The organism is Rothia endophytica (assembly GCF_928381505.1).
GTDB lineage: Bacteria > Actinomycetota > Actinomycetes > Actinomycetales > Micrococcaceae > Rothia > Rothia endophytica_A.
Genome location: NZ_CAKMSJ010000004.1, coordinates 287,738 through 334,637, shown reverse-complemented (window position 1 = coordinate 334,637; position 46,900 = coordinate 287,738). Strand labels below are relative to the sequence as shown.

At 58.6% G+C, this 46,900-nt stretch carries 37 protein-coding genes, 1 tRNA gene and 2 pseudogenes (1 of these 40 only partly in view); 18 read left to right on the top strand and 22 right to left on the bottom strand.

Going from position 1 to position 46,900, the window contains the following annotated elements; all coding sequences use genetic code 11:
* Positions 1–729 precede the first annotated feature (729 nt).
* On the bottom strand, positions 730–1,710 hold the full coding sequence (gene rlmB, locus L6990_RS07130) for a 23S rRNA (guanosine(2251)-2'-O)-methyltransferase RlmB (protein WP_237203379.1): 981 nt from the start codon (positions 1,708–1,710) through the stop codon (positions 730–732).
* An 87-nt stretch (positions 1,711–1,797) separates the two neighbouring features.
* Positions 1,798–3,216 carry a cysteine--tRNA ligase gene (gene cysS, locus L6990_RS07125; protein ID WP_237203378.1) on the bottom strand — a complete coding sequence of 473 codons (1,419 nt, stop codon included), beginning with the start codon at positions 3,214–3,216 and terminating at the stop codon, positions 1,798–1,800.
* Between the two features lie 103 nt (positions 3,217–3,319).
* Here cysS and L6990_RS07120 point away from each other — a divergent pair, with 103 nt between their 5' ends.
* Positions 3,320–4,228 (top strand): alpha/beta fold hydrolase, encoded by a 909-nt coding sequence (locus L6990_RS07120; RefSeq protein WP_237203377.1) that lies wholly within the window; start codon positions 3,320–3,322, stop codon positions 4,226–4,228.
* A gap of 14 nt (positions 4,229–4,242) precedes the next feature.
* Here the strand turns inward: L6990_RS07120 and ispF are convergent, their stop codons facing one another.
* Genes ispF through L6990_RS07105 form a run of 3 tightly spaced genes read right to left on the bottom strand, consistent with a single transcriptional unit; the run spans position 4,243 to position 6,013 of the window.
* Positions 4,243–4,731, bottom strand: coding sequence for a 2-C-methyl-D-erythritol 2,4-cyclodiphosphate synthase (gene ispF / locus L6990_RS07115; RefSeq protein ID WP_237203376.1), 489 nt, complete (start codon positions 4,729–4,731; stop codon positions 4,243–4,245).
* Positions 4,728–5,507 (bottom strand): 2-C-methyl-D-erythritol 4-phosphate cytidylyltransferase, encoded by a 780-nt coding sequence (gene ispD, locus L6990_RS07110; RefSeq protein ID WP_237203375.1) that lies wholly within the window; start codon positions 5,505–5,507, stop codon positions 4,728–4,730. The genes ispF and ispD overlap by 4 nt, the downstream gene beginning before the upstream one ends.
* A gap of 20 nt (positions 5,508–5,527) precedes the next feature.
* Entirely contained in the window at positions 5,528–6,013 is a 486-nt protein-coding gene (locus L6990_RS07105; RefSeq protein ID WP_237203374.1) for a CarD family transcriptional regulator, read from the bottom strand.
* Positions 6,014–6,239: 226 nt separating this feature from the next.
* Between L6990_RS07105 and L6990_RS07100 the strand changes: the two genes are divergently transcribed.
* Positions 6,240–6,770, top strand: coding sequence for a hypothetical protein (locus L6990_RS07100; protein WP_237203373.1), 531 nt, complete (start codon positions 6,240–6,242; stop codon positions 6,768–6,770).
* A 72-nt stretch (positions 6,771–6,842) separates the two neighbouring features.
* Here the strand turns inward: L6990_RS07100 and L6990_RS07095 are convergent.
* A pseudogene (locus L6990_RS07095) lies at positions 6,843–7,524 on the bottom strand (winged helix-turn-helix domain-containing protein).
* A gap of 48 nt (positions 7,525–7,572) precedes the next feature.
* Positions 7,573–8,766, bottom strand: a complete 1,194-nt coding sequence (locus L6990_RS07090) for a sensor histidine kinase (protein WP_237203372.1) — start codon at positions 8,764–8,766, stop codon at positions 7,573–7,575.
* A 182-nt stretch (positions 8,767–8,948) separates the two neighbouring features.
* Here L6990_RS07090 and phoU point away from each other — a divergent pair, with 182 nt between their 5' ends.
* Positions 8,949–9,608, top strand: a complete 660-nt coding sequence (gene phoU / locus L6990_RS07085) for a phosphate signaling complex protein PhoU (protein WP_237203371.1) — start codon at positions 8,949–8,951, stop codon at positions 9,606–9,608.
* Between the two features lie 96 nt (positions 9,609–9,704).
* Here phoU and L6990_RS07080 read toward each other — a convergent pair whose 3' ends face one another.
* The 3 genes from L6990_RS07080 to L6990_RS07070 all read right to left on the bottom strand — a co-directional run bounded on the left by L6990_RS07080 (position 9,705) and on the right by L6990_RS07070 (position 12,122).
* Positions 9,705–10,445, bottom strand: coding sequence for a phosphoglyceromutase (locus L6990_RS07080; RefSeq protein ID WP_237203370.1), 741 nt, complete (start codon positions 10,443–10,445; stop codon positions 9,705–9,707).
* 153 nt (positions 10,446–10,598) lie between these two features.
* On the bottom strand, positions 10,599–10,916 hold the full coding sequence (locus L6990_RS07075) for a DUF2516 family protein (protein WP_237203369.1): 318 nt from the start codon (positions 10,914–10,916) through the stop codon (positions 10,599–10,601).
* Positions 10,917–10,928: 12 nt separating this feature from the next.
* Positions 10,929–12,122 (bottom strand): trans-sulfuration enzyme family protein, encoded by a 1,194-nt coding sequence (locus L6990_RS07070; RefSeq protein ID WP_237203368.1) that lies wholly within the window; start codon positions 12,120–12,122, stop codon positions 10,929–10,931.
* A 103-nt stretch (positions 12,123–12,225) separates the two neighbouring features.
* Between L6990_RS07070 and tmk the strand changes: the two genes are divergently transcribed.
* Positions 12,226–12,903: a dTMP kinase gene (gene tmk, locus L6990_RS07065; RefSeq protein ID WP_237203367.1), complete on the top strand. Its 678-nt coding sequence runs from the start codon at positions 12,226–12,228 to the stop codon at positions 12,901–12,903.
* Entirely contained in the window at positions 12,900–14,036 is a 1,137-nt protein-coding gene (locus L6990_RS07060) for a DNA polymerase III subunit delta' (protein WP_237203366.1), read from the top strand. Before tmk ends, L6990_RS07060 begins: the two co-directional genes overlap by 4 nt.
* On the opposite strand, the gene nrdG is transcribed toward L6990_RS07060, so the two are convergent.
* Together nrdG and nrdD are read right to left on the bottom strand one after the other, a co-directional pair.
* Positions 14,029–14,604: an anaerobic ribonucleoside-triphosphate reductase activating protein gene (gene nrdG / locus L6990_RS07055; protein ID WP_237203365.1), complete on the bottom strand. Its 576-nt coding sequence runs from the start codon at positions 14,602–14,604 to the stop codon at positions 14,029–14,031. The two genes, L6990_RS07060 and nrdG, sit on opposite strands and share 8 nt — an antisense overlap.
* Positions 14,597–16,537, bottom strand: coding sequence for an anaerobic ribonucleoside-triphosphate reductase (gene nrdD, locus L6990_RS07050; RefSeq protein WP_237203364.1), 1,941 nt, complete (start codon positions 16,535–16,537; stop codon positions 14,597–14,599). Before nrdD ends, nrdG begins: the two co-directional genes overlap by 8 nt.
* Positions 16,538–16,772: 235 nt before the next feature.
* Here nrdD and yczE point away from each other — a divergent pair, with 235 nt between their 5' ends.
* The gene (yczE, locus tag L6990_RS07045) at positions 16,773–17,432 is read left to right on the top strand and encodes a membrane protein YczE (RefSeq protein WP_237203363.1); all 660 of its coding nucleotides are present in this window, start codon (positions 16,773–16,775) and stop codon (positions 17,430–17,432) included.
* Between the two features lie 81 nt (positions 17,433–17,513).
* Here yczE and L6990_RS07040 read toward each other — a convergent pair whose 3' ends face one another.
* The 3 genes from L6990_RS07040 to manA form a co-directional block, all read right to left on the bottom strand.
* Positions 17,514–18,878 carry a PFL family protein gene (locus tag L6990_RS07040; RefSeq protein ID WP_237203362.1) on the bottom strand — a complete coding sequence of 455 codons (1,365 nt, stop codon included), beginning with the start codon at positions 18,876–18,878 and terminating at the stop codon, positions 17,514–17,516.
* 7 nt (positions 18,879–18,885) lie between these two features.
* Positions 18,886–19,155, bottom strand: a complete 270-nt coding sequence (locus L6990_RS07035; protein ID WP_237203361.1) for an ACT domain-containing protein — start codon at positions 19,153–19,155, stop codon at positions 18,886–18,888.
* Positions 19,156–19,230: 75 nt separating this feature from the next.
* Complete coding sequence (manA, locus tag L6990_RS07030; RefSeq protein ID WP_237203360.1) at positions 19,231–20,424, bottom strand: mannose-6-phosphate isomerase, class I; 1,194 nt, start codon at positions 20,422–20,424, stop codon at positions 19,231–19,233.
* A 136-nt stretch (positions 20,425–20,560) separates the two neighbouring features.
* Between manA and L6990_RS07025 the strand changes: the two genes are divergently transcribed.
* Positions 20,561–21,964, top strand: a complete 1,404-nt coding sequence (locus tag L6990_RS07025) for a phosphomannomutase/phosphoglucomutase (RefSeq protein ID WP_237203359.1) — start codon at positions 20,561–20,563, stop codon at positions 21,962–21,964.
* Positions 21,965–22,046: 82 nt separating this feature from the next.
* On the opposite strand, the gene L6990_RS07020 is transcribed toward L6990_RS07025, so the two are convergent.
* The 3 genes from L6990_RS07020 to L6990_RS07010 form a co-directional block, all read right to left on the bottom strand.
* Positions 22,047–23,231 (bottom strand): FAD-binding oxidoreductase, encoded by a 1,185-nt coding sequence (locus tag L6990_RS07020; protein ID WP_237203358.1) that lies wholly within the window; start codon positions 23,229–23,231, stop codon positions 22,047–22,049.
* A gap of 127 nt (positions 23,232–23,358) precedes the next feature.
* Positions 23,359–23,832, bottom strand: coding sequence for an RrF2 family transcriptional regulator (locus tag L6990_RS07015; RefSeq protein WP_237203357.1), 474 nt, complete (start codon positions 23,830–23,832; stop codon positions 23,359–23,361).
* 230 nt (positions 23,833–24,062) lie between these two features.
* On the bottom strand, positions 24,063–25,889 hold the full coding sequence (locus L6990_RS07010; RefSeq protein WP_237203356.1) for a phosphoenolpyruvate carboxykinase (GTP): 1,827 nt from the start codon (positions 25,887–25,889) through the stop codon (positions 24,063–24,065).
* A gap of 450 nt (positions 25,890–26,339) precedes the next feature.
* On the opposite strand from L6990_RS07010, the gene L6990_RS07005 reads away from it, so the two are divergent.
* The 3 genes from L6990_RS07005 to L6990_RS06995 all read left to right on the top strand — a co-directional run bounded on the left by L6990_RS07005 (position 26,340) and on the right by L6990_RS06995 (position 27,721).
* Positions 26,340–26,412 (top strand) — tRNA-Arg (locus L6990_RS07005).
* A 189-nt stretch (positions 26,413–26,601) separates the two neighbouring features.
* Positions 26,602–26,922 carry a 2Fe-2S iron-sulfur cluster-binding protein gene (locus L6990_RS07000; protein WP_237203355.1) on the top strand — a complete coding sequence of 107 codons (321 nt, stop codon included), beginning with the start codon at positions 26,602–26,604 and terminating at the stop codon, positions 26,920–26,922.
* Positions 26,923–26,929: 7 nt separating this feature from the next.
* Entirely contained in the window at positions 26,930–27,721 is a 792-nt protein-coding gene (locus tag L6990_RS06995; protein WP_237203354.1) for a DUF4232 domain-containing protein, read from the top strand.
* Between the two features lie 83 nt (positions 27,722–27,804).
* Here the strand turns inward: L6990_RS06995 and L6990_RS06990 are convergent, their stop codons facing one another.
* Complete coding sequence (locus L6990_RS06990) at positions 27,805–28,392, bottom strand: malonic semialdehyde reductase (protein ID WP_237203353.1); 588 nt, start codon at positions 28,390–28,392, stop codon at positions 27,805–27,807.
* A gap of 125 nt (positions 28,393–28,517) precedes the next feature.
* Here L6990_RS06990 and L6990_RS06985 point away from each other — a divergent pair, with 125 nt between their 5' ends.
* On the top strand, positions 28,518–34,271 hold the full coding sequence (locus L6990_RS06985) for an Lhr family helicase (protein ID WP_237203352.1): 5,754 nt from the start codon (positions 28,518–28,520) through the stop codon (positions 34,269–34,271).
* Positions 34,272–34,332: 61 nt separating this feature from the next.
* Positions 34,333–34,488: a hypothetical protein gene (locus L6990_RS06980; RefSeq protein WP_237203351.1), complete on the top strand. Its 156-nt coding sequence runs from the start codon at positions 34,333–34,335 to the stop codon at positions 34,486–34,488.
* Between the two features lie 87 nt (positions 34,489–34,575).
* Here L6990_RS06980 and L6990_RS06975 read toward each other — a convergent pair whose 3' ends face one another.
* From L6990_RS06975 to L6990_RS06965, 3 genes are all read right to left on the bottom strand, one after another.
* Positions 34,576–38,145 (bottom strand): SIR2 family protein, encoded by a 3,570-nt coding sequence (locus L6990_RS06975; RefSeq protein ID WP_237203350.1) that lies wholly within the window; start codon positions 38,143–38,145, stop codon positions 34,576–34,578.
* A gap of 329 nt (positions 38,146–38,474) precedes the next feature.
* Positions 38,475–39,200 (bottom strand): MerR family transcriptional regulator, encoded by a 726-nt coding sequence (locus tag L6990_RS06970; protein ID WP_237203349.1) that lies wholly within the window; start codon positions 39,198–39,200, stop codon positions 38,475–38,477.
* Positions 39,201–39,506: 306 nt separating this feature from the next.
* Complete coding sequence (locus L6990_RS06965; protein ID WP_272879273.1) at positions 39,507–41,327, bottom strand: AAA family ATPase; 1,821 nt, start codon at positions 41,325–41,327, stop codon at positions 39,507–39,509.
* Positions 41,328–41,365: 38 nt separating this feature from the next.
* Here L6990_RS06965 and L6990_RS06960 point away from each other — a divergent pair, with 38 nt between their 5' ends.
* The 6 genes and pseudogenes from L6990_RS06960 to L6990_RS06935 form a co-directional block, all read left to right on the top strand.
* Positions 41,366–41,629, top strand: a complete 264-nt coding sequence (locus L6990_RS06960; protein ID WP_237203347.1) for a hypothetical protein — start codon at positions 41,366–41,368, stop codon at positions 41,627–41,629.
* A 61-nt stretch (positions 41,630–41,690) separates the two neighbouring features.
* Complete coding sequence (locus L6990_RS06955; RefSeq protein WP_237203346.1) at positions 41,691–42,665, top strand: ABC transporter ATP-binding protein; 975 nt, start codon at positions 41,691–41,693, stop codon at positions 42,663–42,665.
* Positions 42,655–43,449, top strand: coding sequence for an ABC transporter permease subunit (locus tag L6990_RS06950; RefSeq protein ID WP_237203345.1), 795 nt, complete (start codon positions 42,655–42,657; stop codon positions 43,447–43,449). The genes L6990_RS06955 and L6990_RS06950 overlap by 11 nt, the downstream gene beginning before the upstream one ends.
* Positions 43,450–43,969: 520 nt before the next feature.
* Positions 43,970–44,851, top strand: a complete 882-nt coding sequence (locus L6990_RS06945) for a DNA-formamidopyrimidine glycosylase family protein (protein WP_237203344.1) — start codon at positions 43,970–43,972, stop codon at positions 44,849–44,851.
* Between the two features lie 24 nt (positions 44,852–44,875).
* Positions 44,876–46,507 carry an RHS repeat-associated core domain-containing protein gene (locus L6990_RS06940; RefSeq protein ID WP_237203343.1) on the top strand — a complete coding sequence of 544 codons (1,632 nt, stop codon included), beginning with the start codon at positions 44,876–44,878 and terminating at the stop codon, positions 46,505–46,507.
* 8 nt (positions 46,508–46,515) lie between these two features.
* Positions 46,516–46,900 (top strand): annotated as a pseudogene (locus L6990_RS06935) (IS6 family transposase); it runs 245 nt beyond the window's last position.

Genomic DNA, 46,900 nt, shown 5'->3' with positions numbered 1-46,900 from the left:
CAAAACCAACAGGCCAACGATATTGTGTTGAACCCTAATGTTAGTTTGGACGAAAGAATCATTATTTGTTCTTTAGTGCGTTATTGAGTTTTCAAACAACAAACCGCATCACATCATATTCACACACGAAGCGTGTTCATGAACTGTTGTGTGATCAGTCATCAAATGGTGTTTTGTTTGTTACCCTTTGTTTGGGCAACTCGTCTAGTCTATCGTGTTCCTTATTGGTTGGCAACTCGTTTTAGCGTGATGCCAGCCACACTGTTTGTTGTTTAGATGTTCGCTTGTCCTTCAAATGATCAGTAGATGATCTTCTGGGTAACTGCGAGTCCTCTTGTTCTTCAAGCAGTGGGAAACACTATGTGATTAGGCGTTTTGTCGGCCCGTGGCTCTCGGGTTTTTCTCCCTGTGCCGCGGCGACTGGTAATACTTTACGCAGGTTCAAACAGGGGCGCAACTCGAAAACGAGCCAAAATCTCGCCCCAAGAGGTCAAAAAGAGTGATCGGCGCCAAGATAAAAGCTCTTCTTAACGCCAAAAGTCCTTGTCAGAGCGTTTGAGTGAAGCAGCTCTATGGCTTAAATCTATGACCTAGTACATATAATTTTCTTTCAAAAGGACTCTAAAAAAGGCATTTAAGGCAGAAAAACGCCCCAGAATCCTCCGCAAACACATTCTGCAAAGAAAATTCTGGGGCGTCATCTATCTAGAGAGCTAAAACTGAAGTTCTCTAGGCTGCGCGCCGGCGGGATACCTCGTAGAGAGAGATACCCACAGCCATAGAAGCATTGAGGGATTCCATAGCTGAGCTAATCGGGATGGATACAATCTGGTCGCACTTCTCAGTAACCAAACGTGAAAGCCCCTTTCCCTCAGAGCCCACCACAATCATCAGGGGTTCTGATGCCAGCTCAAGGTTGGGAAGATCGACGTCGCCGCCGCCGTCCAGACCTACGACGAAGACACCAGCGTCCTTTGCCTGCTCGATGACACGGACCAGGTTGGTTGCCTTAGCAACGGGGATGCGGGCAGCAGCACCCGACGAAGTCTTCCAGGCTGAAGCGGTCATAGCCGCGCTGCGACGCTCAGGGATAATGACACCGTTACCAGCAAAAGCAGAAACGCTGCGGATAATCGCACCCAGGTTGCGCGGATCGGTAATGCCGTCCAGAGCAACAAATAGAGGAGGGGTATCCATCTTCTTGTCGTACCAGCGGTCCATAGTATCTAGCACCATGTTGCCCGCATCGGGGTATTTGTAGGGAGGGATCTGCAGTGCCACGCCCTGGTGTACCGAGTTATCAGTCAGACGATCCAGCTCGCCTCGGCCAATTTCAAGGATAGGTAGACCCTGCTTGTTAGCCTCGGTCAAAATCTCACGCACACGGTCATCGACCTCAATACGGGACATCACAAAGAGAGTCTTAGCCGGGATGCCGGTCTGCAGAGCCTCAAGCACAGAGTTACGGCCGGTAGCCAACTCATCAGAGGCGCGCTTGCCACCCAGACGGGGTGAACGTGAGCGCATGGTGTTGGTCGCCTGACGATTCTCAGCAGCACGCTTCATCTTATGTGCCTTGTGGTAGACGCGGTCTTCAGCCTTGGGGGTGCTCCCGCGGCCCTCAAGAGCCTTACGTCCGTGACCGCCGGTGCCCTTTGAAGGGCCCTTCTTTTTGGTGGTTGCGCCGGGGCGCGAGCCAGCCTTAGCCATAGTATTCCTTTGATTGAAAGATTCTTGCTTGCCTACTAGCTTACCGACAGCACTGCATCTTTGGGACGAGAGCTAGGGCACGGCACGCTAACCGAGTGACCAGGTGGAGCCGCTCGCCCCGTCCTTAATCGTCAGGCCTGCAGCGGCAAGAGCATCACGAATTTCATCAGCCTTTGCCCAATCCCTGGTGGCACGCGCCTCGGTCCGCTGGGCCAGCATAGTCTGAATGAGAGAGTCCAGAGCGGCATGTTCCCCACCGGTATCTGCTGACCCGCCGAAATTCATGAGTTCCACCAGACCCAGCACCTTTGCCATGGCATACACCTCTGAGGCTTCGGTCTCAGCGCTGCTACCTGCTGCCAGCGCAGCATTACCGGCTTTAACCTTCTCATGCAGGACGGCGAGCGCTTGGGGGATGCCCAGATCATCATCCATCGCTTCAGCAAAGGCTGCAGGAACGGTGGAGCTGGCGCTGTGGTAGCTCTGAGTCTTTGCCAGGAAAGCCTCAATGCGTTCTACCGCGACGCGGGCTTCTTCTAGAGAGGTGGGGCGGTAGTCCAAGACCGAGCGGTAGTGCGCCTGGCCCAGGTAGTAGCGCACCGTCAAGGGACGAGCCGCAGCCAGCATGTCGTCGGGGGAAACTGTGTTACCAATGGACTTGGACATCTTTTCACCCTCATAGGTGACCAGACCGTTGTGCAGCCAGAAGTTGGCAAAACCGTAGCCAGCTGCTTGAGACTGTGCCATTTCATTCTCGTGATGGGGGAAGCGCAGGTCTAGACCGCCGCCGTGAATATCGAAGGTCTCGCCCAGGTACTTACCCGCCATGGCTGAGCACTCTAGGTGCCAGCCGGGGCGACCCTTACCCCAGGGGGAAACCCACGATGCGGTCTCCGGTTCACCCTGCTTGTAGCCCTTCCACAGGGCAAAGTCGCGGGGGTCTCGCTTGCCGCGGGGGTCAGCATCAGGAGCGTCCTGCATATCATCAATACTCTGGTGCGTCAGCGATCCATACTGCGGCCAGGAACGCACATCAAAGTAAACATCACCGGAGTCATCGAGGGCGGGGTAGGCATGGCCGCGGTCGATAAGACGCTGAATAAGGGCAAACATCTCGGGAACATGGCCGGTAGCACGCGGCTCATAAGTGGGAGGTGCAATATTGAGGGCGGCGTAAGACTGCCCAAAAATCTTCTCGAAACGGTAGGCCAGCGCCCACCACTCTTCGCGGGGGTAATCCCCGGTGTAGCCATCCCCGTAAGAAGCTGCGGAGTTAACCAGAATCTTGTCGTCGATATCGGTGACGTTACGAACCGTGGTGACCTTGTAACCGCGATAGGTCAGCCAGCGAGCCAGCTGATCAAAGACCAGGCCGGAGCGAATATGCCCGATGTGGGGTGCCCCCTGAACGGTGGCACCGCAGTAGTAGATGCGGGCCTCGCCGGGGTGAACCGGCTGGAAGTCGCGGATGGCTGAAGTTGCTGAATCGTAAAAACGTATAGTCACGTACCTCAGTTTACCGACTGGTACCAGGCTCTCGGTAGCTGGAGGTCATACGGTGTAAGAGGTGAGCAATGACTGGAGGGCATTCTGCGCCTAATATAAGCATGTGGCTCAACATCATCACCTCAAAGCAGTAAAGAACTCAACGGTCCGTCATCTCACGTTAGAGAGCGGACGAACCATTGAATGGCACGAATATGGCGTCACCGATGGTAGCCATACCTCTGTGGTGCTCTACTGCCACGGCACGCCAGGGTCAGGTTTAGAAGCACAAGTTTTTGATCTGGTTGCCCGCGCTGAGGGTGTACTGGTCTTGGCACCAGATCGTCCGGGCATGGGTGGAAGCAGCAACCTTAATACGCGCCCAGTGGTTGACTGGAATCAAGATGCTACTGCCCTACTGATTGAAAGAGAAGTTAGCCGGTGTGCGGTTATTGGATATTCCGGCGGTGCTCCCTATGCCCTTGCTCTGGCAGCCTCCGAGCCGAATCTGGTAGAAAATGTGGGCCTATTGGCTCCTTTTACCCACCAAAACAGCATCAGCAAACGTATAGATCTCACCACGGCGCCAGCGCATATGAGCTTGCAACGGTTCAGCTACCGCCTTCTGGTAACTCCCACTCTGCACCGCAGTGCGTCCTGGGCGATGCGGCAGCTCAGCCGCCTCTCTCGTTCGGAATCGGGGCTGATTGCTGCGCTCAATGCTGACGTTAATGGACAAACCTACCTGCAGCACCTAATGCAGAGTCACTTACACGCTATGCAGGATTCCACCCAAAGAACCGTTAACGATTTGACGGCACTTCACAGCCCCTGGGGCTTTGTCATCGATGATTTGTCTCAAGACATTGACGTCAGTGTCTGGGTAGGTAGCCGTGATCGAGTCATTAGCGTGCGAGGGGCACAAGACCTTGCCAGACAACTCCGGGGGAACCTCCATAAGTTACAGGGGTACGGGCATACAGCTATTTTCTCGCTAGCAGCCCCAGCCGCGCTGAAGGAACTAGTGAGCTAGCAAACCGCTGCATCCTAGCGGACGCTATCGCCCATCGTATAGATGAGTGCCACGGCAGTAGCCGCCACGCCCTCGCCACGGCCCGTCAGACCTAAACCATCAGTAGTAGTAGCCGTAACAGTAACCGGCGCACCTGCCGCCTCAGATAGGACGCGGTTAGCCTCCTCCCGTCGAGGGGAGAACTTAGGCCGGTTACCGATGAGCTGAACCGCAATATTACCGATATCGAAACCAGCCGCCCGTACAAGCCCCGCTGCCTCCGAAAGAACGCGCACACCAGAAGCGCCTGCCATATCGGGCCGGTCCACACCAAAGTTAGACCCTAAATCCCCAAGCCCTGCAGCCGAGAAAAGGGCGTCAGCAGCAGCATGAGCAACCACATCGCCATCCGAGTGACCAGATAAGCCACGTTGACCAGGCCAGTGCAGGCCTGCAACCCATAAGTCGGTGCCCTCCTGACCAAAAGCGTGAACATCTGTACCTGTTCCAATGCGGGGAATCATAGGATCTCCTTATCTGCGCCACCATGCAGTGCTTGTGCAAGGGCGAAATCAAGCGGGGTTGTAATTTTGAAAGATTCACTAGCACCAGCGACCGTTGCCACCGGTATCTGAAGTGTTTCTGCCAGCATGGCGTCGTCGGTGATGCTCTCTGCTGTGGCCTCGGGGAGGTCAGCTACTTGTCTGTGGGCCTCGAGCAGGGTAGGAAGATCAAACCCCTGTGGGGTTTGTACCGCCCGCAGCTCAGTGCGAGCAGGCGTCCCGGTCACGTAGCCCCGGTCATCAACAGTTTTGATCGTGTCTACCACCGGTAACACCGGAATAACAGCCCGCTCTCCCTCAGCAAGAGCGTTAGCTACCCGGTGAAAGACCTGGGCCGGAGTAAAACAGCGGGCAGCATCATGCACCAGGACGCCGGTGGGGGGAAGGTGGCTAAAACCCGGCTGGGTCTGAGCATTTGAAAGTGCTTTGAGTGCAGCGGTGACTGATTCTGCCCGAGTAGCACCCCCCTCAACGGCGAGGGCACCGAATTTCTGGCAGACCTGCCTTAAGTCCCTATCACCCGGCGGGACCGTGACGACGATGCGGGCCGCGACTCCAGCAGAGCGGGCGCCCTCTAGTGCCCATTCCAAGAGCGTCTTACCCGCTACCTTCACCGCTGCCTTGGGTACTGCAGCTCCTAGCCTAGAGCCAGAACCAGCCGCCACAATAACAAGAGCGAGCACCGAACCGTCAAATACGGTTTCGGTGCTCGCTGCATCAAAAAAATTCTCGCTCACAGTCAGTGAGCATACCCGATTTAGACCGCTTCTAGGATCTTATCGAGTTCTACCTCAGCGGCGGACTCTTCGATGTCCTTAGCCAGGGCTACCTCTGAGGAAAGAATCTGACGTGCCTTAGCCAGCATACGCTTCTCACCAGCAGACAGACCACGGTCATTCTCTCGGCGCCATAAATCGCGTACGACCTCAGCCACCTTCAAGACGTCACCGGATGCCAGTTTCTCAACGTTAGCCTTGTAACGGCGCGACCAGTTAGCAGCTTCTTCGGTATCGGTTGCCTGCAGGACGTCAATGACCTCCTGAAGACCTCGCTCATCAACGACATCGCGCACGCCGACCATATCAACGTTCTCTGCGGGAACCTCAATCACCAAGTCGCCATTAGCAACCTTGAGTTTCAGGTACATCTTCTCTTCGCCACGGATCTTGCGCATTTTAATCTCTTCGATTGTTGCAGCTCCGTGGTGAGGGTAAACGACGGTCTCGCCAACCTCAAAAACCATATGGATAAACCCCTTTCAGCCTATTTAGTCTACCATGAGAGGTTAATCGTGTAGTTTAAAGATTAATATTGACCACACCTATGCATTCTTTTAGTGCCGTACGGCTCTGATACAGACGTTCCGTCGACAAACCAGATAGAATGTGACCCAACGACACAAAACTGTGCACACACACTTTTCCCGCCGTGCGCGGGGAGCCTTCGAACCTATACAAGGAGTACAAGCCGTGAAGTTTGCAGCTTCTAAGACCCTTAAGCGAGCAGGTGCCTCTGCTCTGGTCGCTTCATTCATGCTGACAGCAACCGGCTGCGGTTACATCTACAAGCAGCCCACCACCATCGTCTACTCAGCGTCAGATGGCCAGATGGCTAACCTGGGTGATGAAGACGTCCAGCTGCGTAACATCATGGTTATCTCTTCCGGTGAAGATGAAGCAGGCCGCCTGCTGGGCACCATCCTGAACCAGACCGAAGAGAACGCCACCGTCACTCTTGCGTTCCCCACCGAGACCGTCACCGTTGACGTCGAGGCAAACAGCGAAGTCCGCCTGGAAGACGAAGATCAGGCAACCACTCTGGCGCAGACCGGCGCTAACCCCGGCATGACCCTGATGGATGTTGAAGTTTCTTCCAACGTCACCACTGACCCCACTACTTTCAACGTGCCGGTAGTGGACGGCTCACTCGATGAGTACGCACCCTACCTGCCCAACGCGGCATCCGCTAGCGCCCCAGCTTCAGAGAAAGCAGGCCACTAAGCAAGCACAAACTTAGCCCCTCGGTGTTGCACCGAGGGGCTAAGTTTTTAATGATCCTAGAAAGTGAGCGGTTTAGGGTTCAAATTTATAGCCCAGACCGCGCACCGTAACCACATAACGCGGTGATGAAGGGTCAGGTTCGACCTTAGAACGTAGGCGCTTGACGTGAACATCGAGAGTCTTGGTATCACCAACATAATCAGCACCCCACACCCGGTCAATCAGCTGTGAACGAGTCATGACACGCCCCGCGTTGCGCAGGAGCATTTCAAGAAGCTCAAACTCCTTCAGGGGCATTGAGACAGATTCCCCAGCAACAGTCACCACGTGCCGCTCAATATCCATCCGCACCGGGCCACCTTCAAGGGCACCAGAGTCCTGCTCTTCAGCCTCACCCTGGCGACGCAGTACAGCCCGCACACGGGCAATCAGCTCACGCGAGGAATAGGGCTTGGTGACATAGTCATCCGCACCCAGCTCAAGGCCCAGAACCTTATCAATCTCTGAATCCTTGGCCGTCAGCATGATGATGGGTACCGCGCTGCTTGACCGAATCTGCTTACAGACTTCCATACCCGACTGGCCCGGTAAACATCACATCGAGCAGCACCAAGTCAGCACCGTTGCGTTCAAACTCAGTAACAGCATCTAGTCCGTTATCTACGACCTGAACGTCAAAACCCTCCCGTCCCAGCAAAAAGGCAAGGGGATCACTCAGCGACTCTTCGTCTTCAACCACTAAAATTCGGGTCACGTCTTCTGCGTCCTTATAGTTTTCGCTGAAAATCCAGCGTTATCTTGGTTATTTGTCTTGTACTACCTGGGGTAAAGCGCCGGTTTCGGTGCTCTCCCCCAGCAAATCTTGTTCGCTAGCCTCATCAACCAGCGGCAGGGCTATGGTGAAGGTTGACCCCTCGCCCTCTTTAGACCAGAGGGTAACCTCCCCACCGTGCTGACCCACGATATGTTTGACGATGCTCAGCCCCAACCCGGTCCCACCGGTTTGGCGCGAGCGAGCAGGATCCACCCGGTAAAAGCGTTCAAAGATTCGATCCTGCTCGTCTTCGGGGATACCGGGGCCTTCATCCTTCACTGAAATTCTAACAGTGCCCTCTCTCACACTCACTCCGATGCCCACCTTCGTGTTCTCAGGGGAGTAACGAATAGCGTTTTCAATCAGATTGCGCAGAGCGGTGCCCAAAAGTTCGGGGTCGCCGTGTACAGGTCGTAGACATCTACCGCCCACCAGCAAGTCAATATTTTTGCCTTCAGCCGTTAGCCGGTTACGATCCACTGCATCGGCAACCATCTGACTAATATCAACCAGGGTAGAGCTCAGTACCACATCAGCTGACTGCAAACGAGATAACTCGATGACATCCTGCACTAAGGCAGCCAGACGCTGTGACTCTTTCTTCAACTTACTAGAGAAATAAAGAACTGATTCGGGGTCATCGACAGAAGTTTCAATAGCCTCAGCCATCAAGCCAATAGCACCCACCGGTGTTTTCAACTCATGGGAAACATTGGCCACAAAGTCAGTACGCACGGTCTGAGCGCGGGTAATTTCGGTGCGATCATCGGCCAAGACCAAAATGTACTCATCGCCTACCGGCGCTACCCGCAAGTCAATAACCAAACGGTTTTCCTCATAAAAACCGCGGGTCAGCACTATTTCTTTCTCAGCGATGACGCCCTTGGTGCGAACCTGATCAATCAGCTCCAGCATTTCCTCAGCAACCACCGTGTGACCCCTCACCAGGCCCAAGGCATAGGCGCCGGGAGAAGCCTGGACCACACCGTCCACGGCGTCTACCACCACATAAGCCCTGCCAATCACAGCAAGCACCTCAGCCGCACCATCACTCACGGTGGGTTCCTCGACATCAGCCCACCGAGCCCGCTGCCGCTCACTACGCTGCACGGCGAGGATGCTGACGGCACCCACCACCAGGCCCAGAAGAGCTGCGCATAAAATGCTTACGATAAAGTTCACATCTATTAGCTTAGGGGGCGCCGCCATCTTTTAAGCACGAAAATCACCAATAATCCGATGGGTTCAACTAACGTTTACCCACGTATAGAGTTTCGTTCACATGAACCTGAGACTCTAAAGGGTAAGCATCGGCCGCGCGCCGCTGCACACCGTTAATATACCCGTGTGGAAAGGACGCGCCCGTGCGTAAAGTCTTCCAAGCTGAACTCCAACAGGTGGGCGAAGAGCTCATTCAAATCGCAACCCTCGTCAAAGAAGCTCTAGAACGCGCTTCCCACGCCTTCCTAGAAGCTGATATTCAAGAAGCCGAAGAAGTTATTTCTAACGATGCGCGTATCGACTTCATGCAAAACGAGCTCGACGAACGCTCCATCGACATCCTGGCTCTGCAGGGGCCCGTTGCTTCTGACCTTCGCATGATTGTAGGCGCTCTGCGCATGAGCTCATCCCTAGAACGCATGGGTGACCTTGCACGCCACGTAGCCCAGGTAGCGCGCATGCGCTACCCCGCCCCCGTACTTCCCGATTCCATCACCCCGGTCTTCGCTGAGATGATTGAACTGGACCTTAAGATTATTGAAAGCGTGATTTCTCTGCTCGAAACCCGCGAGCTCTCCCACGCCCAGGATATTGCTAAGTACAAGGTGCGCATCAGCGAACTGCATGTAGAGGTCTTCAACCACATGGCAGCAGATGACTGGAACCACCCCGCACAGATGACTGTAGATGTCACCCTCGCCTCCCGTTACCTAGAACGCTTCGGTGACCACGGGGTTTCGGTAGCTCGCAAGGTAACCTACTTGGTGACCGGTGACTGGAACGCGGTTCCCGAAAGCCTATAAACTCGGCAAGCTTCCGCTCAGAAAATATTAAAGCCGGACGCCGGCACCCACGTGGGTGCCGGCGTCCGGCTTTAAGGTTTAGCCTAGGCGAAAGATTTACTTCTTGCCCTGGTTCGCTACTGCCTTGATGGCGTCCTTAGCTGCCTCGGGGTCCAAGTATTCACCGGGGCCAACAGGCTTGAAGTTCTCATCCAGCTCGTAGTACAGGGGGATACCGGTAGGAATGTTCAGACCAGCGATGTCCTCATCTGAAATGCCCTCGAGGTTCTTGACCAGGGCACGCAGGGAGTTACCGTGCGCAGCGACCAGAACGGTCTTGCCCGCCTTCAGGTCTTCCTTGATGTCTGATTCCCAGTAAGGGAGCATACGCTCGAGAACGTCCTTGAGGCACTCGGTGCGAGGAGCGTTTTCAATGTCAGCGTAACGGGAATCGTTCGCCTGTGAGAACTCATCGTTGTCATCGAGAACGGGAGGAGCGATGTCGTAAGAACGACGCCAAGTCATGAACTGCTCTTCACCGTAGGTCTCTAGGGTCTGAGTCTTATCCTTGCCCTGGAGCGCACCGTAGTGACGCTCGTTCAGGCGCCAGTTGCGCTTGACGGGGATCCAGTGACGGTCAGCCGCGTCAAGAGCCAGGTTGGCAGTGTTGATAGCGCGACGCTGCAGGGAGGTGTGAACGATATCGGGTAGGATATCGCGCTCCTTCATCAGCTCGCCGCCGCGAGTAGCCTCAGCACGACCCTTTTCGGTCAGTGCAACGTCTACCCAACCGGTGAAGAGGTTCTTTTCGTTCCATTCTGATTGCCCGTGACGGAGCAGTACCAATTTGTAAGTCATAGCCCCATTATCCCACTTAAACCCTGCAAATAAAAGGTAAACCCACACAGATTCACTAAAACTGCTCGTGTTACGGGCAGTTCACCATGAACTGTGTGGGTTTGACGCACAAGCCTACAGACAGATACTCACGATTGCAGGTATGCAGAGATCTTAGCGGCGACGGCGCACCGAAACAGCCGGGCGAACGTCAGCCAGGAAGACTCCCACAGCGGTTGCAGCAATGAGCTGTATGAAGAGGGAGCCGCCCACGAACTGGGATGCCTGCACCGCCATGAGAACCAAAAAGACTGCGGATGCCCCGGTAACCCCCATCCAGAAGCCCTTAGTACGTTTGAAAGCGCTCTGATAGGCATAGCCACTGGCCCGAGCAGCCTCAACGAAAGCAAAAATTGCGACGGCAGCCAAAGCCACAGCCAGTATCAACTGGACATAATACTGTGTAAATATCACGAGTTCGTAGGGGCTCATAGTGCCTTTTCCTTAGTCGGTTAGAAGGGTCAGCGCCTGGTCAAGGTCAGCGTAAAGATCATCGGCGTTCTCAATACCCACCGACAGACGCAAAAGCGATTCAGGGATGCTGACCGGCTCGGATCCGTGACGGCGGCGGCGCTCAATCAGAGATTCTACGCCACCTAAAGAAGTTGCGGGAGTCCAGAGGTGCAGGCGGTTCATGACCTCTTCCGTCTGAGCTACATCAGCCTTGAGCACCACGCAGAGGATAGCGCCGAAGCCATCCATCTGTGCCTTAGCTCGTTCGTGGTAGCGGTCGGTAGGAAGACCTGGGTAACGAACCTCTTCAATCGCAGGGTGCTGGCTCAGACGCTCAGCAAGAGCCTGAGCGTTTTCTACCGACTTCTGCATACGTAGTGCCAAGGTACGGATGCCGCGCAGGCCAAGGAAGGCTTCGAAAGGGCCGGGGATAGCGCCATTGAGGGAACGGTGCTCCAGCATAGCGGCGCGAATTTCAGGGCGGTTGGTCACTGCCAGGCCCAGCACAACGTCCGAATGCCCCGCAATGAATTTAGTAGCCGAATGCACCACAATGTCAGCCCCCATCTGCAGGGGACGCTGCAACAGCGGGGTGGCAAAGGTGTTATCAACAGCGGTGACCACGCCCAGGCGCTGGGCTGCTTCAACGAGAGCGGGAAGGTCAGCGACCTCCAGCATGGGGTTGGTGGGGCTTTCTAGCCAGAGCAGCACCTGGGGCGCTGCATAATCAATATTTTGGGCGGTAACCCCTCGGGCCTTAGCCGCAGCTTCCATTGCCTCGATAGCGCCCTGGGTATCATCCAGGTCAATGCGAATTACCTCGGTGATGCCGCGGCGCTCCAACTTCTTAGCAATTGAGATAGAAGCCATGTAGGCGTGCTTAGGAATCAAGATAGCGGAGCCAACCGGCACGAGATCTTCAACAGCGGCAACCGCTGCCATACCCGAAGCAAAAAGTAGACCGGGCAAAGAGGCACCCTCAAGATCAGCGATGACCTCTTCGAGCCCATTCCAGGAGGGGTTATCAAACCGTGCGTAGACCTTGTCGTTGACCGTATCGACAGTGCCGACACCACGGAAAGTGGAGGTCATCATAATAGGAGTGTTGACCGGGGCATCGTGCTCATGGGCAGGGCGGCCACCAGAGACGGCCAGGGTTTCAGGGGATAGCTTCTGTTCAGTCATGAATACTAGCCTACGCTCACCGGGCTCATTCACGGTCACAAAAGTTCACCTGCTAAGACTCGAGCCGCCGTGAGCCCACTCCGGCCTTGGTAGGCTTATACCCGTGAGACACGCGCTAAATTACACCCCAGAAATTGACACCACTGCCGAGCAGGACGCCGGTAGCGGCTTTTTCATTGCCTTCGAAGGCGGTGATGGGTCGGGGAAAACCACCCAAATCAAACTGCTGGCTCAGGCGCTGACCGACCGCGGCTTCGATGTGCTGGTGACCCGTGAACCAGGAGGCACCGATATCGGTGAAAAACTGCGCACCCTGGTGTTGGAACACGGCCAGGGAGAAGTAGACCCTCACACCGAAGCACTCATCTTCGCGGCCTCCCGAGCCGCCCACGCCCACCAGAAAATTCGCCCAGCTCTAGCAGAAGGCAAGGTGGTGCTCTGCGACCGCTACATCGACTCATCAGCTGCCTACCAGGGCGCCGGGCGTGGTCTGGGTGTCGAAAACATCGTGAATCTGAGTCTCTGGGCCACCTCCAACCTTCTACCCCACACCACCGTGCTGCTGGATGTTCCCCTCGTGGAAGGACGAGAACGGGCCGGTGCCCGCGGCCAGACTGACCGCATGGAATCAGCAGATGATAGTTTCTATGCGGCTCTGCACGATGCCTTCCGCGCCCAGGCCGCGGCTACCCCCTATCGCTACACGGTCATTGACGGGGACCGATCAATTCAGGAAGTGCACCAGGACGTCTTATCAGCAGTCTTGAAGGTGCTTTCATGAGCGTCTGGGATACCCTCATTGGTCAGCCCGATGTGCTGACCGCCCTCCAGCGGGCGTCCGCAGATGAACGACCTACCCATGCCTGGCTCTTTACCGGCCCACCCGGTGCCGGGAGGGAGACCGCAGCCCTTGCCTTTGCAGCTGCCCTGCTCTGCGAGCGCGAACTCGGCCAGCGCGGCTGTGGCGCCTGCCGTTCCTGCCAGACCGTGCTGAGTGGGTCCCACGCGGATTTTGTGCATTTCAGAACCGAAAAAACGCAGATCACTATCGACGAGGCTCGTGATTTTGTGGTGCGGGCACAGGACCGCCCAGCAGTGGGGCGCTGGCGCGTCATGCTGATTGAGGATGCGGACCGCATGCCTGAACGCACCTCGAACGTGCTGCTCAAAGCGATTGAAGAGCCGCCACCGCATACTATTTGGCTGTTGACCGCGCCCTCCCCAGCCGATGTGCTGGTAACAATCAGGTCACGCTGCCGCCCGGTGAATCTAAGAGTACCCACCACTGATGCTGTCACCGCCGCTCTGGTCTCGGGTGGGCACGCGCCGGAGGCAGCTGAATTAGCGGCTCGTATGTCTCAAGGCAATCTTGAGGTAGCCCGCAGGCTGGCCGAAGATGAAGGTGCGCGCAAGCGCCGCAGTAGCGTGGTGCGTCTACCGATCTCCCTGCCTACCGTGGCTGCTGCGATGGAAGCAGCCGACGAACTGATTTCCATTGCCGAAGCTGAAGCTGAAGCAGATGCTAGCGCCCGTAATGACACGGAGCGAGCTGCTCTGCTGATGTCCTTAGGCTACGAGGACGGTGAGCGGCTCTCGCCCACTCACCGCTCGCAGCTACGTCAGCTAGAAGAAGATCAGAAACGCCGCGCCAAACGCATACAGACTGATACCCTGGACCGCTTCCTGGCTGATATCCAGACCGTGTTGAGGGATGTACTGACCCTGCAGCTACGCACCGATTCGGAGCTCATCAACGCCCATCTGGGCCAGGGCCTCTACGACTATGCAGCAGCTGGCTCACCCGAACGCACCCTAGCGCACCTGGACGCGGTTGCCGCTACCCGGCGCCGTCTGCAGAGCAATGCCAGCCCCCGCCTAGCTTTTGAGGCAATGATGACGGGATTTGTTAAGTAGAGACCGCCTCATCGGTCTTTAGATGAAGAACGCGTTGGTTGCTGGAACCGCGGAAGGCCAAAGACAGGTCTTTGCGGCTTTGGATAAAGGGGCCGTCTACCAACACATCGATGAGTTCTAAAAGCTCCCCCTGGTCAGCGTTACCGGCGTTCACCGAACCTCGGAGTTGCTCCAGGGTGTAGCCGCTCCAGCACCAAATGTCCTTATCAGGTAGCTCTGCCCGCACTCGCCGAGCCAGGCGCAGGCAGAGCCCTGTGTTGAGAAAGGGTTCACCGCCCAGCAGGCTAAGGCCCTGCACATAGGGTTGTGCGAGGTCAGCCATAATGCGCAGCTCCATCTGTTCAGTAAAGGGCTGCCCGTAGCGGAAGCTCTGCGCCGCTCGGTTATAACAGCCAGCACAGACAAAAGGGCACCCGGCTACATAGACTGCGCAACGGACGCCTGGCCCGTCTGTGAAGCTGAAGGGCTGGTAGTTCGCTAAGTAACCGGCCGAAAACCGAGCCGAGTTCCAGCTACCGTCAGCAGGAGGCAGCTGTCGTGGACCGTCCTCACCTAGCAAACTATTCATCGAAGAAACCGCCCTCTGACAGTGACCTGCTACCGTCATAGTGCTTGACCCGGGCAACAATCTCGCGGTGGCGCCCTGCCACCATGGGACGCTTGACCGGGTTACCCAGGTAGCCGCAGGTCCGTTTGACCACATCGCAGGTTTCCGGGTTGGAGTTGCCGCACTGGGGGCATGTAAAACCGTCTGCCGTTGGCGCAAACTCTCCCTCATAACCGCACTCAAAACAGGCATCAATGGGGGTATTGGTTCCCAGGTAACCCACCCGATCGTAGGCATAATCCCAGACAGCTTCCAGCGCATGTTGGTTATGAGTCAGAGGCGGGTACTCACAGTAGTGGATGAAACCACCCGAGGCGTAAGCAGGGTAGTCCTTCTCAAAATCCAGCTTCTCAAAGGGGCTGACCTTCTTACGTACGTCCAGGTGGAAGGAGTTGGTGTAATAGCCCTTATCGGTAATGTGGTCAATCGGCCCAAAACGGTCAGAATCTAGCCGGGCAAAGCGGTCGGTCAGCGATTCGCTGGGGGTTGAGTACACGGAGAACCAGATCCCGGTGTTTTCGCTCCACTCGGTAGCTTTTTGCTTGAGTCGAGCGAGAATCTCCAAGGTAAAAGCCTTAGCCGCCGGGTTAGCTTCCCAGTTGGGCCCAAAAAAGGCTGTGCCCACCTCATAGAGCCCGATGTAGCCCAGGGAAATAGTGGCGCGGTAGTTAGTAAAGAAAGAGCGCACTGACTCACCCTTCTCAACCCGCATCCCAAAGGCTCCGTACTGGTAAAGAATAGGAGCATTTTCAGCCAGTGCCTGCTCACACCGCTCAGCACGATAAAAGAGCGCTTGTCGAGCGATTTCAAGACGCGCCTCAAGCAAACTCCAGAAATTCGCTAGGGCGCTCTGCCGCTCCTGCTCGCTTAAGGACGATGCCGCTACGGTAGCTAGAGGCGCAGTTTCTAGCGCAATGCGGGGCAGGTTAAGAGTGACTACCCCCAGATTCATGCGCCCAGCAGCAACATTCTGCCCCGCCTCATCCTGCCAGCCCTGTAGAAAAGAGCGACAGCCCATGGGCACCTTATAGCTACCGGTCAGTTCTACAATTTTGTCGTAGCTGAGCACATCGGGGTACATCCGCTTGACCGAGCATTCCAGTGCCAGCTGCTTGATGTCGTAGTTGGGGTCCCCTTTTTCAAGGTTGGTTCCCCGACGCAACCCAAAGACCAATTTGGGGAAAATCGCGGTATAGCCGTCCTTACCTATACCCACCAGACGCACCTGCAAGATGGCCCGCTGAATCTCCCTCTCCCATCTGCCGGTCCCCAAACCAAAGCCCAGGGTCACAAAAGGGGTCTGCCCATTAGAGGAATAGAGGGTGTTGACCTCGTACTCCAGAGACTGCATAGCATCGTAAATGTCCTTGGCAGTCTTGATACGGGCATAGTCCTTTTGCCGGCCCGGTTCCACCCAGAGGGCAGCCTCCGCCAAGTGTTTACGGTAGTTAAGTTGAGCGTAGGGTGCCAGCACCTCATCGATGCGGTCTACCGAACAGCCCCCATACTGGGAGCTAGCAACATTGGCAATAATCTGGGCGATCTGGGCAGTGGCAGTATTAATCGACCGTGGAGACTCAACATTGGCGTTGCCAATGCGGAACCCTTGGCGCAGCATGCCTTCAATGTCAATCAGGCAGCAGTTGGTCATGGGCGAGTAAGGAGAATAGTCCAGATCATGAAAGTGAATATCACCGCGTTCATGCGCTTCAGCTACTCGGGGAGGAAGTAGGCGAGTGAGGGCATAGGTTTTTGCTACAGCACCAGCGGTAAGATCACGCTGGGTATTAAAAACGGTGGCGTCCTTGTTAGCGTTTTCGTGAATAACCGCAGAATCCTGGCCTTGCAATTGGTCAATAGCCGTCTGAAGACGATTAGCAGTTGACAACAACATCTAGTAGCTCCTTCGAAATAAAACCACTAGATATAGTATTCTTATTGGCCTGCAGCCTTTATAGACAGACCGTCTCTGCAGAGGTTGAGGTTGCTAAAACAGAAGATCCCTTCTATATTTTTCGCCGCACCAGATCACCAATTTTTACTATCGACCACAAGCGTTTCCATCTCAAAAATTGATTGCATCACACCGACCGCTTCAGAGAGCTGGTGGCAAACCCTATGATGGAAGGATGCCTCAAACAAGCCCCTCACCCTTAGCCCATCTGACGCCACTGCAGCAGCTACGAGCTGGCAAGCTGGCCCTGCGCCTACCCATGCTCATCATCGGTCTAGTCGGCTTCGGTGCGTCCTGCGCTCTTCTCATCAAGGCAGGGCTGGGCGCCCTGGGCTGGGATGTGCTCACTCTAGGCATCATGGAACTCACCGGAGCTTCCTACGGGTTGATTACCATCATCACTTCTTTTGTGGTGCTGCTCTTTTGGATTCCTCTCAAAGAGATGCCGGGGCTAGGCACCCTGGCTAACGCCGTGCTGGTGGGTCTTTCAGCAGATGTTGCTATGGGCTTTATTCCCGACCCCTCTCATACATTGCTACAGTGGGCCTACCTGCTAGGGGGCATCCTGCTCTTTTCTTTCTTTGACGCCCTCTACCTGGGGGCGCAGTTTGGCTCAGGCCCGCGCGATGGCCTCATGACCGGCCTGGTACGGGTCACCGGACGCCCAGTCTGGCTGGTGCGTTCGGTGCTAGAGGTCAGCGTAGTGATTGCCGGTATCGCCATGGGTGGCAAGTTCGGCATTGGCACTCTACTCATTGCCTTCACCATCGGCCCGCTCATTGGCTGGTTCTTGCCCATGGTGACGGTACGGTTGACACCCAGAACCAAGAACTGACGGATAGGGCACCGGCTCGCTCAACAAAAAACCGTGGCCCCCCATCAGGCGATAGGGTGCCACGGTTTTCTCAGAAAAATACTAGTTACGGAAGCCGTGCACCGGTGAAGGAATACGGCCACCACGAGCGGCAAAGAGCTCAGCCGATTCAGGGTGGGTAGGCATGACGGGGGCACGGCCTAGCAAACCACCAAACTCCACCATGTCACCAATTTCCAGCCCGATCGCGGGAATAACGCGCACAGCAGTAGTCTTGTGGTTCATGACGCCGATAGCCGCCTCGTCGGCAATCATGGCGGCGATAGTGGAGGCAGGGGTTTCACCGGGTATAGCCACCATGTCCAGACCCACCGAGCAGATAGCGGTCATGGCCTCTAGCTTATCAAGGGTAATTTTGCCGGCGGCAGCGGCTTCAATCATGCCGATATCCTCAGAAATCGGGATGAAGGAGCCAGATAGGCCACCTACGTGCGAGCAGGCCATGAGCCCGCCCTTCTTCACCGCGTCGTTGAGCAGAGCAAGGGCGGCAACGGTACCGTGGGTACCCACCGATTCCAGACCCATTTCTTCCAGCACGTGCGCCACAGAATCGCCCACCTCAGCGGTAGGTGCCAAGGACAGATCGACAATGCCGAATTCAACACCCAGGCGTTCAGCCGCCAGGGTGCCTACCAGCTGACCCATGCGGGTAATCTTGAAGGCTGCTTTCTTGATAACCTCAGCGCAGACGTCAAAGGATTCACCGCGAGCGCTTTCCAGTGCTCGCTTAATAACGCCGGGGCCAGAGACGCCCACAGAGACCACTGTGTCTGCCTCTTGGACGCCGTGGAAGGCACCTGCCATAAAGGGGTTATCTGAAACAGCGTTGGCGAAGACCACCAGCTTGGAGCAACCAAAGCCGTGAGCCTCCGCTGAACCTTCAGCGGTTTCACGGATGATCTCACCCATGGTACGCACCGCCGTCATGTTGATGCCGGCGCGAGATGAGCCGATATTGACGGAGGCACAGACCACATCGGTCTCGTTGAGCGCGCGCGGAATGGAACGCATCAGCTTCTCATCGGCAGGGGTGGCACCCTTATCAACCAGAGCGGTGAAACCGCCGATGAAGTTAACCCCTACAGCCTTAGCGGCGGCGTCTAGGGTCTTAGCGAACTCTACGTAGTCTTCATCTTGGCTGGCACCGGCAACCAGAGCGATAGGGGTTACCGAAATGCGCTTGTTGATGATGGGGATGCCCAGCTCAGCTTCGATGCCCTCGGCTACCTCAACCAGGCGAGCAGCGCGGGAGGTGATTTTGTCGTAGATTTTTTGGCGGGCGACGGCGCCATCTGAGTCAGCGCAATCCAGCAAGGAAATACCCATAGTGACCGTGCGGATATCGAGGCGGTCCTCGTCAATCATCTGCAGGGTCTCAAGAACGGAGCTTGAACGATCGGAAAACATGGTGCTCCTAGAGGGTATGCATGGCCTGGAAAATGGCATCGGACTGGATGCGAATCTGCACCTGCTGCTGCTCTTCTACCGGCTTCATAGCTTCTTGTAGCTCGGTGATGGACTGCTGGTTTTCATCAAAGCTGCCCTGCAGAATCATGGTGAAGTAGCCCTGCATCAGAGTCTGAGAAAGGTTTTCGATGTTGACCTTGCGCTCGGCGAGCTTGCCGGTGACGCCTGCGATGATGCCTTCATGGTCGAGGCCGGTGACAGTCAGGATGATTTTCATACTGGTCCTTGATAGCGCTGGGCACGATGGTTACGTGCGAGATACACCCCTATCTTAGTAGATATCAGAGGGGGTCTAGCGCTGTGCAGCTATATAGAGTTCGCCCTGCCCTGCAACACTCAGCTGGGCAGGATCGCCCACGTACATGACTGACTGGGTGCCGGTGAGGGTAAAGGTCTTGGTCTCATCACGCACCACCACGGTGCCAGCTGTGCAGAGAGTCACGGCGACGCCTTCTAGGGGAAGGGCGAGCTCTTCACCCTCTGTGACGCTCAGGCGTGTGACGCTTAAGCGCTCGTCCCACATGGTGTAGGTTGCCAGGGGGCCCGCGGCAGGACGCTGAATGGTAGGGATGTTCTGGTGCTCGCCTAAAGCGGTGATAAGTTCTTCTTCATCAACGTGCTTGCTGGTCAGGCCCGCTCGCATCACGTTATCGGAGGGGTACATCAGCTCAAGAGCGGTACCCGAAACATAGGCGTGCACCTGACCATCAGGAGTGAAGACAGCATCGCCGGGTTTCAGGTGCAGCAGGTTCATCACCAAAGCCAACAGCAGACCGCGATCCCCCGGGTACTTAGCGTCCACCAGGGCGACCAGTTCAACCGCACCAGCTATCGCCGAGTTCTGCTCCTGCGCATCCTTGTGCTTTTTAGCCCATTTCCTGGCGGCTTTGACGGTCTTAGCGGTTGCGGTGCTGGCGGCGTCCTGGGGAATACGCACGATCGCTACCAGCAAGTCTCGGGGAGTCTTAGCCTGAGCCAGGACGCCGTTGAGCCAGTCCAGCTTGAGGGTGGCGGCAAAGCCACGTAACTCCGCGAAGTCCCGCACACCGGTGAGGATGCGCATGGGAGTCAGCGCGATAACGGTCTCTGGTTTAGAGAACTGGTCCTTGTAATTGCGGGTGGGGTCATCCAGAGCAACTCCACGCGCTTCTTCTTCCCGGTACCCGCGAGCAGCCTGCTGAGCAGTGGGGTGAACCTGAATCGACAGGGGAGACTCAATGGCAAGAATCTTAAACAGAAAAGGGAAAATATTGTTCTCTCGCCTGGGGTTCAGAAAGCGATCGGGGTTCTGCGCCACCAGCGTGTCCAACGGCTGAGCACCGCCGTCCACATGGGCCAGCGACGGCGCAGACGAGTGAGCGCCCACCCACAGTTCAGCCTCAGGTGCTTCAGTGGGTACGGGCACACCACGCATGAGCCCCAGCGTTTCACGCGAGCCCCACGCATAATTCTGAATCGGATTATCAAGAGAAAATAATTCACCCATACTCACTATGAAACCATGGACCCCTTGTCGCCAACAGCTATGCAGGGTTTACCCCTGGGTGTTTATCGCCATAAATCACAGCAGAATTAGCCGTGATCTAAGCCGTAGAACCTGGCCAGACTACTAGACTAGCCCTGTGAATACTATTGATTTAACTGCATCTTTTAAGGCTTACGATGTTCGCGGCATTGTTGGCGAAACCATCACCGCAGAGACCGTTCGCGCCACCGGCGCTGCCTTCGTTGACGTGCTTGAACTAGCGGGGCAGAACGTCCTGGTCGGTGCCGATATGCGCCCCTCCGGCAGCGAATTCATGGAAGCATTCGCTGAAGGCGCCACTGCCCGCGGCGCTAACGTCATCAACATCGGTCTGATTTCTACCGATGAGCTCTACTACGCCTGCGGTGTAGAGAACGCAGCCGGTGTCACCTTCACCGCCTCACACAACCCTGCCGAGTACAACGGCATGAAAATGTCCAAGGCCGGTGCGGTGCCCATCTCCTCAGAGTCCGGCCTCTTCGAGGTACGCGACCTGGCGCAGAAGTACCTGGATGAGGGCACCATCCCCGCCGCTGAAACCCCCGGCGCCGTCAGCGAAAAAGACGTGCTGAAGGGCTACTCCGAATACCTACGCAGCCTCGTTGAACTCTCGGGCATCCGCCCCCTCAAGGTGGTAGTGGACGCCGGTAACGGCATGGGAGGCATGACCACCCCCGCCGTCCTGGGCGACACCATCCTGCCGGGTCTGCCCCTGGACATCGTCCCCCTCTACTTCGAGCTAGACGGTTCTTTCCCCAACCACCCTGCTAACCCTCTGGAGCCTGCCAACCTGGTAGATCTACAGAAAGCAGTAGTTAAGCACGGCGCTGATATCGGTCTTGCTTTTGACGGCGACGCCGACCGCTGCTTCGTCATCGATGAAAAGGGCGATCCCGTCACCCCCTCAGCGATTACCGCACTGGTGGCAGAGCGTGAAATCGCCCGCGCCCAGGCTGAAGGCAACGCCGAGCCCGTGATCATTTACAACCTGATCACCTCTAAGTCTGTACCCGAGCTGGTTGAGGCTAAGGGTGGCAAGGCGATTAAGACCCGCGTGGGCCACTCCTTCATCAAGGCTGTCATGGCTAAAGAAAACGGTGTCTTCGGTGGCGAGCACTCAGCTCACTACTACTTCAAGGACTTCTTCAACGCTGACACCGGCATGCTAGCTGCCATGCACGTGCTGGCTGCACTGGGCACCTCCAAGAAGGCACTGTCAGAGATCGGTGCGGAGTACTCCCCCTACGTCTCCTCCGGTGAAATTAACTCAGAGCTTGAGGATAAGACCGGCGCCATTGCCCGCGTTGCCGACCACTACGGCGACACCGTGGAAATCAACACCATGGACGGCACCACCTTCACCCACACCGAAGAAGGCTGGTGGGCTAACCTGCGCCCTTCTAACACCGAGCCCTTCCTGCGCCTCAACCTTGAAGCGCCGGACCAGGTGACCATGGAGCGTGTGCGCGATGAGATTCTTGCAATCGTTCGCGAAAGCTAACCAAAGATAAGAAGAAGCGGTGGACACGTTTTACGTGCCCACCGCTTCTTCGTTTAAAGAGGTGCTCTATATCAAGGCCAGACTAGCCGCGTGCCTGGTCGTGGAGCATCCACTGGTCGGGGCCGAAGATCTCGTACTGGATGTTAGTACCGGGAACACCAGCCTCAATGAGCTGGGAGCGCACGCCCTGCATGAAGGGCAGCGGGCCGCAGAGGTAAGCAGAAGCGTTGGCAGGAACGCCTAGCTTGCTGATGTCGACTCGGCCCTCAAAGTTGCCTTCACCGTCTGCTTCAACGAAGGAAACCAGCTTGGCGTTCTCGATGAGGTTGACGTACTCGGTCATCTCATCGCGCAGGGGCCAGGTGGTGAAGGAGCGGTCAGCGTGAACCACAACGACCTCACGCTTGGAGCCGGTAGCTGCCAGCTCTGACAGGAAGGCGATCATGGGGGTCACGCCAATACCGGCTGAGAAGAGGTAGAGAGGCTGATCTTCTGAGTCACCGAAGCCGCCCAGGGTAATATCGCCGTAAGGGTTAGAGACCTCGAGGATGTCGCCCACCTTTTTCTCATGCAGGATCTGGGTCATCTCGCCGTTGGTGTCCAGCTTGATGGCAACGCGGCGCTGGTTCTTCTCGGAAGGGAGCAGGGTGAACTGGCGGGGCTGACGCAGACCATCCTTGGCCTTGGTGATGATCGAAACGTACTGGCCAGCTACGGCGTCGGTCATGGCAATAGCGTTAGCAGGTTCAAGGGTCAGAACAACGACATTCTCACCGGTCTCTTCGCGGCTCACAATAGCGAAAGGCGCGAACATAGCGTCATTAGCCTGGACAGCGTAAAGGCCCTTTTCGAGCTTGATCAGGGCGTCTGCCATCAGCCAGTAGACCTCGGTCCAAGCTTCAGCAATTTCGGGGGTCAGGATGTCGCCCAGGTTAGCTGCGATTGCCTCAAAAAGGTACTTGTAAACAGTGGGGTACTCTTCTTCACGCAGACCCAGAGCTGCGTGCTTGTGAGCAACGCGAGAGAGCACCTCATCTGGGTACTTGCCGGGGTTGGCCAGGATGTAGGAGGCAAAGACCGCAATAGAGCCCGCCAGCGCCTTGGGCTGGGTGCCTTCTAGCTGGGATGAGCGTGAGAACATGCCGTCCATGAGGTCAGGGCGTGCAGCAAACATGCGCTGGTAAAAATCAGGGGTGATGTCATTAATGCGTTCTGCAATAACAGGCAGGGTTGCCTCGATGACGGGGCGGGACTTCTCGGACAGCATATCCATCTCCTTAGTGACAGGGTGTTTCTAAACCTCTCTTAATTTAGCATACTAAATACGAAATAAAGGAGAAAAAGAAACTGCCAACACATTACCGTGTCAGCAGTTTTGTTTTCTCAGGTCAGAGCTATGCAGCTGTGGGGAATTTTCTTGCTCCACCAAGCGGCCCCAGGCCCAATTCCACAAAGACAGGCCCCATTTGCTTCTCGCTAGGCAACTGCGAAATGACCACCGGGTCGAGCATTTTGAAGAACTCTTCGCGCGCATTGGCAAGAATGCCCTTTAGCGAGCAAGCATGGCGCATAGGGCAGTCCGTAGACCCACCCTCACACTCAACCATCGCAACATCTCCCTCGGTGGCACGTAGCACCTGCCCGATGGTTGCCGCTCGCCCAGCGTTCGACAAAAGCACCCCGCCGGTGCGCCCACGGGTTGATTCCAGGAGACCCATATTCACTAAGAAAGCCACCGATTTTGCTACATGGTTATAGGGAGTCCCCACACCCTCAGCTATAGTCTGCGTGGAGACTTTCTGCCCGTCAAGACCAGAAAGAAGCATAAGGACGCGCAATGAGACGTCTGAAAAAGCGGTAAGCCGCATTGCCGTAGCTCCTAGTAATAGCTGGGATGATCCTTAAGATCAACATTAGTTATTGGTTCGGAAATAACCAACAAGAACCTCTAAGCAGAGTGACTGTTAAAGTTTCACGCTCCTTAAGTCCCAACACAAGAGTAAAAGTGATTTTGGAATGAACTTCACAGGAAGCCACGAGAGCGAACACCAAAGAGGGGCTCTTGTTCATATGAACAAAAGCCCCTCCTACCGCTTCATTAGGACGCCAGGTTCTCAGCTAGTGCATCGCGCTGGGCGCGCACCTCAACAGGTAGCTTATCGCCCAGGGCAGCCAGCCATTCGTCCATGCCGGGCAGCTCCTGTGCCCATTCGTCCTTGTTGACAGCCAGAGCAGCCTGCAGCTCAGCCTCGGTGATGTCAAGACCGGTAACATCAAGGTCACTGGGGCCGGGGACGATGCCCAGGAAGGTTTCTTCGCCACCGGCGGTTCCTTCCAGGCGGTCAAAGATCCACTTGACCACGCGGGAGTTCTCACCGAAACCGGGCCAGGCAAAGCCACCGTCTGGGGTGCGACGGAACCAGTTGACGTAGTAGATCTTGGGCATGTTTTCTTCGCCGTGCTTCTTGCCCAAATCAATCCAGTGCTGGATGTACTCACCGGCGTTGTAGCCGATGAAGGGCAACATAGCCATGGGGTCGCGGCGCACCACGCCCACAGCACCCTTAGCAGCAGCGGTGGTCTCTGATGAAAGCGTGACACCGCGGAAGACACCCTGTTCCCAGCTGCTTGCCTCGGTCACCAGGGGCACGGTGGTCTTGCGACGACCGCCGAAGATGATGGCAGATAGGGATACGCCATCCGGTGCGTAGTATTCCTCGGCCAGCATGTCTGCCTGGGCAATGGGGGTGCAGAAGCGGGAGTTGGGGTGGGCGGCGGGGCGGCCGGACTCAGGGGTCCAATCATTACCCTGCCAGTCGATCAGGTGCTCGGGCACCTCATCGGTCTTACCTTCCCACCACACTGAATTGTCATCGGTCAGTGCAACGTTGGTGAAGATGGTGTTACCCTTTGCGACAGCGCGCATCGCATTGGGGTTGGTGGACCAGCCGGTACCGGGAGCCACGCCAAAGAGTCCAGCCTCGGGGTTAACCACGAAGGGCTTTCCATCGCGGAACTCGATCCAGGCAATGTCATCGCCCACCATCTCAGTCTTCCAGCCCTCTACGGTGGGGTCCATCATGGCGAAGTTAGTCTTGCCGCAAGCCGAGGGGAAGGCAGCAGACATGTACTTGCTCTTGCCCTCAGGATTGGTGACCTTAAGAACCAGCATGTGCTCAGCCATCCAGCCCTCATCGCGGCCAATCGCTGAGGCGATGCGCAAGGCGTAGCACTTCTTACCCAGCAGGGCGTTACCGCCGTAGCCAGAACCGAAGGACCAGATTTCACGGCTTTCAGGGAACTGCACAATGTACTTATCGGGGTTGCAAGGCCAGGGAACATCCTGCTGGCCAGCTTCAAGAGGAGCACCCACCGAGTGCAGTGCTTTCACAAAGAAAGCGTTGGTGGCGGTCATCTTGTTCAAAACCTCGGTGCCAATGGTTGCCATGATGCGCATGGAGCAGACCACGTAGGCAGAATCGGTAATCTCAACACCGAACTTGGGGTTGGTGGCATCCACCGATCCCATCACAAAGGGGATGACGTACATCGTGCGGCCACGCATGGAACCGGTGAAGAGACCGGTCAGAGTCTGCTTCATCTCCTGGGGGTCACGCCAGTTATTGGTAGGACCAGCGCCCTCTTCGGTCTCAGAGCAGATAAAAGTACGTTCCTCAACGCGAGCAACATCGTCGGGATCAGAAAACGCTACATAGGAGTTAGGGAACTCGTGATCGCTCAGCTTACGGAAGGTACCAGCCTCAACCAGCTCCCCCGCCAAGCGGTCGTATTCCTGCTGCGTACCGTCAGCCCAGTAGATGCGGTCAGGCTGAGTCATCTGTGCAATATCAGCAACCCACTGCAGCAACTCTGCATGCGTGGTGGGTGCCTGGGCGGTTACGTTTTCAATTGAAAAGTCAGTCATCTGACGCTTCCCCTTTAGGTTTGTTCAACCGGCACTCCACTGTGCCGGACGACGTGCACCTGCTTCTCATCTTCGCCTAAGGCCGTAGCTAAACAGGCAAAAATAGAAAACGCGCCACCCATGGATATGAATGAACGCGTCGTGCAAGCGGTGCACACATCACTTCATCGTGTGTAACCAGCGTACCCAGATTGATTGTTTTTTTCTGCATCTGACAAAATATTTCGACACCCACCTCGCAGACCCGTGGTGCAGACAACAGAAAACTGCTGGCCAAGCCACGTTTAAAAATAATTTTCGCACCAAAAACCTTGCTATCTCAAGGAATTTATACCCCGAGGGAACCAGCTGAGACAACCGTCACGGGATTTCAATTTGCGCACCTTTAAGAACCTGCGTAAAGTATTACCTGTTGCTGAGGCAGGTTGATGAAACCGGCTGATGCAAAATGCGCCTGTAGCTCAACGGATAGAGCATCTGACTACGGATCAGAAGGTTGGGGGTTCGAATCCCTTCGGGCGCACATCACAAGCCGGTCTCCCTCGGGAGGCCGGTTTTTTCGTCCCCCGTTATTATATTTACGGTGCACAAGGAGACACGTGGAGGTAGCATTCACCACAAAATAGGGGCTAGCCCCCTGCCCCCCCATAAAATGAGGGAAGATACACGGACACCTGCCCGGTGACCGCCGCTCAAGACAAGGAGTAAACCGATGACCGTAAACATCACCGTCACCGACGAAAACGGTGAGACCAAAGAGGTCACCTGGGAATCAGACCAGACCATGCTTGAGGCAGTAATCGCCGGCGGCTTCCCCGTGCTGGCAACCTGCGGCGGCAACGCCTCCTGCGCCACCTGCCACGCCTTCATTGACCCCGACCACATCGAGGCGTCCCTGCCCCGCGAAGAAGCGGAAGAAGACCTACTCGATATGATTGACGACGTCGCTAACGAATACTCACGTCTAAGCTGCCAAACCCAGTATTCCGAGGGCATGGACGGCGCCCACGTCACCCTGCAACCCGGGATGTAGACAGCCTATGATGAGATCTCCCAAAGTCGCAGCCATCAGTAGCCTAGCTGCTCTTTTACTCCTGAGTGCCTGCGGTGCGTCCCAGACTAACTCTCAGGAATCAGCAGCAAGCCCCAGCAGCCCAGCGGCCTCAACCAGCGCTCCCAGCAGCACCCCAACTGCTACGGTTACACCCAGCACCCAACCCAGCCCCACCGCAACGGCACCTTCTCCTCAGGTTATTGAAGAAACACCTGCGCCGGGGTCAGAGGTTACACCTCAACCGGTGCCCACCGGCACCGTAACCACCGTGGACCCCACCCCAGCCTCCACCGGTGAGCCACCACATGAAGCTAGTGAAGCCCCACGCCAGGCACCGAGTTCTGCGGCAGGAGTGGCCGTCTGCGACTACGGCCAGCTCTACATATCGGCAGCTGTAGCCGACGGAGCTGGAGCTGCCGGTTCTCGGTACATCACGCTCACCTTCACCAATACTGGCGAGTCTGACTGCACCATGAGTGGCTACCCATCGGTGCACTATGTGGACGCCTCAAACCACCAGGTTGGCGCCAGTGCAGCTCAAGCTACTGAATGGTCAGCCTCAGGCATCGTCTTGGGCACTAACCAGAGCGTTAGCGCTACCCTGCGCGAAACCCGAGCGCAGCTCTTCGGTGAAAGTTGCCAAGCCCAGCCTTCAGCAGGGTACTCAGTACAGGCACCCGGAGCTTCACAGGCTCTGGTGCTGAACTTCCCCGCAGAAGCCTGCTCTAACAGCCAGATTTCACAGCTATCGGTGGGCGCGGTAGGGGCAAACCCCTAGGCTCCAGTCTGCCACCATGGGGCTTAGCGAAAGGGCGGTAAAGCACGAGTGCTATACCGCCCTTAGCTATTTAAATCGAAAAGCTAGATGGTTTCGGTGACGTCCTCAAACTCAAAACGCGAGTTGCGGGGGTAGCTGGGCTCAATGCCGTACCCAAGGTTGACGATGAGGAATGCCTGCTGGTTTTTGTCGGCAAGGAACTCCGTGGTGATAGCAGCCAGGTCGCCACCGGTCATGGGGCCAGCGTCCAAGCCCAGAGCGCGGACGGCGGTAATGAAGTAGCCTGCCTGCAGGTGAGCTGAGAGCGCACCGGCACCCTCAGCTGCCTCGGGGTTACCTTCAAACATGGGCTGCATGTTCGGTGCTGAGCGAGGGTTGAACTCACCAAAGCGCTGGAACCAGCTGCGGTCAAAGCCGAGGATAGCGGTCACGGGCGCGGCGATGGTTTTTGCCTGGTTAGAATCGACCATGTGGGCAGCCAGGCGCTGGCGGGCTTCTGCTGAACGCACCCAGGTGATGCGCAGGGGCTGGGAGTTGAAAGCGGTGGGGCCCATTTTGGTGAGGTTGTAAATCTCTCGCAGCATCTCATCGGTGACTTCTTGATTGGTGAAGTGAGAGACGGTGCGTGGGGTGATGAAGAGTTCTTCGCGGGCTGAGGCAGATGGCGCCATAACATTCCTTTACCAAGAAAATATTTACGGTTTTGATTTTACACCCGTCCCATCGCTTCGAACCGGTTGCTCGCCACCTGGCATACAAAGGGTGCTTTCTGACCGGGCTGCGGGATAATGGGACAATGACCGCTGATCAACCGCACGAAGCCCTCACCCACTTCTCCACCCCCACACGCACCTGGTTTGCCGGGGCATTTTCAGCTCCCACAGCAGCTCAGGCCGGCGCATGGAAGGCTATTAGTGCAGGTCAGCATGCTTTGATCGTTGCCCCCACCGGCTCAGGTAAAACTCTCTCAGCCTTTCTCTGGGCACTAGATAGGTTGCACTTTGAGAATGACGCACGTGCCGAAGCTGGTGCTATTGACCGGGGGCAGGCAAGCGGGGGCGCTTCGTCCACACCGGTGAGCGGTACCCGGGTTCTCTATATCTCGCCCCTCAAGGCCCTAGGTGTGGACGTAGAACGTAACCTGCGTGCCCCGCTCATTGGGATTGCCCAAACAGCAAAAAGTCTGGGGGTTCACCCACCGGAGGTGCGGGTGGGAGTGCGCAGTGGAGATACCCCGCCCAAGGAGCGCCGTGCCCTCATTTCCTCCCCGCCGGACATTCTCATCACAACCCCCGAGTCTCTCTTTTTGATGCTCACCTCCAAGGCACGTTCCACCCTAACCGGGGTTCACACCGTCATTATCGATGAGGTGCACGCCGTGGCTGGCACCAAGCGTGGCGCCCACCTGGCGGTGACCCTGGAGAGACTCAACCAAATTCTGCCCACCCCTGCCCAACGCATTGGGCTTTCTGCCACCGTGGAACCGGTGGAAACCGTTGCCCGTTTCTTGGGTGGCAGTGCACCCGTAGAAGTAGTACGCCCGCCCTCTGAAAAAAAGTGGGAGCTGACCGTCTCGGTGCCGGTGCCCGACATGACGGCGCTGGGCGGCCCCAACGCCGGCGGCTTCGTCAATAGCTCTTCAGCCCCGGACGCCGATGAGGCGGCGAATACAGATACCCCGGCTAACCCCAGCTTTGTAGACCAGCTCAGTCAACGTACCCAGAACAGGGTAAGGGACTATGAAGCCGCTATTCCTACCTATGACGACGGGGCTGTGCACACTGACTCTCTGGCTGAAGAAGCAGACCCCACCACCGGTGCGGGGCTAGCGGAAAGTCTGCCTCAGGGCGTCACTCTGGCTGATGCCCTGGGAATCAAACCTGTGACCGGGCCAGCAGTGGGCAAAAACGCAGGCAGCGACCCCGCAGAACCGGGTGCCGGTGACGGTTTTTTTGATGACCTCCCCCAACCCGTTCGTGGAGCAACTCTCCCCGCTCATGACGCTGAGCGAGCGCTCTTCGACGCGGTGGGAGTCTTCCCCGGGGAAGAAGGCTTGGAGCCGGATGCTAACTCCGATCAGCACGGAACGCACCCCGGTGCCCTTCCTGCCGGTTTTAGCCTGGAAGAAGTTGACGTTGCACCGCAGGCAGAGCAACCGCGAGATAGTTCTGGCTACCAGGCGTCCATTTGGCCCCATGTTGAAGAGCGCATCGTAGACCTGGTGGAGGCTAACCGCTCAACCATCGTTTTCGCCAACTCCCGCGGGCTGGCAGAAAAGCTCACCGCCCGCCTGAACGAAATTTACATCGGACGGTTGGAAGCTCGCGGGCAGCTAGGGGAAGTCACCGGCAATGCCCGTACCGGTGCACTGAACTATACGACCGTCAACGGCGCTGATTCGGGCTCTGGCTCTGAGCCGGAAAACGCTAGCGGTCAGCCGGAATCGGTCTCTGCCATTCTTGCCCGTGCACTGGCTCAGGGAGCTCCCGCTCGGTTGGAAACCGACGACTCCCGCCTGGCTGGAACGGCGTCCAGTGCCCAACGCCAACCGGCACAAATGGCAGGTGCTTCTGGCACCGCTACCGGGGCGCCCCCGGTGCTTGCCCGTGCCCACCACGGTTCTGTTTCTAAGGACCAGCGCACCCTGATTGAAGAGGCTCTAAAGTCAGGGCAGCTGCGCTGTGTGGTTGCCACCAGCTCCCTAGAACTGGGCATTGACATGGGCAAGGTTGACCTGGTGGTTCAGGTGGAATCCCCCCACTCGGTGGCATCGGGTCTACAGCGAGTAGGTAGAGCCGGGCACAGCGTGGGTGAAACATCCCGCGGCTACCTCTACCCCAAACACCGTGGCGATTTGCTGAATGCCACCGTCACCGTGCAGCGCATGTTGGGCGGGAACATCGAACCCCTCTCGATTCCCACCAACCCCCTGGATATTCTTGCCCAGCAGACGGTAGCAGCCTGCGCCCTGGGCCCCATCAGCGTTGAGGCCTGGTTTGAGGCACTACGCGCCACCGCTCCCTTCGCTTCCTTGCCCAGAGCTGCCTTTGAGGCAACCCTCGATTTGCTGGCAGGAAAGTACCCCTCGGATGAGTTCGCAGAGCTGCGCCCCCGCGTGGTCTGGGACCGGGACGCCGGCACCATCGAGGGCCGCCCCGGCGCCCAGCGGCTTGCCGTCACCAGCGGCGGCACCATCCCTGACCGTGGCCTCTTCCCGGTCTTTATTGCTGGCGCGGAAGACTCTAAAGCACCCAAGCGCGTGGGTGAGTTAGATGAGGAGATGGTCTATGAATCCCGCGCCGGTGACGTCATCGCCCTGGGTGCCTCATCCTGGCGCATCGAAGATATCAGCCATGACCGGGTGACCGTCACACCTGCCCCTGGCGTCCCCGGTCGTCTGCCTTTCTGGCACGGAGATTCACCCGGCCGCCCCGTGGACCTGGGCCGAGCCTTGGGCACCTTCACCCGCGAGCTGGCCGCTGAAATCAAAACTGCCCCGGACGCTGCCAGCACCCGCCTGCGCGAAACCGGGCTGGACGCCTGGGCAGCTGATAACCTCATGGCTTATGTGCGTGAACAGGTAGAAGCTGCCGGGGAGGTGCCCAGTGAACAGCACCTGGTACTAGAACGCTTCCGCGATGAGCTGGGCGACTGGCGCGTGGTACTCCACTCCCCCCTGGGCATGCCGGTGCATTCCCCCTGGGCGCTGGCAGTGGGCGTCCGCGCCGAAGAACGCTACGGAGTCAACGCATCAGCTATGGCTGCCGATGATGGCATCGTGCTGCGTATCCCCGCGATGGAAGCCGAGCCACCCGGTGCGGATCTCTTTCTCTTTGACCCCCAAGAGCTTGAAGACCTGGTCACCGAGCGCGTGGGCAACTCAGCTCTCTTTGCCTCCCGCTTCAGGGAAAACGCCGCCCGCGCCCTGTTGCTGCCCCGCAAGGACCCGGGCCGCCGCACTCCGCTCTGGCAGCAGCGCCAGCGCAGTGCCCAACTATTAGATGTTGCCCGTAAATACCCCAGCTTCCCCCTGCTCCTTGAAACGGCCCGCGAGTGTCTGCAGGACGTCTATGACCTGCCTGCCCTTCTAGACCTGCACCGGTCTATCGAGAGCAAGAAGGTCAAGGTTTCTGAAATTGAGACCGAGAACCCCACCCCCTTTGCCCGTACCCTGCTCTTTGGCTACGTCGCTCAGTTCCTCTACGATGGCGACTCCCCGCTGGCCGAACGCCGCGCCGCTGCCCTGGCGCTCGACCCAGCCCTGCTGGCTGAGCTATTGGGCAAAGACGAGCTGCGCGAGTTACTGGATGTGGATGTTATCCGCTCCACCGAAGAACGTCTGCAACGCACCGCTACCGGTTACCGCCTGCGCGGGGTGGAAGGCACCGCTGACCTGCTGCGGCTCCTAGGGCCGCTCAGCGCTGAGGATGCAGCCGCCCGCCTGCGCCAGCCAGAGGCGGCCAGCTCCCCGACCCCAGCGTCGGAGACAGCATCAGATGAAGCATCTGCCGAAAGCACCGTCACCCTTGAAACAGCCCGCGGCTACCTAGAAGACCTCGTAGCAGCCAACCGCGCCTTCCGCTTTCGCCTGCGCGAACGCGAAGTTTATGCCGCCGTTGAGGACGCCGCCCGCCTACGCGACGCCCTGGGTGTGCCCCTGCCGATTGGGGTGCCCCTTGCCTTCCTAGAGCCGGTCGAGAACCCGCTGACCGACCTCGTCGCTCGATATGCGCGCACCCACGCCCCCTTCACCGCCACCCAGGTTGCTCACACCCTGGGACTGGGCGTCTCCGTGGTCGACAGTGCCCTGCGAGCGCTGGCCGCCGACCGCCGCGTCATCTCCGGTGAGTTCTTACCCGATGAGCTACGCGGCGAGCTAGCCTTTGCCCGTACCGGCACCGCCGAAACTTCTGGTAATGAGTGGGTAGATTCAGGGGTGCTGCGCACCCTGCGAGCACGCTCTCTGGCGGCCTTACGCGCCGATGTGGAACCGGTGACCGGGGATATTTATGCCCGATTCCTGCCCGCCTGGCAGCACGTGGGCGAATGGGAAATTACTGAAACCACCGCTGCACCCGGCACTTTTGGTGCCACCAGTGGGGCGCGCGTGCGGCGCGATGAAAAGGCGATGTTGAGCGGCTACGACGGTCTACTGACCGTCGTGGACCAACTGGCTGGGGTCCGTCTGCCAGCCTCAGCCCTTGAAGCTCTCGTGTTGCGTGCCCGCATCAGCGACTACACCCCCGCGCTGCTTGATAAAGCCATGAGCGCTGGGGACATCATCTGGAGTGGGGACGGCGCCCTAGCGGGCGACGACGGTTGGATTAGCCTGCACCTAGGCGAAACTGCTGCACTCACCCTACCCACCGAAGCCGAGCGTGCCGAAGCGCTCGCCGCCCTGGACCCACTGGAGCAGACCGTCTACGCTCTGCTCTCTGGGGGGCTCTTCTTCCACCAGATTCAGGCGCAGCTAACTGCCCTGGCGACGGCCAGCGGGGAAACTCCACCACCTGACAAGGAAATCTCCGCCGCCCTATGGAACCTGGTCTGGGCAGGTCTTGCTACCAACGACACCTTTGCCCCGGTGCGTGCCATGCTCGCCGGCGGCTCTTCCGCTCATAAGCTGAGCAAGCCTGCTCCGCGCGCTCGCAGCGTGGGAATGCGCCGCGGCGCTTCTCGCCTCTCTGGTGCCCGGTTTGGGGTTGCTACCGGCACTCGACCTACCGCGGCACCGGCCACTGCCCCGCTGGACGCTGGCCGCTGGTCCCGGCTTGAAACCGAGGACCTTGACTCCACAGTCGCCGCTCATGCCCGCGCTGAACTTCTCATGGACCGTTACGGGGTACTGACCCGTGGAGCGGTAGCAGTGGAGGATGTGCCGGGCGGTTTTGCCGGGATCTACCGGGTACTTTCTGTGGCTGAAGAAAAGGGACTGGCACGGCGCGGTTACTTCATCGAACAGCTGGGGGCAGCCCAGTTCGCAAGTGCCAGCACCGTGGACCGTCTACGCGAATACGACAGGGATAGAGAGGTAACCACCGATACTGATCAGGCTGAGAACTCAGCTTCACCGGTCTACACCCCGGTGCGGCGTACCAAACGTCGCACCGTCCTACTAGCCGCCACTGACCCTGCTAACCCTTACGGCTCCACCCTGGATTGGCCGGCAGCTACCCCCTGGGACTCCGAGCGCACACCGGTCAAACACCGCCCGGGTCGTAAGGCAGGTGCTTGCGTGGTGCTGGTGGACGGTCAGCTGGCTCTCTACCTAGAACGCGGCGCTAAAACGGTGCTGCCCTTCACCGATTCCCCCGCCGTCATTGCTGCCGCAGCGCCTCTGCTCGGTGAGCTGGTGCGGGCAGGAGCCGCCGACAAAATTGCTCTTGAGACCGCCGGTGGCATGGATATCCTGGACTCCCCGGCTCCCCTGCCCGGGGCTGAAGCCCCGCAGGGAGAGCTGGCCGAGCACCCGGTAATTACCCTGCGCACCGCCCTGCTTGCCGCCGGTTTTTATCTCACTCCCCGAGGACTTCGTATGCGCCGAGGCTAGGGCACACGATGGTGCGTTGAGGTGTACCCTAAAAGAGGAAAAAAAGAGGAAAGGGGTAGCTGTGAAGACTACCGATACCGCCCTGAGCATCCGGGACCTCACCAAGCGTTTTGGGGCAAAAACAGCCGTCAACCAGCTGAATGTTAGCGTTGACCGAGGTGAAATTTTTGGCCTGGTCGGCCCTAATGGTGCTGGCAATACCACATGTTGGGTTTGACACCACTACGTCCTGCCTACCTGTAGGGCGGAGCAGGATGGTAGCAGTACGTGCATCAACCCCAAGGTCTCCTACTTGAGGTCATGCTCACTCGTCGTCATCGAGGAGTCCGCTACCTGCCGCCGCTTCTACCAGTGGTTGTGCAACCGAATCGCCGACCGCGCCTCGTATCGCCTTGACCAGCTGATGCACGCCGTGCCTCACCATGTAGTCAGTGCCGGTCGTGTTCCGAACACGCTCGGCGAAGAAGGCAACGAGCTCAGGGCCATAGGCGGCGAGGACTCCATCCGGCAACTCTCGATTGAAGTATCGCTCACCCAGACCGATGCCGTGCCCGCCGAAAAGGATTGCTGCGGCAGGGACGAATTCACCCACGACAGGAACGACGTCCGCCCAGCGTGCAAGCTCTTCGGCGGATGCGACCCGCGGCTGCCCGCTGAGTCGGCGTTCCAGATGCTTGCCGAGCCACCGGCGCCAGACCTCGGCCCCGTCGACGCCATCTTCGCGGAGGAATCGGGCGACCGCTTCAGCGAAGCCATCGGCATGCGAGCCGTTTGACGCGAGCACTGTCTCATCAAGCAGGCGCCTCCGGTCGGTACTCGTGATGCCCGCGTATGACACCACGGAGGTTATGAACCCCAGGAAGATGTGATGCAGTTGTTGGTCTAGCAATTCGTCGATACGGCTGAGCTCGGCGACCATGCTGTCGAACAGCCCGGCTGCGAGGAGCCGGTCGTTCCACCGAGGATGGTGCAGGAACGGGTACCAGCCAAAGGCGTGTCGCTGCGGGTCGTTGAAGAGCGGAAGCAGGTGGGCCGCCGCGAAGTCAGCGTCCGCGGCAAAGTAGAAGAACAGCTGTCCAGCAATCGCGGGTTGCGTAGCGTCCAGTGCATCCTCGTTGCCGTTCAGCAGCGCGACGAGCGCCTCCGACTCCTCGTCGCTGAGTCCAGCCCAATCCTCACGTGAGTGTCGCCAGCGACGATCGACCTCGCTATTCCAATACTGGGCCACGAAACCCGGCCAAGAGTTTAGGTAGAGCGGCGCGGACGATAGGGGGGTCGAATCTTCTCGGTGTGTGAATCCTGCGCCTTGCTCGCGCCAGAGTGCTCGCGCCAGCTCGCGCATGGACGCGAGCACCGGCGACTCAGCTGCGTCGATCTGCTGTCGAATCTGCTCAAGTAGGAATCGCCCTAATGCATAGGCGGAGTCCTTGTCCGTTTGCAGTGTGGTGAGGCGCTGGACGGCCCCGAGGCCCGAATCTCCCAGCTGGGCTTTCCCCCAGCCTTCGGCGATCGCGCGCCATAGGTCGACCTGCTTGTCGTTAAGCTCGTCGCGGCGGAGGACGGCGTCCCAGAGCTGCAAGCCGAGGTCCGGGCGTTGCTCGACAGCCTGCTGCACAAGCCCGAGCGCATCTCGCCAGTCGGGCTGATCGAAGTGGCGTTCGGAATAGTCACGGGACAGCAGGTCATCGAGTGCAACACTCACGTTCTGAGCGAGCGCCTGAATGAACTCCTCGATGTCCATCGGCGGCTTCCCACCCCAGGTTCCGCTTGTCATCCAGCTGTCGAAGTCAGGATGCTCTCGCACCCCGAAACCAGGGTTCTCAGCTTGGATCGCGTCGAACGCGGCCTGCGCCTCCGCCCAGTCAGGGTCGGCTTGCGTTAGCCATGCCAACAAGTTGTACTTCGCGTACGCGAAGTGACGGTCGCGGTCGGGAATCTCTTCGGGGTAGTCGGGTCCAGCGTCGGCAGCGTCCAAGACCCGCTGCTTGAGCGGCGGCGTCGCGCTACCGACCGCGGCGGCGAGTACCTGATAGGTCTCATGTTTCAGATCGCCTGCGTAGAGCCCGGTGCGATCGAGGAGCCACGAGAGCTTGTCGTCCGAACTCCGTTCCGGATCGTTCGCTACCAGATGCAGAGCCAAGCGCTGCATGAGCGCACGGTCGAGGTTCCACCATCGATCGGGCAGATCTGGCCAGAGGGGCAGCGCCTTGATCCCGTATTCGCGAAGGCCGTCTATGACTGCGTCGAGCGGCTCCCGGAATTCATCCTGGGCGTGTAGTTCGATTGCAGATCGGTGATGCGCTAGGGGGTCCCAGCTTCGGTCGCCGTGATACGCGGCGAGCAGGTCGTACGCCGCCGCGATGGCATCTTCCAGGACACCACCGAGGGAGCGATCTGCCGGGGCAGATTTCTGCAAAATAAGCATGATGTGCTGGGTCAGCGCGTACTCTTCCGAGTTCCAGGCGACCTTTGCATCGGGATGGACCGTGCGTTCCGTGGACTCATTGACGAACCAACGCCGTTCCAGCTTGAGGAACGGCCGCAGCGCGGCACGCAGCACGGCCGTGCTGCGTGCCGTCGAATCGGGCAGGAACGGCATGAGGAACTTGGTTCCTAGCGGAGCTGACTGCCCGTGTATCGAGGTAGCCAGAAGTGCTTGCCACCGTTCTCCGGCAGACGCGTCTTGCTTGCTGAGGTCGTTAGTGAGCCAGCTGGCGGTCCGGTAGAGCGAAGCCGTCATCGATTGCCCGAGTCGTTGCACGGTCTGGAGTGCTGCACCGTTCAGCGTCGTCGACTCGATGAAAGTCCGTGCGAACCAGTCGCCTAGCACCGCCGTCGCGTCAGGCACGTCCGCCGGCGAGAACAGGGCCTTGAACTCAGGAAGATCCTCCACCCAAGTCAGCCATTCGAGTTTGGTCTCGTCGGGCAGCGATCCCGTCGCAAACTCGAAGTCGCGGGCGCCGTCTGTCGTCCGGAGACGACCATGGAGGTAGTCGCGGTCGGGCAGTGGCAGTGCAGTACCGCCGCCAACGATCTCCTGCACACGCGACTGGTGATCGGTCTGCCCCATCTTGGCTCGATCCGCCCACGCGGTAAGCGCCGCCACGAGCGCGTGATGATCGCCCCCGACCACCGGGTATGCGATCGGCCGTATCCCCAGGTATCCCCACTTGCTGTTCGTCGGGTCGCTCGTAAACGCGAACCTCTTGGAGGCCTTGCCGTTGCCGCTGGAGGGCAGCCCGAGCGCGAGGTACCGCATGATCACGTCGTCATGGCTATAGCCGACGAACACCACGGTGAATCGATCGAACATGGGAAGGAGGAACCGTGCTGCCCACGCATCGGTGATGTACGCATGGCCGAAGTCACGGTCGGTGAGGATCATCTCCTCCTTCGGGCGCCGTACTGAACCATGCAGGTGCACGAGCCCAGCAAAGTCGTGTCCGAGAGGCAACGCCGGGCCATACCAGGTGTCCGGTACCGCGATCGATTCGCTTCTTGCAGCAGAGGCAAGGTGATCGTCGTAGTTAGTGGTGACCACGCGGAACGCTCCTCCGATTCCCGCGAGGTGCACAACCGCGCTATGTAGCGGATTGAATCGTGACCTCGGATCGGAAATCAGCGTGTGGGCGTGCTGATGGGCGTCGAATCCCTGAGGGAGCGACTCCAGCTGCCCAATAAAAAAGTCCAGCCCGCCGCGGCTCGAGAATGGGTGCGACGCCAGTCGCGCAAGCTTCTTCGCGAGGCTCTCAAAGAGTGGAAGGTTCGACGGTTTGCCCAGCGAAGCCCCTGCGCCGACGAAGAACACCAGCTCGCCACGCTCGTGGGCGTCGAGGATCTCGTCAGGTAGCTCGACATCTCCAGTAATCCACATCAGGCCGCTAACTCTCTGTAGCCGTTCAGCGTGCTCACCGACGTAATTCCAAGGTGCCGTAGAACGAATCTAAACAACAGCCCGGCAAGGCGCGGACCATGTACCTTGTAGCGGTCCGGACCAATGCCATCTCGACTCCCTTGTGCTCTTCTGGCCAAGCTCTCTGGTGTTGCTCGCCGGGTACAAGTATAGCGCAGCCCAGCGCCGGTAGGCCAGACGAGGTTTCGTCTGATCGCGCGGCGAAACCTCCACCCCGCAGCTCGCGGGCCCCAATGAGGAGTGAAGATGCAGGGGATTGCAGTGAATATCGCATGCTGTACCTGACACCACTACGTGTACGCTACGATCGGCCGCGGGCGGGCGGCGTAGGCGGTGAGGTGTCGGTCGAGGAGTGCTGCGGCGTGGAGCATGGCTCGTGCTCGCGCGGTGAACGCAGTGTGTCGTTCTTCGAGGACGGAGCGGAGGGCTGTGCCGGTTCGGGCGTTGCGGAGTTCTTCGATGACGGGCTTGATGCGGGTGAATCGGTAATGCCCTTGCCGGAGGAGTCGGATCACTCGGGCGTCTCGCACGTCGTCGGCATCGTAGGAGCGATGCTGCACGCCAGGTAGACGTTGCGGCGTGAGGAGGCCCGCGTTCTCCCAGACGCGGAGGGCGGAGGTGCGCACGCCGAGCAGGTGGGCGAGTTCCCCGATGGACATCGGCACGCTGGCGTGCAATCGCTCGTCTACGGCGCTGCTGATGGCGTTGAGGGTCTGCGTCGTCTGGGCGAGCGTCTGACGTTGTTCATGGAGCGTGTGATGAGAGGCGTCGATGAGTGCGAGCGCTTCGGCGGTGTCGTCCCGGTAGACGGCGGTCATGACGGCGCGGGCGGTCGGTGCACCGTGGCCGTCGGCGAGCGCTTGGTAGCAGTGCAAGGCGCTGAGGTGTTCATCGGTGTAGAGACGGTATCCGTTGGCGGTGCGCGCGGCGGTAGGAAGGACGCCTGCGGCTTCCAGATTGCGCACGTGCTGGGTCGACACTCCCGCGCTGGCGGCAAGATCGGCGGTCTTCATCATCCTCCCCGTTCAAGTGCGGTTTGAGGGTCTCGGGTGGCTCGCGCTGTGAACAGGTGGTGGTCCGCCTCAAAGTACCAACCAGCAGTTCAAGGATACGGTTGAAGTATGGGAAACACGGAGAAGACAGCGACTCGGTTCCATCTTGAAATCGGCCTGTCCGCCGTCGCAGGCGACCCCGGAGAGGAGCTGTCGCGAGTGCTGCGGTACTGGGCGGGCAACATAAAGCACTATGACCTCGGTCAGCCCGCCACTGAGACGGTGTACGACTCGGAGTACCGCGAAGTAGGCCACTGGACGCTTGCCTGATCAGAGACCGCGTGCCGGTCCCTCCGGGCCGGGACGGTCGCGTCGCGGGTCACACTCGAACGGGTCGTAGAGCTGCCGTTCCCGCCATGCCGCTTGCCGCTTCGTCTGCTCCTGCTCGGCGCGATTGGCGCCGATCAGTTGGGCGGCGTCCACCGCGGTCAGGCTGCGCAGTTCGTCGGCCTCGGCCCGGATCAGGGCGGCTCGCGCACGGGCATCGCGGGCGTTGCGGTGTGGATTGATCGCGCGCATGCCGAGCTGGTTTGCGCGAGCGCGCTCTGCCCCGTACTCGCTGACAAGCAACGCCATGCGCTCGTGCTGGTGTCGCTGCCTGGTCGCATTCTGGTCGGCGCGTGCCGCCTCAACGGCGCGATCAGCGTCTCTCACACGAGGATCACTCTGGGCATGTCGTGCCGCCGCCTGGGCCGCCCATGCGGGAAGTGCGTCGGGGGTGCTCGGCGGTTCACCGCCCCAGACCGCACGCACCCGCGAACGGACGTTCCGGGTGTCTTCGGTCGCGGCCTGATGCTCGGCGCGGGCCTTGCGCCTGCCGAACCGCCCAACCATGGAGAGGCGAGCACTCGCGGTGGCCTCGTCCTTGATCGCGTCGAGGTAGGCGGCGCCGTCGTGCTCGGCTTGCACGGTGAGCGGCGCGGTGACTTCAGCGCGTATCTGTTCGGCCTCTGTCTCAGCCCTTCGAAGCACGTCGGCCTGCTCGTCGTCCTCGGTGCGATGTGCTGCACGTTGGGCATCGAGCCTGGCGGCGGCCTGCTCCCACCGCTTGGCCGCTCGTTCCGCGCGTTCGGCCTCGGTGGTGAGGCGTGCGAGTTCGTCGGTGACCAGCCTGACAGAGCCATCGGCGACGAGACCCTGCACGGCGTCTATCGCCTGCTGGCTGGCGTGGTCGAGCCCCCGGTCTGCGGGGTCGCGTTCCATCGCTGCGACGAATTGCGCTCTGGCGTCAGTCAGGTTCTCGGCGATGAGGTGCAGGCGGTTGTGTTCGCGGCCCCGGGTCATTCCGACGTAGACACCCGCTGCGCTCGTCGCCTCGCTGAGCATCGTGTGCGACGCGCCTACGGTTGCGCCTTGGACGCCGTAGGCGGTCGCGGCATAGGACAGGTGCGTGTGCTCAGCCACATACTCGGCAGGCATGGTGACGGTGCGCGGGTTCTTGCGTCCGCTGGCGGTTTCTCGCGCATAGACGGTGCCGTCCTCAGCGATGTGCTGCACGATCCATTGCTGCCGGTTCGCCACGCCCAGCCCAGTGTCGTTCCTGCGGGTCTGGATGAGGTCACCAGCACCAATGCTCAGCCCGTCGCCGCCGGTCGCCGTCACCGCATGATCGACCTCACCGCGCTCCACGCGCACTGCGCGGACGCGCTCATTCAACGCGGCGGCTTCGTCGTTGGTGGCGACGGTGATCGCCTCCCCGCCGCGAGCATGGGCGGTGATGTGCTCACGGGCTGCATCCTCGTCGGCGTGCAGGATGATGAGCTTCATTGAGGCGAGTCGGTCGAACACCTCGCCGGGGTTCTCCCGGTCGCGCATGGCGAGCGTGAGTGCCGCGTAGTCGGCATCAGTGAACCTGTGGAGTTCGGTCATGTCGTAGGTGCGGCCCCTGATCTGTGCGGCCATGTCGAGCACCCCACCCCTGCCGACTGCGGGCAGTTGTGCGCGGTCGCAGACGAGCGCGACGGTCGCGCCTGCCTCTTGAGTGATGGTGAGGAGTGCGTGGGCGGTGTCTTGGTCGAGCATGCCCGCTTCGTCCACGATCACCCGCTCACCGGGCGAGAGAGCCGCATCGCTGGGCGGGCCGGTGTAGATGCTGCCGGTTGCGGGGTCGGTGTCGCCGGGCTTGAGGCGTGTCCATACGCCGTCGTTGTTCCACCGCCGTCATTGCTGCCGCAGCGCCTCTGCTCGGTGAGCTGGTGCGGGCAGGAGCCGCCGACAAAATTGCTCTTGAGACCGCCGGTGGCATGGATATCCTGGACTCCCCGGCTCCCCTGCCCGGGGCTGAAGCCCCGCAGGGAGAGCTGGCCGAGCACCCGGTAATTACCCTGCGCACCGCCCTGCTTGCCGCCGGTTTTTATCTCACTCCCCGAGGACTTCGTATGCGCCGAGGCTAGGGCACACGATGGTGCGTTGAGGTGTACCCTAAAAGAGGAAAAAAAGAGGAAAGGGGTAGCTGTGAAGACTACCGATACCGCCCTGAGCATCCGGGACCTCACCAAGCGTTTTGGGGCAAAAACAGCCGTCAACCAGCTGAATATTAGCGTTGACCGAGGTGAAATTTTTGGCCTGGTCGGCCCTAATGGTGCTGGCAAGTCGACCACCATGCGCATGCTCGTCGACGCCCTGCGCCCTACGAGCGGCAGCATTCGGGTGCTGGGCCAAAATCCGCGCGATAATACCGCCCTGCGCCGGCACATCGGCTACCTGCCCGGGGAGTTCCTCACGGTCCCCTCCCTCACCGGCAAGGGGCTGCTCAAGCACTTTGCTGCGCTGAACCCCGTGGCTGATTCCGCCTACCACGATTCGCTCATCCGCCGGTTAGGTGCCGAGCTGAACCGCCCCGTCTCGAAACTTTCAAAGGGCAACAAGCAAAAAATTGGTTTGATTCAGGCCTTTATGCACCAACCTGACCTGCTCATTTTGGACGAACCCACCAGCGGCCTAGACCCACTGGTCCAGCAGGTCTTTTTGGAGCTACTCCTCGAAGCGGCTGGTCGCGGGCAGACTGTCTTTCTCTCCTCCCACATTCTCAGCGAAATACAGCATGCCGCCCATCGGGTGGGCGTGGTCAAAGACGGTAGCCTGCTCGCTCTTGCCAGCGTGGCAGAGCTGAGGGACGCCGCTGGTCAGCAAATGCACGCCAGCCTAGAGGGGCTAGTGGCACATCAATTGCGAAGCCAGCTAGCCCGGCAACTCCCGGCGTCCACCCTGACGGCTAGAGAGGAGGGCAACCGCACCCTGGTTCGTGGCACCCTGCGTGATCCGGTGCCGGCCCTCCTTTCCCTGCTGGGCACCTACACCGTGCAAGAACTCAACCTTGAAAAGCCTGATCTCGAAGAAAGCATCCTGCACTACTACCAGGACGGCACCAGCACAGACACACCTGCTGGTTCAGTCACCGCTCACAAAAGGGGTAGCCATGCGCTTTGAAATTCTGAGAAATGAAGTGAGCAGCACCTCGCGGGCGCTGTTTCTCTGGTGCCTGGGGGTGCTGGCAGCCGCCAGCCTCTACCTGGGCCTCTACGGGTCTATTGCTGGGCTCGTCAGCGGCCCCAACTCCATGGTCAGCCAGATGCCCGAAGCCCTGACCAAAACGGTTGGCTTCGACGCTATCGCCACCGGTGCCGGCTACGCGCAGAGCACCCTTTACGGTCTCTTAGGTTTTGTGCTCATCACCATCGCCAGCATCAGCTGGGGTTCTAGCGCGGTGGCCGGAGCAGAAGAAAATGGGCGGCTAGAACTCACTCTTGCCCACAGCGTTTCACGCAGCGGCTACTACCTCAATATGCTTCTTGCCCTGCTCATACGCACCGCAGCCATGGCAGCCACCGCAGGCCTTGCCACCTGGGCCTGGAATGTACCCGGTAATCTGAACATCGACCTAGAAAATATAGCGCCTATGGTGCTCGCTTACTGGCTGCTGGGGCTTTCTGCCGGAGCCGCGTCCCTCTCGGTGGGCGCCATGACGGGCTCACGCAAAGCAGCCACCGGCGCGGGTGCCGCCCTGGCCGTCACCGGCTATGTGCTCAATGCCCTGGGCCATCAAAACCCAGACTGGGAGTGGATGCACCGTTTCTCTCCCTACCACTGGGCCATCGGAAATTTACCCCTCACCCACGGCTTGGACGAGACCGGCACCCTTTACTTAGCTCTGCTGGTAGGAGCGGTTCTAGTTCTGGGGCTGCTGGTTTTCAGGCGTCGTGACCTCACCTAGCGCACCCGGCTCGCCCTGAAAGCAAAGAAAACGCCGAGCCGGCTCTATCAAGGAGCGAGCCCGGCGCTACACCCAGCGGTCAGGGAGATTCGATGAAGATCTGTTCTAGGTGGTCACGTAGTGTTCTGCTTCTGCGTAACCCGCACGGAATTCGCGTACACTACGATGCAGGTGAACGCAGAGCGCGCCAACCGACATCATCAGCACAATAACCATCAATACTGTCAACAGAACCATCAGTGACCTCCAGGTAGGGGAAGGACCGCAGTTTGGGGGACGGCCCGAGGGTGAAATCTCTAGCTGCTTCATGACGCTCGTGGGGGATGCGCCGGGCATAAACCGAGATTCCAACTGTGTGGTGGGTAGGCTACCCGCCGCCAGGAGAGGCGTGTAGCACGAGTGATACTATACACGCATTACCCTACCGACCAGTAATTTCTTACTGAAATCCACTTTTTTACATCACCAAAGACCCCAATCCCTTGGTGCAGACCGGGCTGTTGCCCACAGAGGAGAAACCATGCCAGAGGGCGATACCGTATGGCGCCAGGCACAAGCCCTACACCGGGGACTATCCGGCAGAACAGCCCACAAAACTGATTTGCGCTTCCCCGATCTTGCCGAAATTGATTTAGCTGGGCAACCCATCCACGGTGCCCTGGCGAGGGGTAAGCACATCCTGCTCCGCATCGGTGAAATCACCCTTCATTCCCACCTCAAAATGGAGGGAATTTGGCACCTCTACGGCACCAACCCGGATGGTAGCAAGGAGAAGTGGCGGCGGCCGGCTGAGCAAGTGCGCGCCCTCATCAAAGCCAATGCCCGCCTGGACGCCTCGGGGCAGGTGCTTGAAGGCAGCACACCGGTTCTGGCGGTAGGGTTCGCTCTGGGACTCCTTGAGGCTTACCCCACCGAGCAAGAGGCTGACCGTCTCGCCTACCTCGGCCCTGACTTACTGGGCCCCGATTGGTCTTTAGAACGCGCCGCCGCCAACCTATTGCAACGCCCCGAACGCACCATCGGCGTTGCTCTCTTAGACCAAAAAAATTTGGCAGGTATTGGCACGATTTACCGCGCCGAAACACTCTTTCTAGCTGGCGTGGACCCGCGCACCCCGGTGGGGCAGGTGCCCGATCTACCCGGCGTCCTAACCATTGCCCGCCTGATTTTAGATGCCAACCGACAGCGGCCGCACCGCGTCACTCACACCAGTGCCGATCCGCTCTGGTGCTATGGCAGAGCAGGCCGCCCCTGCTACCGGTGCGGAGCTACCATCGTCCGCGAAGACATGTCAGACGCCGGCATCGGCGCCGCCCGTTACACCCCCGGGCACCTGACCCAGCGCACCGAGGATGTAGACCGCATCAGCTACCGTTGCCCCGACTGCCAAGTCATGGGATAGAGAGACCTGGCTTACACTGGTGTCATGACTTCTTCAGCCGCCCTTCAAGATGCCCTTGCCACCCGTTTTCTGCGTTACTCCGCCATCTCGTCACAGAGTGATGCCAGCGTAAGCACTGTGCCCACCAGCCAGGGGCAGTGGGAACTGGCACACCTGCTAGAGAAGGAGCTTCTTGAAGCAGGGGCGGCCGATGTGCGTCTCAGCGATACCTGCGTGCTCACCGCGAAGATACGCAGCACCCTGGCTACTGGCACAGAAGCTCCAGCCATTGGCTTCTGCACCCACCTAGACACCGTGGACGTCAGCCTCTCCCCCGACGTCAAAGCCAAGGTGGTGCGCTATGAGGGCGGGGATATCTGCCTTAACCCGGAGCTGGATATTTGGTTGAGGGAGGCAGAACACCCCGAAATTAGCCGCTACGCCGGGCAGCGCGTCCTGGTTACCGACGGCACCAGCGTGCTGGGTGCAGATACCTGGTATGGGGCTGATGCTAATACCAGCGCTGATAACTGGGAAGTCTGGAAACATTCAGACTTTGACCGCTCAGGTAACCTAATCGGTGAGAAGGTTCAAAAAGCCAAAAGCGCACCGGTTACCTCTACTAACCCTAAGAGCGTAGGGACTCTAACTGAGAAGAAGTACTGCTACGTCCCGGGCGTGGACCCTCGTTCTTGTCCGGTCAATGCTACTAACGCGGTGGATAAGATTCAGGCCATGTACACGGCTAATATGGCCACCGGCACTGGTTTTGTCACCTCGTATGCCTATGATGCTGCGGGGCATTTGCTCACGGTCAATACCCCGGGTAGCCCGGAGGGTAAGTATGAGTACACCTATGATGCTCGTGGTAATAAAATCAAGACCGTGCAGAGCACCGGTGACGGGCAGATTATCAGTGAGGCTGATACCTTCAACGCTCAGAACCAAATGACCAGTGATAATTGGGCTTATGATGCTGATGGTAACTTGACGTCAACTGATGCGGTGAACCTCTCGTACAATTCGGTGAATCAGAATGTGGGCTCGGAGCTCAAGGATGGGTCGAACACAACGACTAATACCTTTGCTGGTATGAGCCAGAAGCAGTTGATTGCTCAACAATCTTCTACTGAGGGTACTTTTGTTTATACGCACGGGCTGAATGACCGGTATGGTAATCCGATGATTGAGAAGATTCGTCATGATGGGGCTACTGCTTTTGTGGAGCATGACCCGGTAACCGGTAATGCGTTGTTCTTGCGTGATACGGATAAGAAGAGTGTTCATATGTATTTATCTGATCCGGTGGATTCTGATATTCGTTTGGTGAAGGATAATGCTACGACGGCTAACTTTAAGGAGTTTGATCCTTATGGTGCTCGTGATGAGATTACTACGGTTGTTCCGCGTGATGTGTTTGATCCGTTCCGTTACCGTTTTGGTTTGGTTGATCGTGGTGGTACGGGTCGTTATTTGTTTGGTGTTCGTTTTTATGATTCGAATCAGGGGGTGTGGACGCAGCAGGATTCTTTGGATGCACCTTTGGATCCGGTTCATGCGAATCGGTATGCCTATGCTGGTGGGGACCCGGTGAACAATTTTGACCCAACGGGTCTATATGGGATTGAAGAGGTGTTGTTGCAAAGTTGGGGCAGTAGGAAGAGCGACGTGAAATAATCACAGCCATGGGTATCTTCTCCGGTCGTCATTTCCCCCGTGACATCATTCTTTGGGCAGTGCGGTAGTACTGCCGCTACGGGGTGAGCTACCGCGATCTGGAGGAAATGATGACTGAGCGGGGCGTGCCGGTCAATCACACCACGATCTACCGCTGGGTCCAGAAATACGGCCCTGAGCTGGACAAGCAAACACGGTGGTACCGGCAGGTACCTGACTGGCAGGCCAGTTCCTGGCAGGTGGATGAGACCTATATCCGGGTCGGCGGCAGGTGGTGCTACCTCTATCGGGCGATCACCGCCGGTGGCCAGACCCTGGACTTTTACCTCTCTCCGAAGCGGAACGTGGCCGCAGCGAAGCGTTTCCTGGCCAAGGCCCTCAGATCCAATGCGT

What these genes read in the sequence shown, in the direction of transcription:
- L6990_RS07000 (WP_237203355.1), top strand. Translation starts at nt 26,602, where the DNA reads ATGACCGTAAACATCACCGTCACCGACGAAAACGGTGAGACCAAAGAG.
- L6990_RS07060 (WP_237203366.1), top strand. Translation starts at nt 12,900, where the DNA reads ATGAGCGTCTGGGATACCCTCATTGGTCAGCCCGATGTGCTGACCGCC.
- L6990_RS07075 (WP_237203369.1), bottom strand. Translation starts at nt 10,916, where the DNA reads ATGAGCCCCTACGAACTCGTGATATTTACACAGTATTATGTCCAGTTG.
- L6990_RS06975 (WP_237203350.1), bottom strand. Translation starts at nt 38,145, where the DNA reads ATGTGGATTACTGGAGATGTCGAGCTACCTGACGAGATCCTCGACGCC.
- ispF (WP_237203376.1), bottom strand. Translation starts at nt 4,731, where the DNA reads ATGATTCCCCGCATTGGAACAGGTACAGATGTTCACGCTTTTGGTCAG.
- rlmB (WP_237203379.1), bottom strand. Translation starts at nt 1,710, where the DNA reads ATGGCTAAGGCTGGCTCGCGCCCCGGCGCAACCACCAAAAAGAAGGGC.
- L6990_RS07020 (WP_237203358.1), bottom strand. Translation starts at nt 23,231, where the DNA reads ATGCTGTCCGAGAAGTCCCGCCCCGTCATCGAGGCAACCCTGCCTGTT.
- L6990_RS07010 (WP_237203356.1), bottom strand. Translation starts at nt 25,889, where the DNA reads ATGACTGACTTTTCAATTGAAAACGTAACCGCCCAGGCACCCACCACG.
- L6990_RS07070 (WP_237203368.1), bottom strand. Translation starts at nt 12,122, where the DNA reads ATGACTGAACAGAAGCTATCCCCTGAAACCCTGGCCGTCTCTGGTGGC.
- L6990_RS06950 (WP_237203345.1), top strand. Translation starts at nt 42,655, where the DNA reads ATGCGCTTTGAAATTCTGAGAAATGAAGTGAGCAGCACCTCGCGGGCG.
- L6990_RS07015 (WP_237203357.1), bottom strand. Translation starts at nt 23,832, where the DNA reads ATGCGGCTTACCGCTTTTTCAGACGTCTCATTGCGCGTCCTTATGCTT.
- L6990_RS06990 (WP_237203353.1), bottom strand. Translation starts at nt 28,392, where the DNA reads ATGGCGCCATCTGCCTCAGCCCGCGAAGAACTCTTCATCACCCCACGC.
- nrdG (WP_237203365.1), bottom strand. Translation starts at nt 14,604, where the DNA reads ATGAATAGTTTGCTAGGTGAGGACGGTCCACGACAGCTGCCTCCTGCT.
- L6990_RS06995 (WP_237203354.1), top strand. Translation starts at nt 26,930, where the DNA reads ATGATGAGATCTCCCAAAGTCGCAGCCATCAGTAGCCTAGCTGCTCTT.
- L6990_RS07035 (WP_237203361.1), bottom strand. Translation starts at nt 19,155, where the DNA reads ATGAAAATCATCCTGACTGTCACCGGCCTCGACCATGAAGGCATCATC.
- L6990_RS06940 (WP_237203343.1), top strand. Translation starts at nt 44,876, where the DNA reads ATGACTTCTTCAGCCGCCCTTCAAGATGCCCTTGCCACCCGTTTTCTG.
- L6990_RS07105 (WP_237203374.1), bottom strand. Translation starts at nt 6,013, where the DNA reads ATGGTTTTTGAGGTTGGCGAGACCGTCGTTTACCCTCACCACGGAGCT.
- yczE (WP_237203363.1), top strand. Translation starts at nt 16,773, where the DNA reads ATGCCTCAAACAAGCCCCTCACCCTTAGCCCATCTGACGCCACTGCAG.
- L6990_RS06985 (WP_237203352.1), top strand. Translation starts at nt 28,518, where the DNA reads ATGACCGCTGATCAACCGCACGAAGCCCTCACCCACTTCTCCACCCCC.
- L6990_RS07080 (WP_237203370.1), bottom strand. Translation starts at nt 10,445, where the DNA reads ATGACTTACAAATTGGTACTGCTCCGTCACGGGCAATCAGAATGGAAC.
- L6990_RS06945 (WP_237203344.1), top strand. Translation starts at nt 43,970, where the DNA reads ATGCCAGAGGGCGATACCGTATGGCGCCAGGCACAAGCCCTACACCGG.
- L6990_RS06970 (WP_237203349.1), bottom strand. Translation starts at nt 39,200, where the DNA reads ATGATGAAGACCGCCGATCTTGCCGCCAGCGCGGGAGTGTCGACCCAG.
- L6990_RS07040 (WP_237203362.1), bottom strand. Translation starts at nt 18,878, where the DNA reads ATGTTTTCCGATCGTTCAAGCTCCGTTCTTGAGACCCTGCAGATGATT.
- nrdD (WP_237203364.1), bottom strand. Translation starts at nt 16,537, where the DNA reads ATGTTGTTGTCAACTGCTAATCGTCTTCAGACGGCTATTGACCAATTG.
- manA (WP_237203360.1), bottom strand. Translation starts at nt 20,424, where the DNA reads ATGGGTGAATTATTTTCTCTTGATAATCCGATTCAGAATTATGCGTGG.